General features: G+C 41.1%; 61 protein-coding genes and 1 pseudogene (1 of these 62 only partly in view). 46 read left to right on the forward strand and 16 right to left on the reverse strand.

The window, feature by feature from the left end:
* The 8 genes from ACI3K6_RS10365 to sufB form a co-directional block, all read left to right on the forward strand.
* A protein-coding gene (locus ACI3K6_RS10365) for a methionine ABC transporter ATP-binding protein (RefSeq protein WP_335477947.1) crosses the window boundary here: on the forward strand, positions 1-526 show its 3' portion. It extends 500 nt beyond the left edge of the window; the window shows 526 of its 1,026 coding nt (coding positions 501-1,026); its start codon lies beyond the left edge, outside the window; the stop codon is at positions 524-526.
* Positions 519-1,187, forward strand: a complete 669-nt coding sequence (locus ACI3K6_RS10370) for a methionine ABC transporter permease (RefSeq protein WP_435554756.1) — start codon at positions 519-521, stop codon at positions 1,185-1,187. The genes ACI3K6_RS10365 and ACI3K6_RS10370 overlap by 8 nt, the downstream gene beginning before the upstream one ends.
* A 23-nt stretch (positions 1,188-1,210) precedes the next feature.
* Positions 1,211-2,035 (forward strand): MetQ/NlpA family ABC transporter substrate-binding protein, encoded by an 825-nt coding sequence (locus ACI3K6_RS10375; RefSeq protein WP_435554757.1) that lies wholly within the window; start codon positions 1,211-1,213, stop codon positions 2,033-2,035.
* Positions 2,036-2,408: 373 nt separating this feature from the next.
* Positions 2,409-3,194 carry a Fe-S cluster assembly ATPase SufC gene (gene sufC, locus ACI3K6_RS10380; RefSeq protein WP_335477941.1) on the forward strand — a complete coding sequence of 262 codons (786 nt, stop codon included), beginning with the start codon at positions 2,409-2,411 and terminating at the stop codon, positions 3,192-3,194.
* 18 nt (positions 3,195-3,212) lie between these two features.
* Positions 3,213-4,520 (forward strand): Fe-S cluster assembly protein SufD, encoded by a 1,308-nt coding sequence (gene sufD / locus ACI3K6_RS10385; protein ID WP_435554758.1) that lies wholly within the window; start codon positions 3,213-3,215, stop codon positions 4,518-4,520.
* Complete coding sequence (locus ACI3K6_RS10390) at positions 4,517-5,746, forward strand: cysteine desulfurase (protein ID WP_435554759.1); 1,230 nt, start codon at positions 4,517-4,519, stop codon at positions 5,744-5,746. The genes sufD and ACI3K6_RS10390 overlap by 4 nt, the downstream gene beginning before the upstream one ends.
* Positions 5,736-6,176: a Fe-S cluster assembly sulfur transfer protein SufU gene (gene sufU, locus ACI3K6_RS10395; RefSeq protein WP_435554760.1), complete on the forward strand. Its 441-nt coding sequence runs from the start codon at positions 5,736-5,738 to the stop codon at positions 6,174-6,176. The genes ACI3K6_RS10390 and sufU overlap by 11 nt, the downstream gene beginning before the upstream one ends.
* 51 nt (positions 6,177-6,227) lie before the next feature.
* Positions 6,228-7,625, forward strand: a complete 1,398-nt coding sequence (gene sufB, locus ACI3K6_RS10400; RefSeq protein WP_335477934.1) for a Fe-S cluster assembly protein SufB — start codon at positions 6,228-6,230, stop codon at positions 7,623-7,625.
* Positions 7,626-7,734: 109 nt separating this feature from the next.
* On the opposite strand, the gene ACI3K6_RS10405 is transcribed toward sufB, so the two are convergent.
* Positions 7,735-7,980, reverse strand: coding sequence for a cation transporter (locus ACI3K6_RS10405; protein WP_435554761.1), 246 nt, complete (start codon positions 7,978-7,980; stop codon positions 7,735-7,737).
* A gap of 208 nt (positions 7,981-8,188) precedes the next feature.
* Here ACI3K6_RS10405 and ACI3K6_RS10410 point away from each other — a divergent pair, with 208 nt between their 5' ends.
* The 5 genes from ACI3K6_RS10410 (at position 8,189) to yunB (ending at position 12,488) form a co-directional block, all read left to right on the forward strand.
* On the forward strand, positions 8,189-9,034 hold the full coding sequence (locus ACI3K6_RS10410; RefSeq protein ID WP_435554762.1) for a DUF72 domain-containing protein: 846 nt from the start codon (positions 8,189-8,191) through the stop codon (positions 9,032-9,034).
* A 12-nt stretch (positions 9,035-9,046) separates the two neighbouring features.
* Positions 9,047-9,874 (forward strand): sulfite exporter TauE/SafE family protein, encoded by an 828-nt coding sequence (locus ACI3K6_RS10415; RefSeq protein WP_435554763.1) that lies wholly within the window; start codon positions 9,047-9,049, stop codon positions 9,872-9,874.
* 2 nt (positions 9,875-9,876) lie between these two features.
* Complete coding sequence (locus ACI3K6_RS10420) at positions 9,877-11,217, forward strand: bifunctional metallophosphatase/5'-nucleotidase (RefSeq protein WP_435554764.1); 1,341 nt, start codon at positions 9,877-9,879, stop codon at positions 11,215-11,217.
* A gap of 67 nt (positions 11,218-11,284) precedes the next feature.
* Positions 11,285-11,587 carry a YunC family protein gene (locus ACI3K6_RS10425; protein WP_335477924.1) on the forward strand — a complete coding sequence of 101 codons (303 nt, stop codon included), beginning with the start codon at positions 11,285-11,287 and terminating at the stop codon, positions 11,585-11,587.
* A 91-nt stretch (positions 11,588-11,678) separates the two neighbouring features.
* Positions 11,679-12,488 carry a sporulation protein YunB gene (gene yunB / locus ACI3K6_RS10430; RefSeq protein WP_435554765.1) on the forward strand — a complete coding sequence of 270 codons (810 nt, stop codon included), beginning with the start codon at positions 11,679-11,681 and terminating at the stop codon, positions 12,486-12,488.
* 83 nt (positions 12,489-12,571) lie between these two features.
* Here the strand turns inward: yunB and ACI3K6_RS10435 are convergent, their stop codons facing one another.
* Positions 12,572-13,582, reverse strand: a complete 1,011-nt coding sequence (locus ACI3K6_RS10435) for a M23 family metallopeptidase (protein ID WP_435554766.1) — start codon at positions 13,580-13,582, stop codon at positions 12,572-12,574.
* A gap of 260 nt (positions 13,583-13,842) precedes the next feature.
* Here ACI3K6_RS10435 and lipA point away from each other — a divergent pair, with 260 nt between their 5' ends.
* Positions 13,843-14,766, forward strand: coding sequence for a lipoyl synthase (lipA, locus tag ACI3K6_RS10440; protein WP_435554767.1), 924 nt, complete (start codon positions 13,843-13,845; stop codon positions 14,764-14,766).
* A 195-nt stretch (positions 14,767-14,961) separates the two neighbouring features.
* Here lipA and ACI3K6_RS10445 read toward each other — a convergent pair whose 3' ends face one another.
* Both ACI3K6_RS10445 and ACI3K6_RS10450 read right to left on the reverse strand, forming a co-directional pair.
* Positions 14,962-15,267 (reverse strand): BC1872 family protein, encoded by a 306-nt coding sequence (locus ACI3K6_RS10445; RefSeq protein WP_435554768.1) that lies wholly within the window; start codon positions 15,265-15,267, stop codon positions 14,962-14,964.
* Positions 15,268-15,382: 115 nt separating this feature from the next.
* The gene (locus ACI3K6_RS10450) at positions 15,383-16,024 is read right to left on the reverse strand and encodes a YhcN/YlaJ family sporulation lipoprotein (RefSeq protein ID WP_435554769.1); all 642 of its coding nucleotides are present in this window, start codon (positions 16,022-16,024) and stop codon (positions 15,383-15,385) included.
* Between the two features lie 116 nt (positions 16,025-16,140).
* Between ACI3K6_RS10450 and ACI3K6_RS10455 the strand changes: the two genes are divergently transcribed.
* Positions 16,141-16,416 carry a YutD family protein gene (locus ACI3K6_RS10455; RefSeq protein WP_435554770.1) on the forward strand — a complete coding sequence of 92 codons (276 nt, stop codon included), beginning with the start codon at positions 16,141-16,143 and terminating at the stop codon, positions 16,414-16,416.
* A 29-nt stretch (positions 16,417-16,445) separates the two neighbouring features.
* Here ACI3K6_RS10455 and ACI3K6_RS10460 read toward each other — a convergent pair whose 3' ends face one another.
* Together ACI3K6_RS10460 and ACI3K6_RS10465 are read right to left on the reverse strand one after the other, a co-directional pair.
* Positions 16,446-16,739 carry a cytosolic protein gene (locus ACI3K6_RS10460; RefSeq protein ID WP_435554771.1) on the reverse strand — a complete coding sequence of 98 codons (294 nt, stop codon included), beginning with the start codon at positions 16,737-16,739 and terminating at the stop codon, positions 16,446-16,448.
* A gap of 57 nt (positions 16,740-16,796) precedes the next feature.
* Complete coding sequence (locus ACI3K6_RS10465; protein ID WP_435554772.1) at positions 16,797-17,063, reverse strand: DUF3055 domain-containing protein; 267 nt, start codon at positions 17,061-17,063, stop codon at positions 16,797-16,799.
* Between the two features lie 173 nt (positions 17,064-17,236).
* Between ACI3K6_RS10465 and ACI3K6_RS10470 the strand changes: the two genes are divergently transcribed.
* The 3 genes from ACI3K6_RS10470 to ACI3K6_RS10480 are packed head-to-tail and all read left to right on the forward strand — an operon-like array spanning position 17,237 to position 19,818.
* The gene (locus tag ACI3K6_RS10470; protein WP_435554773.1) at positions 17,237-18,541 is read left to right on the forward strand and encodes an EAL domain-containing protein; all 1,305 of its coding nucleotides are present in this window, start codon (positions 17,237-17,239) and stop codon (positions 18,539-18,541) included.
* Positions 18,542-18,567: 26 nt separating this feature from the next.
* Entirely contained in the window at positions 18,568-19,005 is a 438-nt protein-coding gene (locus ACI3K6_RS10475; protein WP_435554774.1) for a DUF86 domain-containing protein, read from the forward strand.
* A 48-nt stretch (positions 19,006-19,053) separates the two neighbouring features.
* A complete protein-coding gene (locus tag ACI3K6_RS10480) occupies positions 19,054-19,818 on the forward strand; it encodes a TIGR01457 family HAD-type hydrolase (RefSeq protein WP_435554775.1) in 765 nt (254 codons plus the stop codon).
* A gap of 13 nt (positions 19,819-19,831) precedes the next feature.
* On the opposite strand, the gene ACI3K6_RS10485 is transcribed toward ACI3K6_RS10480, so the two are convergent.
* Positions 19,832-20,173 (reverse strand): YuzD family protein, encoded by a 342-nt coding sequence (locus tag ACI3K6_RS10485; RefSeq protein ID WP_435554776.1) that lies wholly within the window; start codon positions 20,171-20,173, stop codon positions 19,832-19,834.
* Between the two features lie 162 nt (positions 20,174-20,335).
* On the opposite strand from ACI3K6_RS10485, the pseudogene ACI3K6_RS10490 reads away from it, so the two are divergent.
* Positions 20,336-20,557, forward strand: a pseudogene (locus tag ACI3K6_RS10490) (NifU family protein); the annotation flags it as partial.
* A 71-nt stretch (positions 20,558-20,628) separates the two neighbouring features.
* Here ACI3K6_RS10490 and ACI3K6_RS10495 read toward each other — a convergent pair.
* On the reverse strand, positions 20,629-21,618 hold the full coding sequence (locus ACI3K6_RS10495) for a 2-hydroxyacid dehydrogenase (protein ID WP_435554777.1): 990 nt from the start codon (positions 21,616-21,618) through the stop codon (positions 20,629-20,631).
* Positions 21,619-21,662: 44 nt separating this feature from the next.
* Positions 21,663-22,670: a spore coat putative kinase YutH gene (yutH, locus tag ACI3K6_RS10500; protein ID WP_435554778.1), complete on the reverse strand. Its 1,008-nt coding sequence runs from the start codon at positions 22,668-22,670 to the stop codon at positions 21,663-21,665.
* Between the two features lie 137 nt (positions 22,671-22,807).
* Here yutH and ACI3K6_RS10505 point away from each other — a divergent pair, with 137 nt between their 5' ends.
* Positions 22,808-23,305, forward strand: a complete 498-nt coding sequence (locus tag ACI3K6_RS10505; RefSeq protein WP_435554779.1) for a phosphatidylglycerophosphatase A family protein — start codon at positions 22,808-22,810, stop codon at positions 23,303-23,305.
* Positions 23,306-23,348: 43 nt separating this feature from the next.
* Here ACI3K6_RS10505 and ACI3K6_RS10510 read toward each other — a convergent pair whose 3' ends face one another.
* Positions 23,349-24,416, reverse strand: a complete 1,068-nt coding sequence (locus tag ACI3K6_RS10510; protein WP_335477895.1) for an NAD(P)/FAD-dependent oxidoreductase — start codon at positions 24,414-24,416, stop codon at positions 23,349-23,351.
* A gap of 248 nt (positions 24,417-24,664) precedes the next feature.
* On the opposite strand from ACI3K6_RS10510, the gene ACI3K6_RS10515 reads away from it, so the two are divergent.
* Positions 24,665-24,904, forward strand: a complete 240-nt coding sequence (locus ACI3K6_RS10515; RefSeq protein WP_335386966.1) for a YuzB family protein — start codon at positions 24,665-24,667, stop codon at positions 24,902-24,904.
* A 122-nt stretch (positions 24,905-25,026) separates the two neighbouring features.
* Positions 25,027-25,392, forward strand: coding sequence for a HesB/IscA family protein (locus ACI3K6_RS10520; protein WP_435554780.1), 366 nt, complete (start codon positions 25,027-25,029; stop codon positions 25,390-25,392).
* 35 nt (positions 25,393-25,427) lie between these two features.
* On the opposite strand, the gene ACI3K6_RS10525 is transcribed toward ACI3K6_RS10520, so the two are convergent.
* Positions 25,428-26,426: an NAD(P)/FAD-dependent oxidoreductase gene (locus ACI3K6_RS10525; RefSeq protein ID WP_435554781.1), complete on the reverse strand. Its 999-nt coding sequence runs from the start codon at positions 26,424-26,426 to the stop codon at positions 25,428-25,430.
* 433 nt (positions 26,427-26,859) lie between these two features.
* On the opposite strand from ACI3K6_RS10525, the gene ACI3K6_RS10530 reads away from it, so the two are divergent.
* From ACI3K6_RS10530 to kapD, 11 genes are all read left to right on the forward strand, one after another.
* The gene (locus tag ACI3K6_RS10530) at positions 26,860-28,077 is read left to right on the forward strand and encodes an NAD(P)/FAD-dependent oxidoreductase (protein WP_435554782.1); all 1,218 of its coding nucleotides are present in this window, start codon (positions 26,860-26,862) and stop codon (positions 28,075-28,077) included.
* Positions 28,078-28,231: 154 nt separating this feature from the next.
* Entirely contained in the window at positions 28,232-28,402 is a 171-nt protein-coding gene (locus ACI3K6_RS10535; RefSeq protein ID WP_335477886.1) for a hypothetical protein, read from the forward strand.
* A gap of 47 nt (positions 28,403-28,449) precedes the next feature.
* Positions 28,450-29,283 (forward strand): HAD family hydrolase, encoded by an 834-nt coding sequence (locus tag ACI3K6_RS10540; RefSeq protein ID WP_435554783.1) that lies wholly within the window; start codon positions 28,450-28,452, stop codon positions 29,281-29,283.
* Positions 29,284-29,358: 75 nt separating this feature from the next.
* Complete coding sequence (locus ACI3K6_RS10545) at positions 29,359-29,850, forward strand: NUDIX hydrolase (RefSeq protein WP_435554784.1); 492 nt, start codon at positions 29,359-29,361, stop codon at positions 29,848-29,850.
* A 154-nt stretch (positions 29,851-30,004) separates the two neighbouring features.
* Entirely contained in the window at positions 30,005-30,130 is a 126-nt protein-coding gene (locus tag ACI3K6_RS10550) for a YuiA family protein (RefSeq protein WP_335477881.1), read from the forward strand.
* A gap of 116 nt (positions 30,131-30,246) precedes the next feature.
* Positions 30,247-30,570, forward strand: coding sequence for a YuiB family protein (locus tag ACI3K6_RS10555; protein WP_435554785.1), 324 nt, complete (start codon positions 30,247-30,249; stop codon positions 30,568-30,570).
* Positions 30,571-30,686: 116 nt separating this feature from the next.
* A complete protein-coding gene (locus ACI3K6_RS10560) occupies positions 30,687-31,292 on the forward strand; it encodes a 3D domain-containing protein (protein WP_435554786.1) in 606 nt (201 codons plus the stop codon).
* A gap of 218 nt (positions 31,293-31,510) precedes the next feature.
* On the forward strand, positions 31,511-33,016 hold the full coding sequence (locus ACI3K6_RS10565) for a leucyl aminopeptidase (RefSeq protein WP_435554787.1): 1,506 nt from the start codon (positions 31,511-31,513) through the stop codon (positions 33,014-33,016).
* Between the two features lie 382 nt (positions 33,017-33,398).
* Positions 33,399-33,614: a hypothetical protein gene (locus tag ACI3K6_RS10570; RefSeq protein ID WP_435554788.1), complete on the forward strand. Its 216-nt coding sequence runs from the start codon at positions 33,399-33,401 to the stop codon at positions 33,612-33,614.
* Positions 33,615-33,739: 125 nt separating this feature from the next.
* Entirely contained in the window at positions 33,740-34,123 is a 384-nt protein-coding gene (locus tag ACI3K6_RS10575) for a hotdog fold thioesterase (protein WP_435554789.1), read from the forward strand.
* A 161-nt stretch (positions 34,124-34,284) separates the two neighbouring features.
* A complete protein-coding gene (gene kapD, locus ACI3K6_RS10580; protein WP_435554790.1) occupies positions 34,285-34,908 on the forward strand; it encodes a 3'-5' exonuclease KapD in 624 nt (207 codons plus the stop codon).
* 36 nt (positions 34,909-34,944) lie between these two features.
* On the opposite strand, the gene kapB is transcribed toward kapD, so the two are convergent.
* On the reverse strand, positions 34,945-35,328 hold the full coding sequence (kapB, locus tag ACI3K6_RS10585) for a kinase-associated lipoprotein KapB (protein WP_435554791.1): 384 nt from the start codon (positions 35,326-35,328) through the stop codon (positions 34,945-34,947).
* A gap of 102 nt (positions 35,329-35,430) precedes the next feature.
* Here kapB and ACI3K6_RS10590 point away from each other — a divergent pair, with 102 nt between their 5' ends.
* From ACI3K6_RS10590 to ACI3K6_RS10620, 7 genes are all read left to right on the forward strand, one after another.
* Positions 35,431-36,168 carry a peptidylprolyl isomerase gene (locus ACI3K6_RS10590; protein WP_435554792.1) on the forward strand — a complete coding sequence of 246 codons (738 nt, stop codon included), beginning with the start codon at positions 35,431-35,433 and terminating at the stop codon, positions 36,166-36,168.
* A gap of 78 nt (positions 36,169-36,246) precedes the next feature.
* Positions 36,247-36,453, forward strand: a complete 207-nt coding sequence (locus ACI3K6_RS10595) for a hypothetical protein (protein WP_435554793.1) — start codon at positions 36,247-36,249, stop codon at positions 36,451-36,453.
* Between the two features lie 83 nt (positions 36,454-36,536).
* Positions 36,537-37,091 carry a superoxide dismutase family protein gene (locus ACI3K6_RS10600; protein ID WP_435554794.1) on the forward strand — a complete coding sequence of 185 codons (555 nt, stop codon included), beginning with the start codon at positions 36,537-36,539 and terminating at the stop codon, positions 37,089-37,091.
* Between the two features lie 106 nt (positions 37,092-37,197).
* Positions 37,198-37,539 carry a hypothetical protein gene (locus ACI3K6_RS10605; RefSeq protein ID WP_435554795.1) on the forward strand — a complete coding sequence of 114 codons (342 nt, stop codon included), beginning with the start codon at positions 37,198-37,200 and terminating at the stop codon, positions 37,537-37,539.
* Positions 37,540-37,664: 125 nt separating this feature from the next.
* Positions 37,665-38,861 (forward strand): alanyl-tRNA editing protein, encoded by a 1,197-nt coding sequence (locus tag ACI3K6_RS10610; protein ID WP_435554796.1) that lies wholly within the window; start codon positions 37,665-37,667, stop codon positions 38,859-38,861.
* A 70-nt stretch (positions 38,862-38,931) separates the two neighbouring features.
* Entirely contained in the window at positions 38,932-40,344 is a 1,413-nt protein-coding gene (gene gndA, locus ACI3K6_RS10615; RefSeq protein ID WP_435554797.1) for an NADP-dependent phosphogluconate dehydrogenase, read from the forward strand.
* A 180-nt stretch (positions 40,345-40,524) separates the two neighbouring features.
* Complete coding sequence (locus ACI3K6_RS10620) at positions 40,525-40,902, forward strand: PH domain-containing protein (RefSeq protein ID WP_335482615.1); 378 nt, start codon at positions 40,525-40,527, stop codon at positions 40,900-40,902.
* Positions 40,903-40,932: 30 nt separating this feature from the next.
* Here ACI3K6_RS10620 and ACI3K6_RS10625 read toward each other — a convergent pair whose 3' ends face one another.
* Positions 40,933-42,096, reverse strand: a complete 1,164-nt coding sequence (locus ACI3K6_RS10625; RefSeq protein WP_435554798.1) for a MalY/PatB family protein — start codon at positions 42,094-42,096, stop codon at positions 40,933-40,935.
* Between the two features lie 85 nt (positions 42,097-42,181).
* On the opposite strand from ACI3K6_RS10625, the gene ACI3K6_RS10630 reads away from it, so the two are divergent.
* A complete protein-coding gene (locus tag ACI3K6_RS10630) occupies positions 42,182-42,445 on the forward strand; it encodes a DUF1871 family protein (protein WP_435554799.1) in 264 nt (87 codons plus the stop codon).
* A gap of 399 nt (positions 42,446-42,844) precedes the next feature.
* On the opposite strand, the gene ACI3K6_RS10635 is transcribed toward ACI3K6_RS10630, so the two are convergent.
* A complete protein-coding gene (locus ACI3K6_RS10635; protein WP_435554800.1) occupies positions 42,845-43,078 on the reverse strand; it encodes a helix-turn-helix domain-containing protein in 234 nt (77 codons plus the stop codon).
* 233 nt (positions 43,079-43,311) lie between these two features.
* On the opposite strand from ACI3K6_RS10635, the gene yugI reads away from it, so the two are divergent.
* From yugI to ACI3K6_RS10650, 3 genes are all read left to right on the forward strand, one after another.
* Entirely contained in the window at positions 43,312-43,710 is a 399-nt protein-coding gene (yugI, locus tag ACI3K6_RS10640; protein WP_335479934.1) for a S1 domain-containing post-transcriptional regulator GSP13, read from the forward strand.
* Between the two features lie 131 nt (positions 43,711-43,841).
* Entirely contained in the window at positions 43,842-45,035 is a 1,194-nt protein-coding gene (locus ACI3K6_RS10645) for an ornithine--oxo-acid transaminase (RefSeq protein WP_335479936.1), read from the forward strand.
* 15 nt (positions 45,036-45,050) lie between these two features.
* Positions 45,051-46,322 carry a Glu/Leu/Phe/Val family dehydrogenase gene (locus ACI3K6_RS10650; RefSeq protein ID WP_435554801.1) on the forward strand — a complete coding sequence of 424 codons (1,272 nt, stop codon included), beginning with the start codon at positions 45,051-45,053 and terminating at the stop codon, positions 46,320-46,322.
* A gap of 25 nt (positions 46,323-46,347) precedes the next feature.
* Here the strand turns inward: ACI3K6_RS10650 and ACI3K6_RS10655 are convergent, their stop codons facing one another.
* Positions 46,348-46,539 carry a DUF378 domain-containing protein gene (locus ACI3K6_RS10655; RefSeq protein WP_435554802.1) on the reverse strand — a complete coding sequence of 64 codons (192 nt, stop codon included), beginning with the start codon at positions 46,537-46,539 and terminating at the stop codon, positions 46,348-46,350.
* 124 nt (positions 46,540-46,663) lie between these two features.
* On the opposite strand from ACI3K6_RS10655, the gene ACI3K6_RS10660 reads away from it, so the two are divergent.
* Both ACI3K6_RS10660 and ACI3K6_RS10665 read left to right on the forward strand, forming a co-directional pair.
* The gene (locus ACI3K6_RS10660) at positions 46,664-47,827 is read left to right on the forward strand and encodes an iron-containing alcohol dehydrogenase (RefSeq protein ID WP_435554803.1); all 1,164 of its coding nucleotides are present in this window, start codon (positions 46,664-46,666) and stop codon (positions 47,825-47,827) included.
* Between the two features lie 143 nt (positions 47,828-47,970).
* Positions 47,971-49,320: a glucose-6-phosphate isomerase gene (locus ACI3K6_RS10665; RefSeq protein ID WP_335479275.1), complete on the forward strand. Its 1,350-nt coding sequence runs from the start codon at positions 47,971-47,973 to the stop codon at positions 49,318-49,320.
* A gap of 63 nt (positions 49,321-49,383) precedes the next feature.
* Here ACI3K6_RS10665 and ACI3K6_RS10670 read toward each other — a convergent pair.
* Positions 49,384-49,608, reverse strand: a 225-nt coding sequence (locus ACI3K6_RS10670) for a hypothetical protein (protein WP_435554804.1), incomplete at its 5' end; no start/stop codon positions are given.

Consider the following 49,608-nt stretch of genomic DNA (forward strand, 5'->3'; position numbering starts at 1 on the left):
CACTTCAGCACTTGATCCGCAGACAACAGATTCCATTTTGGATTTGCTTGTTGATATTAATAAACAGTATGGCTTAACGATTGTGTTAATTACTCACGAAATGCACGTCATTCGCAAAATTTGTCATCGAGTGGCAGTAATGGAAAGCGGAAAAGTGGTGGAAATGGGTTCCGTTCTGGATGTGTTCAAAAATCCGCAGCAATCCATCACCAAGCGCTTTGTTAAACAAGTAACCGAACCGGGTGAAACAAAGGAAACAGCAGAGCATTTGCTCGAACACTATCAATCCGGCCGTGTTGTTCAATTAACCTTTATTGGAGAGTCTGCTGAACAGCCGGTGATCACGAATCTAATTCGTCATCACAATGTAACGGTCAACATCCTACAAGGGAAAATATCGCAAACCCAAAGTGGATCATACGGCACACTTTTCATTCATCTTGACGGAGACGAAGCCGAGGTCAACAAAGCAATTGAGTTTATTGGTTCCCAGCAGGTAGGAGTGGAGGTGATCGAGAATGCTTGATACTTGGTTCTATAACGTCGATTGGGATAGTATTTGGGTGGCAACCGAAGAGACCCTTTATATGACGGCCATTTCAGTCGTGTTTACATTCATTCTTGGTATCATTTTAGGAATTATTTTATTTTTAACCGGAAAAGGGAATCTTTGGGAAAATCGAGTGATTAATCAAATTATTGCTTCAATCGTAAATATCTTCCGTTCCATTCCGTTTATTATCCTTATTATTTTATTGCTACCATTTACCGTTTTGATCATGGGTACCATGCTTGGGGCCAATGCCGCATTACCAGCTCTAATCATCGGGGCAGCTCCCTTTTATGCAAGGATGGTAGAAATTGCTTTACGTGAAATTGATAAGGGAGTTATTGAAGCAGCAAAATCGATGGGGGCAACAAATTGGCAAATTATTTTCAAGGTGTTAATTCCTGAATCTTTGCCAGCGTTAATATCGGGAATAACAGTAACCGGAATTGCCTTAGTAGGTTATACTGCCATGGCTGGCGTCATTGGTGCAGGAGGACTTGGAAATCTTGCCTACTTACAAGGATTCCAAAGTTATAATACACAAATAATGGTGTATTCAACCGTATTTATTTTGATCATAGTTTTTATCATCCAATTTGTTGGTGATAAGATCACAAGATTAATTGATAAAAGATAAAACATAAATATCAGGAGGAAAAAATGAAAAAATTATTCGTTTTCGTATCAGCATTATTAGTTATCTTTTCACTTGCAGCCTGCGGGAAAAACAATGCTTCTGAGAGTAAAGAAACAACATTAGTAGTAGGGGCATCGCAAGTTCCCCATTCTGAAATCCTTAAAAAAGCCAAACCCCTTTTAAAGAAGAAAGGTATTGATCTTCAAGTTAAAGTTATCAATGACTATGTGACACCTAACAAAGCTTTGGCATCTGGTGATCTTGATGCAAACTTTTTCCAGCACGTCCCTTACTTAAAAGATCAAATGGCAAAAAATAAAGATTTTGATTTTGTTAATGCTGGCGGCATTCATATTGAACCAATTGGTGTATATTCTAAACGCTATAAAAAGTTATCAGAGCTTCCGAAGGGTGCAACGATTATCATGAGTAACTCTGTTGCTGACCATGGCCGCATGCTTTCCCTTCTTGACCATGAAAAATTAATCACTTTAAAACAAGGTATTGATAAAACAACTGCTAAAGTAGAAGATATTGCTAAAAATCCAAAAAATCTAAAATTCAAAACGGATGTAGAAGCTGCGATGCTGCCAAAGGTATATCAAAATGACGAAGCAGATGCAGTCCTAATCAACACAAACTATGCACTACAAGCGGGATTAAATCCAATGAAGGACGCAATTGCACTTGAGGGGAAAGAATCACCGTATGTAAACATTATTACTGTTCGTAAAGGTGATGAAAACAAAAAAGCAATCAAAACCCTTGTCGAAGTCCTTCACTCTAAAGAAATTCAAGACTTCATTCTTGAAAAATACAAAGGCGCGGTTGTTCCTGTATCTGAGTAATATATTAATAGGAAGAAATACATCTGAAAAGTCAGTGGAATCCACTGGCTTTTCTTTTTACATGAATCCAAACTGATTAGTAAAAAATAGACTGTATTGCTCCCGAGTCTATCGATTGAAAAGAAAACAACAAATAAGGTATGATTTTTATCGGGCTTGTTTTTACATAAAACAAATTAGGCTGAATTTTCAAACTATAAGTTACTTTGATTCTCATTTAGAATTAAATCAGTGAAAATATAAAATAGTTATTAACACATAAAAGTTGATAATAGATTTCATTTGTTATAAGATTGTAATGAGAATAGATTGAGAATGCAGTTATTTTCCAATAGGGTTCAAAAGATACAAAACATTTTTCGGAGGTATAAAAATGGCTGGATCAACTTTAACAATCAAAGATCTGCATGTTGCAATTGAGGGGAAAGAAATTTTAAAAGGTGTAAACCTTGAAATAAAGGGCGGAGAAATTCACGCGATCATGGGACCTAACGGAACAGGTAAATCTACTTTATCTTCCGCCATCATGGGACATCCAAAATATGAGGTAACAAGCGGCAGCATTACACTTGATGGAAAAGATGTACTTGAAATGGAAGTGGATGAGCGCGCTCGTGCGGGTCTGTTTTTAGCGATGCAATACCCAAGTGAAATTAACGGCGTAACCAACGCTGACTTTTTACGTTCTGCCATCAACAGCCGCCTTGGGGAAGGCAATGAGATTTCATTAATGAAATTCATCCGTAAAATGGATAAACAAATGGAATTTTTAGAAATGGATCTTGATATGGCACAGCGTTATCTGAACGAAGGCTTCTCTGGCGGGGAGAAAAAGCGAAATGAAATTTTACAACTAATGATGCTTGAGCCTAAAATCGCCATCCTTGACGAAATTGACTCAGGTTTAGATATCGATGCATTAAAAGTAGTTTCAAAAGGTGTCAACGAAATGCGCAGCGAAGAGTTTGGCTGCTTAATTATTACCCACTATCAACGTCTATTGGACTATATCACTCCTGACCATGTGCATGTCATGATGCAAGGCCGAGTTGTTAAATCCGGCGGACCAGAGCTTGCACAGCGCTTAGAAGCGGAAGGATATGACTGGATCAAGCAAGAGCTTGGAATTGAAGATGAAACAGTTGAGCAAGAAGCGTAAGCGGTTAGGAGGATTAACATGACAACAGAAACAAAATTACCGTTTGATAAGGGGTTTGTGAGTTCCTTTTCCAAGGAAATGAATGAGCCTGCATGGTTGGCCGAGTTTCGTCTTAAAGCGTTGGAGCAATTTGAAGAGCTTCCAATGCCAAGACCAGATAAGACGAAGATTGATAAATGGAATTTCACACAATTCCAGCAGCATACTGTAAAAAGCTCAGGGTTTGCTTCGCTCGAAGAACTTCCTGAGGCAGTAAAGTCATTAGTCGATCTGGATAATCAAAATTTATATGTACAACGCAATCAATCCACGGCTTACTTATCATTGTCTGAAACCTTGAAAAATCAAGGAGTCATTTTCACAGATATTTTTACAGCTGCAAGAGAGCATGGGGAATTATTGAAAAAATATTATATGACTCAAGCAATCAATGCTGATGAGCATCGTTTAACAGCTCTTCATGCCGCGCTTGTGAACGGCGGGGTTTTTCTATATGTTCCAAAAAATGTAGAAGTTTCTGAGCCAATTCAAACAGTTTTCGTTCATGACCATGAAGATGCTAATTTATTTAATCATGTTATTGTGGTAGCAGATGATAATAGCTCCGTCACATACGTAGAAAACTACATTTCCACGGTGGAAAACTCAAATAGTTTAATGAATATTTTAACCGAAGTCGTGGCGAATACGAATGCAAGGGTTCAGTATGGTGCTGTTGATCACTTGGCAAAAGGGGTTACAACGTATGTAAATCGCCGCGGGGTGGCCGGCAGAGATTCCCGTATTGATTGGGCACTTGGCCTAATGAATGAAGGGAATACTATTTCCGAAAATACAACTAACTTACTTGGTGACGGCTCTACTGGTGATACGAAAACAGTGGTTGTCGGGCGTGGCGAGCAAACGCAAAACTTTACCACAAAGGTAGTGCACTTTGGAAAACACACGCAAGGCAATATTTTAAATCATGGTGTTGTAAAAGATAACTCAACCTTAATTTTTAACGGCATTGGTAAAATTGAACACGGAGCATCCAAATCAGATGCTGAACAAACATCCCGTGTCTTGATGCTTAGTGAAAAAGCACGTGGGGATGCCAACCCAATTCTTTTAATAGATGAAGACGATGTAATGGCAGGACATGCCGCTTCTGTCGGACGCGTGGATCCGGTTCAACTTTATTATCTGATGAGCCGTGGGATTCCAAAACGTGAAGCAGAGCGTTTAGTCATTCACGGATTCCTGGCACCTGTGGTTAAACAACTTCCAATTGAAAAGGTAAAAGAACAATTAACGGAAGTTATTGAAAGGAAAGTTCGCTCATGAATATAAGCGATATTCGCCAACAGTTTCCCATTTTAGACCAGGAAGTAAATGGTCATCCGCTTGTTTATTTAGACAGTTCGGCTACTTCTCAGAAGCCGATTAAAGTCATTGAAACAATAGAAGATTACTACCGCGGATACAATTCGAATGTCCATCGCGGTGTGCATACACTAGGAACAAGAGCAACGGATGCTTACGAAGGCGCTCGTGAAAAGGTTCGTAATTTCATTAACGCAAAATCAATTCAGGAAGTGATTTTTACAAGAGGAACGACAACCTCTCTAAATACGATCGCGCACAGCTATGCGGCTGCAAACCTGAAGCAGGGCGATGAAATCGTCATTACGTACATGGAGCATCACAGCAATATTATTCCGTGGCAGCAAGTAGCTAAACGAACTGGGGCACAGCTGAAATACATTCCGCTGCAGGCGGATGGCACGATTTCTTTGGAAGATGCCAGAGCGACGATTACTCCGAATACAAAAATCGTCTCCGTAATGCAAGTATCGAATGTACTTGGCACCATTAATCCAGTGAAGGAAATCGCTCAAATCGCCCATGAAAATGGTGCAATCATGGTGGTGGACGGTGCGCAAAGTGCTCCCCACCTGAAAATTGATGTTCAAGATTTGGATTGTGATTTCTTTGCGTTTTCCGGTCATAAGATGTGCGCTCCAACAGGAATCGGTGTGTTATACGGCAAAAAGCATTTGCTTGAGAACATGGAGCCGATTGAGTTTGGCGGCGAAATGATTGACTTTGTACAATTGTACGAATCAACTTGGAAAGAACTTCCGTGGAAGTTTGAAGGTGGTACTCCGATTATTGCCGGTGCAATTGGTCTTGGTGCAGCCATCGACTTTTTAAATGAAATTGGTTTGGATCAAATTGCGGAGCATGAGCACAAGCTTGCGGCATATGCTTTAGATAAAATGTCTTCTATTGAAGGCATCACCATTTATGGTCCACTGGATGCAGCTAAGCGTGGCGGACTAGTCACTTTTAATATTAACGATGTTCACCCGCACGATGTCGCAACGGTTCTTGATGCAGAAGGAATCGCTGTCCGTGCCGGACATCACTGCGCACAGCCACTGATGAAATGGCTGAACGTGTCAGCAACGGCTCGTGCTAGCTTTTATTTATACAATACGGAAGAAGATATTGATAAACTCGTTGAAGGGCTTGTCAAAACAAAGGAGTATTTCAGCGATGTCTTCTAATAATTTAGATGCATTATACCGAAGAGTGATTATGGACCATTATAAAAACCCACGTAACCGTGGAATATTAGAGGATGGTAACCATACGATTAATATGAATAACCCAACTTGCGGTGACCGCATTCAGCTAAGCCTAAAAGTAGAGGACGGAATTGTCACCAATGCAAGATACGAAGGAGAAGGCTGTTCCATCTCGATGTCGTCTGCCTCGATGATGACACAAGCTATTAAAGGGAAAAAGGTTGAAGAAGCGTTAAAGCTTGCGACGATTTTTTCCGATATGATTCAGGGAAAAGAGTTCGATGACGATATCGATTTAGGCGATATTGAAGCACTTCAAGGTGTTTCCAAGTTTCCTGCCAGAATTAAATGTGCCACATTAGCGTGGAAGGCGATGGAAAAAGGATTGAAGGAAGAGGGACAACAATAAAACGATGGGGCTGTTCCGAGCCCCGGTTGTTTATGAAGGAGGATTACGACGATGGCAAAAAAGATGCCTGAAATCGGTGATTATAAATATGGTTTTGCCGACAAAGACGTTTCCATCTTCCGCTCAAAACGCGGCTTAACACGCGAGATTGTGGAAGAGATTTCAAAAATGAAGAGCGAACCACAATGGATGCTTGATTTCCGTTTAAAATCGCTTGAGCATTTTTATAACATGCCAATGCCACAATGGGGCGGAGATTTAAAGTCATTAAATTTTGATGAAATTACCTACTATGTAAAACCTTCTGAGAAATCCGAGAAATCTTGGGATGAGGTACCAGAAGAAATTAAGGCCACATTCGATAAGCTTGGTATTCCGGAAGCTGAGCAGAAATATCTTGCTGGTGTATCTGCTCAGTACGAATCTGAGGTTGTATACCACAACATGAAGGAAGATCTAGAAGCACTAGGTATCGTCTTCAAGGACACTGATTCCGCGCTTCGTGAAAACGAAGATATCTTCCGTGAGCACTGGGCAAAAGTGATCCCGCCAACGGATAACAAATTTGCAGCATTGAACTCAGCTGTATGGTCTGGCGGTTCTTTCATTTATGTTCCACCAGGCGTGAAAGTGGATACTCCATTACAGGCGTACTTCCGCATCAACTCCGAAAACATGGGACAATTCGAAAGAACCTTGATCATCGTTGACGAAGGTGCGCATGTACACTACGTTGAAGGTTGTACAGCTCCAGTATATACAACAAACTCACTTCATAGTGCCGTTGTAGAAATCATTATCAAAAAAGGTGCTTACTGCCGCTACACTACTATCCAAAACTGGGCAAATAACGTTTACAATCTCGTTACCAAGCGTGCGGTTTGTGAAGAGAATGCCACAATGGAATGGATTGACGGGAACATCGGTTCAAAATTAACGATGAAATATCCAGCTGTTATTTTAAAAGGCGAAGGTGCCCGTGGTATGACATTATCCATCGCGATTGCCGGTAAAGGTCAGCATCAGGATGCTGGTGCGAAAATGATTCATTTGGCACCTAACACGTCTTCCACGATCGTGTCTAAGTCAATCTCTAAACACGGTGGTAAAGTAACGTACCGTGGTATCGTACACTTCGGACGTAAGGCAGACGGAGCCCGTGCCAACATCGAGTGCGATACGCTGATTATGGATAACCAATCCACATCAGATACCATTCCATTTAACGAAATCCTAAACGACAACATTTCACTTGAGCACGAAGCCAAGGTTTCCAAAGTGTCTGAAGAGCAACTCTTCTACTTGATGAGCCGTGGAATTTCCGAACAGGAAGCAACTGAAATGATCGTCATGGGCTTCATCGAACCATTCACTAAGGAACTTCCAATGGAATACGCCGTTGAGATGAATCGTTTGATCAAGTTCGAAATGGAAGGTTCTATTGGATAACCAATTTTTTAAAAGAGACGGACTTTTGAAGTTCGTCTTTTTTTCTAGTTATAAAAAAGTAAAAGGGACGATTCAAAAGCAGCTTGAATGTCCCCATGTCCCTATATATTCAATCATAAATTTCCTTGTTTTGTTCTTGATGAACCAACTTGGCAATGGCGAACCCATGCTCTTCAATTGTATGAATAATCTTCATATGATTGACCAAACTTGGTTTAAATTTTATCACTATTTTCCCTTTTGGCAATAAACCTTTAAAGGAAATAATCCCTCTCATTGATGTTATCTTTTGCTCTATAGTCTGAATGCTGTTCAAACAGCATATTCCCATGACATAGACAGTAACTTGGTCCATAAATATATCGATCCCCTTCTGGTTAGTAATTCCTATATCAATGATGTTTTCAAATTTTATTATAATGCTGCAGAAACAATCGAAACTTGATGTAGGTCAATTTTTGTATAAAAAATTATGACTCAGGTCGTACGGAAAAGTTACAAGTACCTCAAACGGAAAAAATAATTATGGTTATGCTATTATAAATTAATGGAGGTGAGTTTTATTGATCTATATTGGTGTCACCGGCTGGGGCGATCACGATTCTTTGTATCCAGGTCAAATATCATCAAAGGATAAGCTAAAGGAATACGCGGGGCATTTTCCTATTGTAGAGGTAGATTCAGCGTTTTACGCGATTCAGCCAAAGCGCAATGCATTGAAATGGGTCAATGAAACGCCAGAGAACTTCCAATTTATTGTCAAGGCCTACCAGGGGATGACTGGGCATATGCGTGGTGAGATCCCGTTTCAGTCAAAACAAGAAATGTTTCAAGCTTTTCAGGACTCATTAGAGCCGTATATAGAAAAAAATAAATTAGCAATGGCGCTGTTTCAATTTCCGCCTTGGTTTGAATGCAGACGTGAAAATGTTGACTATTTGCGATGGTGCAAGATTGAGATGGGCGATATTCCCTGCGCTCTGGAATTTAGGCATCAATCATGGTTCATACCAACATACCGTCAAAAAACACTAGAGTTTATGAAAGCAGAAAATTGGATACACAGCATTTGTGATGAGCCACAATCTGGAGAAGGCTCGGTTCCGACTATTTTAGAGCCGACCACACAAGAAAAAGTCCTCATTAGATTCCATGGCCGCAACACTCATGGCTGGCAAAAACGTACTGTTGTGGATTGGCGGGAAGTTCGCTATCTATACCGCTATAATCACAAGGAATTGAATGAATGGGTCGTGCAAATCCAAGCATTAGCAAAACAATGCACGGATGTGTATCTTTTATTTAACAACAATTCAGGCGGGGATGCCGCTTACAATGCGAAGCAAATGATGGAGCTGTTACAAATCGAATACGAATGCCTAGCTCCAAGACAGCTGGATCTATTTTAAGAAGGTGATTAAATGGAATGGATTATTTTAGTGTTAATTGGGATTGCTGCTAGCTCTTTAGGGTCACTGATTGGCATGGGTGGTGGCATTATTGTTGTTCCGGCCCTGTTGTACTTATCAACCTTATCATTCCTAAGCCATCCCTTAACACCACAGGTGGTTGTAGGAACCTCTCTGTTTACAATGATTTTTACCGGCCTATCATCCACATTGGCTTACATGAAGCACAAAACAGTGGATTACAAAAGCGGCCTGATTTTCTTAATAGGCAGCGGTCCAGGGAGTATTATCGGCGCATGGGTAACCGAGAAATTAAATTTGCATTCATTTAGTTTATATTTCGGTTTGTTTATTATCTTTGTATCAATCGTTATGCTCGTTAGGGATAAATTAAAGCCGATACCGTATCGAAAGGACAAGGGAATTCACCGGACGTTTACTGACAACAGCGGGAAGACCTTTGAATATGGGTATAATCCGATTGTCGGTGTCCTAATTGCTTTTGTCGTCGGATTCCTCTCTGGTATTTTCGGAATTGGCGGCGGATCGTTAATGGTACCCACCATGATCCTCTTATTTTTCTTCCCGCCGCATGTGGCCACGGCAACTTCAATGTTCATGATCTTGCCAACCTCGATCCTCAGCTCGATTACTCATATATCCTTGGGGAATGTGGATTGGCTGTATGCATTGGCATTGATTCCGGGTGCGTGGATCGGCGCAAAAGTCGGGGTATTTTTAAATACAAAATTAAAGAGTAAAACAATTGTCTGGATTATTCGAATTATACTTGTCGTAGTAGGAGTTCGCTTAATTTATCAAGGAATGACGGGATCATAAACATGGAAACGATACATATTTATCATACAAATGATGTGCACAGTCATTTTGAAAACTGGCCGCGCATACAGGAACTTTTGAAGATGAAGACCATCCATCATAATGAGGATGTATTCTTATTTGATATTGGGGATTTTATTGACCGGTGGCATCCCTTTACAGAAGCAACAAAGGGAACAGGTAACATTCAACTTTTAAATGAGTGTCAATATACTGCAGTAACGATTGGAAACAATGAAGGGGTCAACTTACCCAATGAGGATTTAGAACATCTATATGACGAGGCAAAATTTGAAGTAATCGTGGCCAATTTTTTTCGAAAAAACGGAGACTTGCCAAGCTGGGTGAAGCCATATAAGATTTACCAAACAAAAAAGGGGACCAAAATCGGGGTAATCGGTCTCACAGCTAAATTTGCAGTTTTATATGAGCAACTTGGTTGGAAAGTAACGGATCCGATACCGGAGTTGAAAAAATGGATGCCGGTATTAAAAAAGGAAGCAGATGTTATTATTTTGCTGTCTCATCTGGGTATTCATGATGATGAACAAATCGCTGAAGAGATTACGGGGATCGATGTGATTCTCGGGGCACATACGCATCATTTCCTGAAGGAAGGAAAGTTGATTGGAGAAACATTGCTGGGGGCTGCCGGCAAATTTGGTTATTATGTTGGCCAAGTCACACTCCATGTGGACGAAGATAAAATGATCAAGAGTAAAAAAGCTTGTCTTTATGACGTATTGGAGTTGCCTGCTGTTGAAAAAGAGGAAGACATAATTGAGTCCTATTATAATAGCGGCAGGCAGCTTTTAAATAGTCCGATTGCGCATTTAGATACGCCATTAAAGGCAAATCCATTTCAGAAAACAAATTTCTCTGTTTTTTTAGGACAAGCCTTAAGGGAATGGTGCAAGACAGATTGTTCAATTGTGAATGGAGGCCTGCTCCTTGGGACGTTATCAGGAGAGGTAACGGAGTTTGACCTGCTAAATGTTTGCCCGCATCCGATTAATCCTTGTGTGATTAAGGTAAGTGGTGCTGAGTTACTGTCCATTTTACAAGAAACAAAAGATGAACAGTTAACTCATCGCGAGCTTAAAGGGTTAGGTTTCCGGGGAACCGTTATTGGATCTTTTGTATATGATGGTATCGAGTTAAGTGAAGATGGATGGGTTGTAAACCAAAATTCTTTGGATCCGCACCAAACCTATTCCTTAGCACTTCCAGATATGTTTACCTTTGGCCATTTTTTCAAAGAGGTTGTTCCGAAGAAACAAAAAAAATATTTCCTGCCGGAGTTTTTGCGCGACATTTTAAAATGGAAGTTGAAAACCCAATAGGCAGTTGTATAGACACGCATATTCCCACCTTTTCATAAAGTGATAGTAGGGAAAGGAGCGTGGGAAATTGATCAATCTTTCACCAGTTGAAATAAACGGACATACGTTTCTGGCTGTTTCTGTGTTACTGCCAAAAACAACTTTGCTGGCTGTGTCGAATGATAAAGGATATATCATGTGCGGTGCCTTGGATGTCGGATTGCTAAATGACCAGTTAAAGGACCGTAAAATCATCGCCGGCCGGGCAGTCGGGGTAAGAACGATTGACCAGCTGCTGGATGCCCCACTGGAATCGGTGACCTATGAAGCGGAGGAACTGGGTATTTACAAAGGCATGATCGGCAGGGATGCATTATTGAAAATGATTTAAAGCTTGCTTTTAGTGGCAAGCTTTTTCTTTATGAGTGTTATTATTTAATGGGCAAGTTCACCCTATTTTGGCATACATATAGCTTGAAGGGGTGATTCAATTGGCAAAATTTCGCAGACGGCTTGGAAAGCGGGGACCGCTGCCTTTTCGTTATGTGTTGCTGCTCTCATTTGTATGTTTCCTTTTATCCACTGCTATTGGCCTCTGGCTGGTAAACAGAGGGATTGAGCCCGCATTGATGCGTTATGCAGAGTCTGAAACCCGGAATATAGCCTCCATTGTCATTAATAAGGCTATTACCAAGCGGACAACGAATATAGGGGAAAACAATAAAGTCATTGAAATTTTGCCCGGAAGCAATGGTTCTGGACAGAATGCTCAACTGAATACAGATTTGATTAATCGGGTTTTAGCGGAAACAACAGCGCAAATTCAAAAGAACTTAAAAGCGGCTAAACGTGGAGATATTGCATCCTTAGAGCAAATTACGGATGTGGAAATTGAAACTGAAAATATTTCCAAAGAGGACGGCATTGTTTGGTATGTACCGCTAGGGCAGGCCTCAAATATTTCTCTGCTGGGAAACTTAGGGCCCAAAATCCCAGTGAAATTTCATGCAATTGGTGAAGTAGAACCGGATGTGAAAATCGAGACGAAACAGATGGGAATTAACAATACGTGGGTAGATGTTTTGATTCATGTTGAAGTTTCTGTTCAAATCATTACACCGTTTGCCACAAAAATTACTAAGCTAACGCAAAGCATCCCGGTGGGAAGTGCCTTAATCGAAGGAGATGTGCCGCAATTTTATAATAGTGGGGGTGGCGTTACACCTTCCATTCAAATTCCAGAAAAGAAATCAGAAACGAAGAAAGCGGAAACAAAAAAATCAGGAAATTAACAAGCTGCCCATTTCTAAAGTTCCTGTCCCATGACCTTGGCAAATGCTGTTAAGGTCGCGGGACAAGAAATTTCGGGCAGCTTTTATTTCTTTTTCCGTAATTCCACTCGTTCTAGATACTTCCATCGTGCTAAATGCGGATAGGGGTCAAAAGACCATTCTGTCAATCCATTATCCTTATACATCCCATAGTGCAAGTGTGGAGGGAATTTGCCTGAGGTTCCCGGTGGCCCGTAGCCTGAGCTTCCGACTCCGCCGATGACCATGCCTGGCTCTACGACTTGTCCAACCATAATATTCCTAGCAAAGCCACTAAGATGGGCAAAATAGTGATACGTGTTGTTGATGTCTCGTATTCCAATTCTCCAGCCACCAAATTTGTTCCAGCCTTTCATCTCAATGATCCCATAGCAGGTAGCTCTGACAGGGACACCATATCCGGCAAAGATATCTGTGCCTTCATGAATCCTTCGGCCACCCCAGCCCCTGGCATCTCCCCAAGTGCTGCGATAGCTGTGATTGCTGTAAAGCGGCACAGGGAAAACCTGTTTATCCAAATCGATTCGTCCGAAATGCTTGTAAATTTTTGCCTTCCCGGCAATAATTCCAACCGTTTTATCCCGATGGTAATAGTTCCACAAGCCTATTTTAATATTATCATGGTCTACTCCATAGGACTGAAGATAATGGGCAAAGGCATACAACACATCATCATCACTCTTAAGGCTTGCCTTACCGTCGCCATTCCCATCAACGCCGATTCCATTAAAAAACTGAATAATAGCAGGATTCTCTTCCATAAGATTTGGATTGGTAAGCCCCGACCATTGCTCCGGGCGAAAATAAATCCCAATAGCACCCTCCGCCTTCGGCAAATCCCGGCGGGCCAGACGAACACTCCGCTCATACTGATCAATCGCCGCCAAATAATACCACGGAATCTGCGTCACAACCTCCATCTTCCTATACAACCTCATTCTCTCCTGATAAAGATCAACCTCAGCCTCCTTCGCCTGAACCTCCCCAGCACCAAAAGCCGAAGACAAAAACAAAAGGAAAGCCCCCAAAAACAGAACAGACCTCACAGGAATCATCCTTCCAAATTAAAGTACAAACATAGTTTATGAAAACAATCAAATTTCATAATAACAATAAATGGAAAAAGGTGACAGGCACCGCAAAAAGACAAAACTGGCGATTTTGTTCACGTGGGGCGGACAACTCCTTTTTCCGAAGTGGGTATAGGAAAAACTGAAGGGAGTGGCCTCATTTGCTTGTCGTAGGTTTTAGAGTATGTTAAAGTGACAACAGTAGAATTGTTATTTAGAGTTGTTTAAGCAAGGGGTGTTTTGATATGGGAAGTAAGCGGAATGAGGATGTTTTGCGGAAGCCCGAGTGGTTGAAGATTAAGTTGAATACGAATGAGTCATATACAGGTTTGAAGAAGCTGATGAGGGAGCAAGGTCTTCATACGGTTTGTGAGGAGGCACGCTGCCCGAATATTCATGAGTGCTGGGGTTCCCGCCGTACAGCAACTTTCATGATTCTCGGCGATACATGTACACGTGCCTGCCGATTTTGTGCAGTTAAAACAGGATTACCGACGGAACTCGATTGGCAAGAGCCGGAAAGAGTGGCGGATTCTGTTCAGTTAATGAACTTAAAACATGTGGTTGTAACAGCTGTAGCTCGCGATGATTTGAAGGATGGCGGTGCTGCTGTTTTCGCTGAAACAATTCGCGCGATCCGTAGGAAAAATCCATTCACAAGTATCGAAGTGCTACCATCTGATATGGGTGGTAAAGAAGAGAATTTACGAACGTTAATGGATGCTAAGCCTGATATCTTAAATCATAATATTGAAACCGTCCAACGCCTGACTCCAAGAGTCCGTGCCCGGGCAAAATATGATCGATCCCTTGAATTTCTTCGCCGTGCCAAGGAAATGTATCCAAGCATTCCGACCAAATCCAGCTTAATGGTGGGTCTAGGTGAAACAAAAGAGGAAATTATAGAGGTTATGGACGATCTTAGAGCAAATCATGTTGATATCATGACAATCGGACAATATTTACAACCGACAAAGAGCCATTTAAAGGTTGAAAAATATTATAGCCCAGATGAGTTTAATGAATTGCGTGAGATTGCCATCAGCAAAGGTTTTAGCCATTGTGAGGCAGGCCCGCTGGTTCGTTCCTCTTATCATGCGGACGAGCAGGTAAATGCAGCCGCCAAGCATAAGCAGTTGCTAGGGGAACAAAACGCACAAGAAGCATAAAATAAACGCACACGCCCACCTCTCAGCAGGGAATAAGGCGTGTGTTTTTTTGTAGCTCGCTTTGCTGCCAGCCCGAAAACTGAAGACTCCCCGTAAAACAGGTCACATAGATCCGGGCTGCCAACCTGAAAACGAAAATTTCAGTATAATCGGTTTCATTGGCACCAGTTTAAATAAAAAAATGACTGTAATCTACTACAGCCATCCTTCATCAATCGGGCTATTATCGGCTATAGAGAAGGCTGCATTGGTAATCGCCTCAGCCAACGTTTCACCGCTCTCGCATACTTCATTAAAGCATGCCTCTGAAACCCCATTTGTCCTATATGTAAATCCTAAACTCTTCATCCTTTCAACAATAAGCATCGCGTGGTCCAAGTTCTGCTGTGGTTGAAAATCAGAAACGGCTATAAAAGCACCGTTTTCAAAATCATACCAACGATCCCACCGATTCAATGTCCATCCCATAACTCGGCGTGCAATAATCTCTACCTTATTCATCTGCCCCCGACTCCTTTTCCCTCGTGCCTTCAAACTATTTTATCATGTTCCACAACGGAAAAGACATCGTTAAAAAGTTCAGCCCCGAAAAAAGGACTGAACTTATTAAAAATTTTTATTTTGGGACGTTATTGGTCTTATAATCATCCGGTGTCAGACCATTTTCATCTTCACTATTGTTCATACGTGCCCCTTGGGGAGACTTTTTCATTTGTGAAATGACATAGTTTACTTGATCCCGGGAATTTTTGCCTGTCGAATCCAGACTGGCTAAATTCTCTACATCTCGAAGTAAATGCTTATTATCGGTCACATAGACATGATAGTATCTTGGTACAACAGACATCCCTGTCTTTTTCACTTGATCAGCGGTTAAATGGCGATCTTTTGAGTTGGTTCGATACGCTATTAACACTTCCTGGTCGGTGACAAGGGTTGCGACATCATTCACGTGTGGAATACTCGTACTCAGACTGCTGATCACGTGTGCGACCTGCTCCCGGTCCATGGCAGCATAACTCGCATTGCTGGTATTATCATTCATAATTGGGCTTTTTTGATGCCGGACAAATCCGTAATCATTGCTGACATTGCGGACTCCGTTAGCACCGCCCTCACGATAAAGTTCATGGCGTTTATTGTTCACGTTAATGGTATTGCCGCTTTCCTCATATACATCCTGATTGGCAGAATCCCTAGAACAGGCGGAAAGAGCGGTCATGGAGCATAATCCGATGATTATAGCCAGTTTTTTCAACTAAAACACCTCCTTTTTATAGATTTACCAATAGGATTGTTTTTTTTCTTAGTAATTCATGGGGAATCGGTTATAATGGGAATTAGAATTGTCTGGCAAAAAGAGGTGACAATAGAATGATTACCGTTAACAATACTTCATATGAACTTGTGCAGGAATTTCGCGATGCCTTTAATGAAGAGGCGTTTAAAGCGAGATACAGTGATATTTTATCAAGATATGATTACATTGTGGGCGATTGGGGTTACGGCCAACTCCGGTTAAAGGGTTTTTTCGACGACCAAAATCAAAAAGCCACCTTTGATACAAAAATCAGCACCATCAGTGAATACTTGTACGAATACTGCAATTTCGGCTGTGCCTATTTTGTCATAAAAAAAGTCAAAAAATAAAGCGGAAGCACTGAGCGCCTCCGCTTTTTTTATTGATTTGCCTTTTTATAAGGTTCCTGATCATCCGTTGCCGGATCATCGTGGGTAGGGTGAGCACCTTCCATTTGTCGAGGTAGATCCTGATGGAGAGATTTAAATTCATAATTAAAATTGCTATACCGGCGCTGTCCCTCTTTCCAAGGTGTGCTTTTTAGCTGAACCGGCTCATCCTGTCTAATCGGCGAGCCAAAGGGGCCGTCTGGAAATTCCTCTGCCGTCAAATAATTTCGTTGCTTTTCCACATTCGAAAGTTCGGTATATTTTTCAGAGTCATTGTTTCCCATGAATTTTTCACTCCTTTTGACCTTATTATGACAAAAAGAGTGAAAAACATGAGCTCATTACAACATTTCTGTTAGGAACGATTTAAGCTCTTCCGCTTCCGCCTCCGAAATTTGAAACGCATATTCCAAATAACCTTCCTCCGCCAAATCATCTGGACCAATGATGGCATAACGATTTCCCTGCATATTTAACACCAAAAACTTCCCGTAATGGCGGTCTGATTGGACAATAGCCAAGTCATAGCGTTGGTTTTCCCCAACGAAACTGACAAATCGTGTTTTGGTATTTTCTGTATCATCATATAAAAAAAAGCGATCACTCACAGCAACAGACTCCTTTTGATTATTTACTCTCTAATAGTACCAAATATTTATCATTTATGGGAGGTACGTCATTTTCGTAAAAATTGTAAAATAAATCAGGAATAAGCCGCGAAATCTGTCAAAATATGTTACAATGTAGATAAATCTGCAGAGACTCGCGAGGGATGAATGAAATGGTTCGTCGATACCTTAACAAGGCTAACAGCATACTCGAATGGGGTAAGGTATTGTTGCCGCATTCATCATTGCGTTTTTATCCACCCTCTTTCACATTGAGGGACCCTGTAAGTGAGGGTGTAACCGCTGCCATTCAATCAGGGAAAGAGGTTGTTGTCATTGTCTATAACCTGCAAAACTTTATCGATGTTGCTGCAGAACTGACACAAATCCAGCATCATCAGCTAATAAAACAGATTAAGAAACAATTTCGTCTCGCTGTGTTAAAGGAATTGAACGAACAAGATATCATCATGCTCCATGATCAGTATGGAGAAGGGATTACCCTTTATCTTAAGGTAGACTATGACCGGTACCGGTTATCGGATATCGATCAACTTGTCAAAAACCTTGCCCTTATTGTCGAGCAGGGGTTACAAACTGAATACCCTTCGGTTCCATTAACCATTGAGACCGGGTATATGTTTATTGAAAAAAACCATTATACCATCCAGGATATGGTGGCAAAAGCACACAGACAAGCGATTGCAATGGCTGAGAAACGGTTGGCGACCAAATATGATAATATGATTTACAACATTAAGAAAATCATCTCAAAAAAGAACATTCGTTTAATGGCGCAGCCGATTATTGACGTGGAAACAAAGGAAATTTGGGCATGGGAAATTTTAACCCGCGGACCAAAGGGGACGTCGCTTGAAAATCCGTTAACACTCTTTTCTGTGGCCAGGCAAACTGGAACCTTATATGAATTAGAAATGCTCGTTATTGAAAAAGCAATTGAACAAATAAAAGGAAACAAAAACAAAAGTAATTTTTTTGTTAACTGCACTCCCATTACGTTGGGGAATATTCGCTTTACCAGAGATTTGGAGAACTTGATGAGGAAATATGGCGGTAGAATCTCGCCAAAACAAATTACTTTTGAAGTAACCGAAAACGATTCCATTACTGGTTTAAAGAATTTCTCTTACAATATCAAGAAATTGCGCCTAATGGGTTATAAAATTGCTGTGGATGATACTGGCTCCGGCTATTCCAACCTTAGCACCATTAGTGAAATCATGCCAGACGTTATTAAAATCGATCGTTCTGTCATTCAAAATATTGATAAAAATTCTTTAAAAGAGTCGATGTTAAAGGGATTAATGCTGGTTGCCAGGGAAGCCGGTTCATTGGTGGTTGCGGAAGGTATTGAAAATGAAGATGAGGCCTTAGTATTAACAAGAAATAATGTTGATCTGGCCCAAGGTTATTTTTACGCTCCGCCAACTTTGCTAATGAATGAGATTGCGAACTAGCTCTAATACTAAAGGAAGTGGAACACATGTATTTTGTTGATCGTGAAAAAATTGAAACCACCTTACTCTATCTTGAGACACAAACGGGTCTTTTCAAAAGTCAGCACAAATGGAACACACCATTGGAAAAAGCAGCCCTGGAACGGCTCACCCACATGATGCTTGAATCCGTATTGGATGTCGGGAATGCGATGATTGACGGTTTTATCATGCGCGACCCTGGCAGTTATGATGACATAATTGATATTTTAATCGATGAAAAGGTCGTCAAAAAGGAAACAGGGGAGAACTTAAAAGTTCTGATTTCATATCGAAAAAAATTGGTTCAATTCTACACGGAAATTGACCATGCCGAACTGACTGAGAAATTTTCTACCCTAATGCCAGCCTTTGAAGTTTTCAGCAGCAATGTGCGTGATTACCTAACAAACGAATTGGGGCCAGTATCCGCCTTTAGAAATTAATCTTTGGACCGTCAAGCACGGTCTTTTCTTATTTTAGGAGTGATCATCATGAAAAAATACAAAGGTTATTTAATCGACTTAGACGGCACAATGTACCGCGGGACAGAACGAATCGAAGCGGCTTCTGATTTTGTCAAAAAACTGAAGGAGCAAGACATACCTTACTTATTTGTGACCAATAATTCTTCAAGAACGCCCGAGCAGGTTGCGGAAAAATTGGAAAGCTTTGATATTCCTGCTACACCCCATCATATCTTTACTTCGAGTATGGCAACGGCTAATTATATTTACGACTTCAAAAAAGATGCCAGCGTTTATGTGATTGGAGAAGAAGGACTGCGAAATGCTATTGCCGAAAAAGGTTTTACATTTGCAGAGGAACAGGCAGAGGTGGTTGTCATGGGAATTGACCATGAAATCAACTATGAAAAATTAGCGATTGCCTGCTTAGCCGTTCGCAACGGAGCGACCTTTATTTCTACCAATAGTGACATTGCTATTCCAACAGAACGAGGTTTCTTGCCAGGCAATGGCTCATTTACCTCCGTAGTGGCGGTTTCGACTCAAACAAAGCCCACTTTTATTGGTAAGCCTGAAACCATCATCATGGAACAGGCTTTAAAAGTAATTGGTACAAACAAAGAAGAAACCATGATGGTTGGAGATTATTATGATACTGATATAATGGCTGGAATGAGAGCTGGAATGGATACTTTACTGGTGCACACCGGAGTGACCACAAAAGAAATGCTTTCAGGGTATGACCGCAAACCAACCTACGTGATTGATTCATTAGATCAGTGGGAGCCGTAAGAAAGAGGATGGGTTAGATTCCATCCTCTTTTTCAGCTTTATATCCGTATTTTTCTAACTCTGCAAAAATAGTTTTCAGTCGAGGATTGCCCTCACCAACTACTTTATCATTAATGACAACAACCGGATAAAACATATCCTCCTCCATAACCCGTCTGGCAAATTCATTTTTTTTCGGGTCATGTGGCGGGTGTTCAATATCAACATACATAATCGTAAAAGGTTGTTCCAGGAATTTCCTGGCAATGGCCGCATGGAGCCATTCATAGGTTTCCTTTGAAGAGGGCAGATTGACACAGCTTGGGCATAGCTGCTCTGCACCATAAAGAACGACTTCAACTTCTGTAAATTCCATCAAATCATTCCCAACGTTTTTCTTTTATTTTACAATATTATTAAGCTAATAACGAAGAAAACGTTCTAAAATGTGTGTTTTAGCAATTACTGAGAATGGATTTTTAAAGCCGATGACAGTATAATATTTTATAGGAAAGGAGCGATTAGTTTGGAAGACAAAATATTTGAACAAGTTCAAGATGTATTAGATAAATTACGTCCATTTCTTCTTCGCGACGGCGGAGATTGTGAATTAGTTGATGTAGAGGAAGGTATTGTAAAGCTTCGCCTTTTGGGGGCTTGCGGTTCTTGCCCAAGCTCAACGATCACATTAAAAGCAGGTATTGAAAGAGCGCTTCTTGAAGAAGTACCTGGTGTTGTAGAAGTGGAACAAGTATTTTAATTGAAAAAGCAAAAGCGATTGCTAAAATAAGAGCAATCGCTTTTTTCGTTTAGGGGCCAAAGACTGTGGATTCAGGCCCGAACTAAGGGAATCCAGTCTTTATTCACGAGCGTTTTCGGTTGTTTTCCTTCTAAAATGGCTTCAATATTATCCGCACACAGCTGCAGCATAGCTTGACGAGTCTCTTGGGTAGCACTGCCAATATGCGGTAAAGCCACAATGTTTGGCAAGCGAAGCAATGGATGATCGGCACTAATCGGTTCTTTTTCAAAAACATCCAAGCCAGCTCCGGCAATGTCCCCAGCGGTCAGAGCTTCGAATAACGCTTGCTCATCGACAACAGGACCTCTCGAAGCATTAATAAAAATCGCTGTCGGTTTCATTTTTTTAAACACGGACCGGTTAAATAAATGCCTTGTTTCCGATGTTAATGGGGTGAGACAAACAATAAAGTCCGCTTTTTCAATCAACTCATCAAAGGTAGTATAGACAGCACCAAGCTGCTGTTCCACCTTTGGCTTCTTCGTACGGTTATGATATAAAATCTGCATTTCGAAACCAGAGGCACGTTTCGCAACAGCCTCACCGATTTTCCCCATACCGACAATTCCAATGGTTTTATGATGTACATCCTGACCTGCCAACAGGAATGGACTCCAGCTTTGCCACTTTCCTTGCTTCACGAACTCTGCTGCTTCAACAACCCGACGTGAAGTTGCCATCAATAGAGCAAACGTCAAATCTGCAGTGGTATCGGTTAAGACATCCGGAGTATTACAAACAGCAATTTTTTTTCTTGTGGCGGTTGCTACATCCACATTGTCATAGCCAACGGCATTATTAGCAATAACTTTTAAGTTCCTTCCGGCCGTTAGAATGGTCTCATCAATACTCTCGGTTAACATGGTAAGCAGTGCATCTGCCTTCTTGGCCTCTGCTATTAAAATTTCTCTGGGAACAGGAATGTCCTCATACTTCCACATATTAACATCAAATTTTTCCTTAAGGCTTTGAATGATCGTCTCTGGAATTCTTCTAGTGATAAAAATATATGGCCTCATGCAATACAGATCCTTTCCCACACATTTGCTTATATTTTAGCATATTAATAAAGCCATTCCAGCAACGGGAGATTGAGTCTGTTTATCGGTGCACCAGTTATTTGAAAAAATCTGGCAAGGAACCGCTCGTAATCAGAAGACTGCTTTAATATTTTATTTAATTGCTCCTCCAAGTATTTTTTCTCCTGCTCGGAGCGGGTAATATAATAATTTTCAATACACTCAAAATAGTGCAGCGGAAAAATCAACCGGGAATATAATAGACGCCATGAAAATGGAGACAAAGGTGAAATGCTTTGGTATTCATCAAAAAATTGCTTTACCTCTACATCATAGGTTTGGATGTTGCGAAAATACCGTTCTCTTGTCCACTCCGCCAAATCACGGCTGCGATGATCAAATACCCAATCAAACGGATTTTTAATGATATAGTGGCCACTCCATGTTTTATTCGTGAACCGTTCATGGCAAACGGTACCCCCGTCAGTTTCTGTCGGCGTATCATCAATCTCCGAATCAACCAAATATTGAATGGCATTTTCTGTTAAGCCCATATAGTAGGGAAATGATTCGATAAATTGCTGCTCAAACTCATCCTCGGGTGTTTGAAAAAGCAATCCATTCCAGACTTTTTCCATTTGGTCCAGGCGCTTTTCCCATAACGATTTCCATTGCCCGACTCGGGATAACCGTTGAATCTGAAATGGCACATTCCTACCGCGCTCATGAAGTTTTGCCAATTTGCGCCCCAATTTCATCTGACGCCGCCTCTGCTCTAACGGACGCTGTGCCAATACACAATACTTTTTCTGTTCCCACGTCGTAATAAACTGGCTATCCTTTGTTTGCATAATAAACGGCACTTGTTGATCCCCGTTGCTTCGTAGGTGCTGAGTTATTTTTTCAAGCTCTGAGATATCCTCCTCCTCCCGATTGCCCGGATTCGAGATTAAGTACAGCCAGCCATTGCCTCTAAGAGCGTCATAACGATCTATTTTGAGCTGTTCCTCTGCCCTAATGCCAAAGCGGTGTTCAAGCATTTGCTGCAGCATAAATTTCACCCCTTATTGGATCTGCTTCTAAGTCATATATATGGTTAAAAAAGACATTTTATTTGATTGTTATGGAGAAAATTGCATATCATAGCTAATATATAGAAAAATATCTATTAGAAAAGGTGATATAAGGGATGGCAGACAATAAAACAGATAAAGTGGAGGAAACAGCTCGGAGATGGCTCAAAGAAAGAGGCGTGGAAGTTTCAGATATTGCCGATTTAGTTTTCTTTTTACAAGAAAAATATCATAAAAATTTGCAAATAAGTGATTGTATAGCCAATGTGGAAAAGGTACTTTCCAAGCGGGAGGTCCAAAACGCGATTCTAACCGGCATTCAGCTAGATGTGTTAGCGGAAAAAGGCATGCTGGAAGAACCGCTGCAATCGATTATTGGCACTGATGAAGGATTGTATGGGGTGGACGAAATTCTTGCCTTTTCCATCGTAAACGTCTACGGTTCGATCGGCTTTACCAACTATGGATATATTGATAAATTAAAGCCGGGGATTCTGGCATACTTAAATGATAAATCTACGGGAAAATGCCACACCTTCCTGGATGATATCGTGGGAGCGATTGCTGCTGCGGCATCGAGCCGTTTGGCGCACAGGGCAGCTAATGTAGAATAAATGAAAAAGAAGCATTCCGTTTGGGCGGAATGCTTCTTTTTTATCAACCGTTATGGAATTTGTACATCCAAAGTATCCCCGACTTTATTAAACGAGCGACACGGCCAGTAATTGGGCGGTCTGCCATTAGGCCAAAGCCGTGTTTTTTTCCTAGTGATCCGAGGATGCCTTTTAATTTGATTTGTGGGAATGATTCTGGCGGCTCTTCGCCTTTCCAGCGCGCCTTTAGCACTTCGACGATTTGCACACCTTGACCTTCTGCTAGTTGAGCACTTGGGGCGTGTGGCAAGCTTGCACAGTCACCCAGAATAAATACGTGCTCATCATTCGGTAAATGATGTCTAGGTGTAATGACCATTCTGCCTGAAGAATCTTTTTCTCCCTCTAATTCTCGAACAATTTTATTTGCTTGGATACCGGCTGTCCAAACAATCACGTCACAAGGAATCGCCTGATCATGATTGTACAGCAGGTTTTCCTCAACCTTAGTGATATTGGCATTATTAATAATTTCAACATTATGCTCGACAAACCATTTTTCCACATACTTGCTTAATCGATCAGGGAAGGCGGAAAGAATGTGTTTCCCGCGGTCAAATAATTTAATATGAATGTCATCGCGGCTTTCACTTAACTCACTTGCCAGTTCCACGCCGCTAAGTCCAGCTCCTACAATCCCAACAACTGATCCAGGCGGCAGATTATTTAAAGCGGAATAGGTACTGCGTGATTTTTCTATTGACTGAATACTGTAGGTAAACTGTTCAGCACCTGGAACTCCATGATATTTATCCTCGCAGCCAAGTCCGATAATTAAATCATCGTATGAGATTGGTTCATTATCCTTTAACTTTACAAGTTTAGTAGATAAATCAATGCCTAATATCTCTCCATATTTCACCGTTAATTGTGGATGCTCTGGGAAAGCCACTCGAACATCAGTGTCTGAAATCGTTCCCGCAGCCAATGCATAATACTCTGTTTTTAAGCAATGATACGGTACCCGGTCAACTAAAGTTATCTTCACATCCTCAGGTAGGTCGTTTGGCAGCAACTCACTGAGAATTTTCATTCCCCCGTAACCGCCTCCAAGAATCACTAGGTTTTTCATTTTTTACATTCCCCTTTTTTCATTTCCGTATAAGCTTTTTATATTTTTGTTTTAAATAGCACTCAAAGGCAAAATGCTGACATTCAAATGAGTATTACTTTTTTCGCCTATTGTCATCTTCGAGTATATCTAAAATGTGTCGAAATAACAACTTTTATATAGTGAAACTTGACACATTTTCATAATCATGTTAATTGACGGTTTTAGTTAAATGAAGTAGGATTATGAGGTAGTAAAGAGGTGAAAACATGATTCAGCCGATTATCGAATTTTGTATCAGCAACCTAGCGAATGGTGCTCAAAAAGCGCTGGAAAAATTAGAAAAAGATCCAAATTTGGATATTATTGAATATGGATGCCTCGGGTATTGCGGAAAATGCGCCACAACCCTTTACGCTCTAGTAAATGGAGAGGTCGTAACCGGCAAGACTCCTGATGAACTTGTTGATAACATATATCAATATTTAGAGGAAAATCCAATGTTTTAATAGATGGGGAGTTGACAAGGCTCCCTTATTTTAATGCCGAAAAATGGGTTCTAATTAGTTGAGAACGATAAAGGCACTGTATATACTATACATATAGCTCCATTTTTGAAGGAGGGAAGATCATGAGTAAAGATATCGTTATTTTGACGGAAGCTGCGTCATTGCAGATCAAAGATATGATGAAGCACAATGAAGAAGAGGGCGCTTTTTTACGTGTCGGCGTAAAAGGAGGCGGCTGCAGCGGACTGTCCTACGGCATGGGCTTCGAACATGATGTGAACGAAGATGACCAGCAATTTGAACAGTTTGGGGTTAAGATTCTTGTTGATAAAGAGAGTGCCGCGATTTTACAAGGGACGAAAATTGACTATAAACAATCCATGATGGGCGGCGGGTTCACCATCGATAACCCGAATGCCATCGCCTCATGTGGCTGCGGTTCTTCTTTCCGAACAGCTACTGAAACAGGAACACCTGAAGAATGTTAATAAAAAAGGCGTCCATTTTTGGGCGCCTTTCGACTTTATTTATCAAACATGGAAGAGCTGTGTAATGGTTGAATTTTCGCCTTTGGATCCATGAATGCTTTGGCGTTGTTTACCGCTGTTGGAGCTTCACCGAAGCCGCAGGCGATTAATTTTACTTTTCCCTCATACGTGCAAATATCTCCGGCTGCATAGATTCCCGGAATATTGGTTTCCATTTTGGAGTTTACGACAATGGAGTTTTTCTCAATGTTCAAACCCCATTCTTTTATAGGGCCTAATGAAGAAACGAAGCCGTAATTACAAATGACAGCATCAACATCTATGGCCACTTTTTGATTTTCGTTAACACTACTTATGACCACTTGTTTAATTCCTGCTTCATCCCCAATTAATTCAGCAGGTACATAGGGGGTTTTTACATCCACTTTGGAATTCATCAAGTTTTCGACACTATGCTCATGGGCCCGGAATTTATCGCGGCGGTGCACAATTGTCACCTTTTCCGCAATCGGTTCAAGCATTAAGGCCCAGTCAACTGCTGAATCTCCACCGCCAAAGACAACGACTTTTTGGCCGGAGAATTGATGTAGATCATCGATAAAATAGTAAATATTTTTCCGTTCATATTGAGCAGCGCTTTCTAGCTCCAGACGACGAGGCTGGAAGGCACCATTTCCCGCAGTAATAATGACCGTCTTTGAAAGATGAACTTCTTTATTGGTGGTTAGTTTGAAGAGACCGTCTTCCTGCTTTTCTAACTTTTCAACAGATTGCTCTAACGCAACAGTTGGTTGGAATTTGGCCATTTGTTTCTTTAAATTATTGACCAGTTCCTGGGCCCGGACTTTTGGAAACCCAGCAACATCGTAAATAAATTTCTCAGGATATAGGGCTGATAATTGACCGCCCAATTGTGGCAAACTTTCAATGATTTTCACTGACGCTTGTCTCATCCCACCGTAAAAGGCAGTAAATAAACCAACAGGACCGCCGCCGATAATAGTTATATCATTAACCTTTTGATCTTCCTGCACGTATGATCCCCCCATATGTTAGAAACCCCTTTCCCTATAATATCATAAAATGGAAAATCCTTCACATGTTTAGGTAGAATATTCTGACAGAAACAAAGCGGGTTTCTCCTATATTTTTGTTAATAAAATGGACTAAATGTCTTGAATTTCTCTTAAAAGTAGCATATGATGTAGTGAGAATAGATTGTTAAATTTTTGTGACAAATAAAGTACGATATTGTGTCTTGTGAAAAAGAGAACATTTTCTACAAAATAATGTTTTCTTAAAAATAAAGTTCATACTTGTCATTCACTCTTTTACTATGTTCATGTTCGTGAAATATATCACATACTTATTCTTATTTACAAAAATAATTTTCATAAAGCAGTGGAAAATTAGGTAAAAGCGTCAATTGACAGGATTATAAAAAAATCAAAAAGGTGGAAGATTACGGTGAGAAAGCCAAAAATTGTTATTCTGGGTGCAGGATATGGCGGATTAATGACAACAGTGCGATTACAAAAGCATCTTGGTGTAAATGAAGCAGATATAGTGTTGATCAATAAAAATGATTATCACTATGAGACGACATGGCTGCATGAGGCATCTGCAGGTACCTTACATCATGACAAGGTTCGTTATGATATTCGCGATGTTATTGATCGCAGCAAAGTGGATTTTGTTCAAGGTACTATTCTGGAAATCAATAAAGATGAGAAAAAAGTCATTTTAGAAAGCGGCGAAGTGGATTATGACTATTTAGTTATTTCCCTAGGCGGTGAACCTGAAACATTTGGTATTAAAGGTTTGAAAGAATATGCTTTCGGTATTACCAACGTCAATTCCTCTCGTCAGTTACGTGAACATATTGAGTATCAATTTGCTACGTACAACATGGAAGAAGAAAAAGATGAAACTCGTTTAACGATTGTAGTTGGCGGTGCTGGATTTACCGGAATTGAATTCCTTGGTGAATTAACGAACCGTATTCCTGAATTATGTGCTGAATATGATGTAGACCTTCACAAAGTCAAAATCATTTGTGTAGAAGCTGCACCAACTGTTCTTCCAGGTTTTGATCCGGAATTAGTAAACTATGCCGTACAAACTTTAGAGCGCAAAGGTGTAGAATTCTTAATTGGAACGGCCATTAAAGAAGCAACTCCTGAAGGAATCTTTGTTGCCAAAGGTGAAGATGAACCACGCGAAATTAAAGCTGGTACTGTAGTATGGGCTGCAGGTGTTCGCGGAAATTCCATCATTGAAAAATCAGGTTTCGAAGCTATGAGAGGTCGTGTTAAGGTACAGCCTGACCTTCGTGTTTCAGGTCATGACGATGTCTTTATCATCGGGGACTGTTCATTGGTTATTAACGAAGAAATCAACCGTCCATATCCACCAACTGCCCAAATTTCCATGCAGCAGGGTGAGAATGTGGCTAAGAATCTTGCAGCGCTTGTTCGTAATAAAACCGATCTTGAACCATTCCATTTTGATAACAAAGGTACGGTTTGCTCACTTGGTGAAGATGATGCCATCGGCGTAGTATTTGGCAAAAAGGTAACCGGTGCAAAAGCCTCTTTCATGAAAAAAGTCATCGATAACCGCTCACTATTTATGATTGGCGGCGCTGGACTTGTATTGAAAAAAGGTAAATTTAATTTCTTTTAATTATTTATAATAAATGAGGCTGACTCAAAAAGTCGTTGATGGACGACTCTTTTGAGTCAGTTTTTTATTTTGCAGATATTTTGACCAGAAATGAATTTGTGTTTATTGCAAATACTATTTTAGAAAAACTAACAACAGAGGGAGGTCAAGTAAAATGGAAAAAGAATATGATTCCTTGCATCAGACAACTTCAACATCAAAGGCCAAAGAAAATGAACAGGTATTGGAAATCAGTTCTACTGGTTATGGACTGGAATCCGTTCCAATCGAAGACTCGGTAAAATTTCAACCCAATCAGAGTGAAAACGACAGGAATCCCTCCTGAGTTCCTAGCCCAAATCTGTCATACATTCCAAAGGGGTTGGTCTTTTTATGTTGAAGGAAATCGAAGTCATCGTTTTCGACCTGGACGGGACTTTATATGGAGATACTCATCATTTTGATTATTATGCCGACCGCCTTTGCGAAAAGTTAGCCCCGTCAAATAGGAATTCCTTTTATAGGGATTATCAAATAGTGAAAGACAATAAGCATCCGTTAAAAGTTGGTACCGTGTATGATGCTGAACAAGATATCATACTAATCCAAAAAGATGGAAAAGTGCTTCAAGCTCTCACTTGGGCAGGAAAAGAACTGTCCGAAGAGAAAATAAGAGAACTTTATCACAATGAATTGGAATTTAATCTGCATTCTCTTCTTAATGTGGGGGATTATTGGTGGATCCCTGTTTCGATTGCCAGACATTATGGCCTAACGAGTGAACAGGCTCATCAATCTTTTCTGGAAACAAGAGAATTTATGATGTCTGCCAAGTTTCAGATGTTAGAAATTAAAGGATATAAAGAAGAACTCCAAAGACTGTCAAAAACGAAAAAACTGGTGCTTTATACAAATTCGCCTCAAAAAGATAGTGTGGTGATAGTAGAAAAGCTGGGATTCAAGAATTTTTTTGACTATATGATTTTTGAAGGACAGAAGCCGGTCATGACTGAGGAGTATTTTATAAAAATCCGTGACCATTATCATGTGAAGTTTTCAAATATTCTCAGTATCGGTGATAATGCTATCAATGAAATCATTCCTGCAAAAAAATTAGGTTGTAAAACCATTCTGATCGATGCTCACGAAATCGGGGATAAAACTCATACCGATTATATAGTTAAGAATATTGAAGGCCTTGTTGATCTGCTAAAAAAAGTGGACTAACGGGAAGATTAGGATCATATAGGACACCCTCTTTTTTGTTATGATAAGGATAGAAGAATAGGAGGGAGGGCTAATATGAGCGGGAAAGAAAAGCGCGGAAAAGTATGGCTCGGTGTTTCCGGTTTAGTAATATCCCAAGACGGACGCTGGCTTGTTGTGAAAAAGCGGTATGGAGGATTAAAGGGGCAATGGTCCTTGCCGGCCGGCTTTGTTGATGCCGGTGAAACGGCAGATCAAGCAGTACTCCGCGAGGTAAAGGAAGAAACGGGAATAGAATGCACGGTCAAGGGAATGCTCGGATTAAGGACGGGCGTCATAAAAGGTGAAATTAGTGATAATATGATTGTGTTCCTCTTAGAGCCAATGGGGGAAGGAAAGATTGTTCACCAAGAGAATGAGCTGTATGAAGCAAGGTTTATTTCTCCGGAGGAGCTGCTGCTGGAGACAGATGCTTCGATTTTATTAAAGTATCTCATTGAACAAAATGATAATATGTTCAAACCGGGAATAGACGGAATGAATCCTGGTGACCAGTTTGGTTATACGGCATATAAATTATTTTTGTAATTTTTAGAAAATTTAAGGATCACTTCGTAAATGAAAGAAAACTTTACATGTATCCGTTTTCTTCACCTATTTTGACCGTATTTCGCTCTTTGCTTTTTGGCTATCCTTGATATATTATCAGAATATTAAGTTAATATTTTAAGGAGATGATCGGATGACTGTAAAGAGCCTCGATTTGAAATCGTGTGATTATTGTGCGGGGAACGGGTATTTTCAGCTAGTCCTTGGCGGCACAGAAACTTGTGCCTGCTGTGGGGGAACAGGCAAGAGAAAAGAATAATGCAGATCCAATCGCTTCTTCGATTTTTTTCGAAGGGCTATTTTTTTGTGCTTATTTTATTGACTCTCTTTGCAGCGGTTTAGTACACTAAAAGTTGATGCAAAGGGGGAATTACCATGCAAATGAGCATTGTAGTGCTAATTATATCGATCCTATTATTCTTTGTTTTGTTTTTTGGAATCGGTTTTATTTTAAATATGCTCCTGAGAATGTCGTGGATTATGGCGATTATTTATCCAATCATAGCCATCTTAATCATAGATAAGGTCCGATTTGTCGAATATTTTACGGATAGCAGTGCTGCTTTTCATAGTTTGGGACAAAGACTGGCCTCCTTGGCAACTGCTGATATCCTGATTTTAACAAGTGGACTGGCAGGTGCCATTGCAGCCGGAATTACGATTAAAATGCTTCGTAGAAATGGATATCAAATGTTTTAAGCCCTCATTTTTTGAGGGTTTTTATTTTTAGGTGGTTTTAATATTTTTACAACTCCTTTTTTGAATAATTCCTTAAATCTTGGGAATGAATATTTCTGGAGGAGTGAAAAAATATAATGAATAAAACAAGAAATTGGACGAAACGCATCGCCATGACTATTCTGTTTATCATGGCCCTCATTGCGACGTTCCAATCGATTTCTGGTGTCAGTGCCTTTTCCGTTCTTTCTAAGGTAAAAAACGAAATTTCAACAACAGAATCTGTGACTGGGAAAGTGAGCTCGTTAGAAGATCTTGATTGGTCCAAGTATCCGAAACATAATGTCACCGCCACAGGCTATACAGCGGGTGCTGAATCAACCGGTAAAAGCCAAGGGCACCCTGAATACGGCATTACTTATTCAGGTGTAAAAGTAAAGCGAGATTTATTCTCTACCATCGCAGCTGATTTGGCGGTCTACCCAATTGGAACGATTTTGTTTATTCCCGAATACGGATATGGCGTTGTTGCGGATAAAGGTGGTGCAATCAAGGGCAACCGCCTTGACCTTTATTTTGAAACCGTAGAGGATGTCTATCGTGAATGGGGCAAAAAAACACTGGATGTCTACGTAGTACAAATGGGCAATGGGAAGCTGACTGAGGCCCAGCTGCAAGCCTTAAATGAAGACAAATCCCTGCAGGTCTTCCGCCAGCAGTTTATAAACTCAGAAAAAAGATAAACAGGCCGGGGTGCCTGTTTTTTTTATTGGGCAAATCTTGGCGAGCGATGAGAAAAGAGAAACAAGAAAGGAGTCGCCAATAAATAAGGGAACTTTCGCGAAAGTGACATCTGAAAAACAGCGAAAAATAGCAAATAAAATAAACTTATTAGTTACTCGAAATAAATTCCCTTTTTGAGATATAATTAATTCGATATCTATTGGAGGTGGAAACAAACATGTTTCAGTTAAAACAGGACTTAGAGCTAACTGCTGAACATCAGGGCCTGGTGATTGGTCTTTTTGAAAAGCCAGAAAAGTTTTCGGGAAATTTGGCGTCTCTTGATCAAGCGTTTGAAGGCCAGCTGACAAAGCTTGTGAAATCAGGTGACATATCAGCCAAATTAAAATCTATCAGTAAAGTACATACCCTAGGAAAAATTGGACCTAAACGAATTTGGATTATTGGCCTCGGTAAAGAAAAAGAATTCACCTTTGATAAGTTGCGCCAGGCTTTTGGAAAGCTATTTAAAGAACTAAAGAATAACAAACAAGAAGAAACAGCAATTTATTTAGATACATTCCTATCTGAAAAGCATGACGCTTCGGACGCAGCCTATGCATTAAGCGAAGCCTTCGCCTTAGCTACCTATCAATTCGAAGGCTACCGCCAAAAATCCAATGAGCCGGAGAAACGTCTTGAGACCTTGACTGTTTATAGTCAGGCAGCTGCCGAAGAGGTTGAAGCATCCCTTTCTATCGGTTATGCCTTCGGAAAAGGCACCAATTCAGCAAGAACCTTAGTGAACACTCCAGGCAATATGTTAACCGCCACGGATATGGCTAACTATGCTACAGAACTGGCAGCCAAGTACAATTTCGAGTTGGAAATTTTGGATAAAGCTGAGATTGAAAAGCTTGGTATGGGTGCGTTTCTTGCGGTGAACCAGGGATCAGCAGAACCACCTAAAATGATTGTATTGAAATACCAAGGTAAAGACGAATGGAAGGATGTCATCGGACTTGTTGGCAAAGGAATTACCTTTGACACCGGTGGTTATTCCATTAAAACAAAAGCCGGTATTGTTGGCATGAAAACTGACATGGGCGGTGCTGCAGCTGTTTTAGGTGCTATGGAAATCCTCGGTGAGATTAGACCAGAACAGAACGTCGTTGCTGTAATTCCATCGACAGATAATATGATTAGCGGCAATGCGTTCAAACCAGATGATGTCATCACGTCCATGAACGGTAAAACCATTGAAGTGTTAAATACTGATGCCGAAGGACGTCTTGTCCTAGCAGATGCTGTTACGTATGCTAAGCATCATGGAGCTAATTATATCGTTGACGTGGCGACGTTAACTGGTGGTGTGATTACTGCTCTAGGTGTCAATACCACTGGTGCTATGACCAATCATGAACCGCTTTATGAGCAAGTATTGGAAGCAGCGATGGAGGCCGGAGAACAAATGTGGCAATTGCCACTGTTTGAAAGTGAGAAAGAACGAGTGCGCAACAGTAAAGTTGCCGACTTAAACAATTCACCGGGCAGTGAAGGGCATGCCATTGTGGCAGGGGCGTTTATTGGTGAATTTGCAGAGGAAACCCCTTGGGTGCACTTGGATATTGCTGGCACTGCAACGTCAACTAAAGAGTATGATCTTGGTCCGGCAGGCGCTACCGGTGTCATGACCCGTACCCTTGCGCTCTTTGTAGAACGATTCGAGCCGATTGAAAAATAAACATGAGTCTAACCGGGCGCTTCCGCTTTTCGTTTGTCTAGCTCCAGCGCCCAGAGACTAGTGTCCTTCGCTCTCCGCCCTACGATAAGTCAACATCGAATCGCTGTCGCTCTGCGTGTTTCCTTTATCTCAGTTGGAGAGGCTCCAGGCCATACGTCGCTAACCGGGCGCTTCCGCTTTTCGATTTGTCTAGTTCCAGCGCCTAGGGGCTCGGGGTCATAAGCCAATCCGCCAAGAAGGTTAAAGTGCAATCTTCTCGCCGGCTCGTCTTATGCCTGTCGCCCCTGGGAAAGGCGCCTCCACTTTTCGATTTGCCCACTCCAAACCCATCCTTTTCGCATATGAAGTAGTATAGGCAGATATGAAAAGGAGGTTTTGCCTTATGTACCCATACTATCGGAGTCCATATCCGGTACAAGATCAACGATTTATTGGTGGTTTATGGGGATGGCCATTGGCTATTGGGGGATTGAGCTTTCTAGGCGGATTAATTGGTGGCGGTTTAGGAGCATCCTTTGCGGCACGCCCATTCTATGGTGGTTTTGGTTATCCGGGCTTTGGCTATCCAGGTTTCGGCGGCGGAGTACCATATTATTAATTGAAGAAAAAACAGCTCCCCGGGCTGTTTTTTCTTTTGATAAAAAAGGAAAATGAAGGCTTAACAAAGAATAGGATTAAGAAAGGTCCATCTTTATTTAAATATAAAATTACGGAGGTTGAAAAATGATTCCGAATACCCTCTTAGAAGCTTTGAAAATTGAAATAACGCATATGGAAGCTGGAAAAGTCTTAGCAACCATGCCAGTGGATGAACGGACTAGGCAGCCGTACGGAATTCTCCATGGCGGGGCATCAGTAGCCTTAGCTGAAACTGTGGCAAGCCTGGGAGCTTATGAACTGTGTGACAAATCTACCGAGATCGTAGCAGGTCTTGAAATTAATGCAAACCATGTTCGTCCAAAATCAGAAGGTGTGGTAACGGCGACAGGTACTGTTCTCCATAAAGGGAAAACGACTCAGGTTTGGGATATTAAAATTACTGACGAACAAGACCGCCTCATTTGCGTGTCTAGGTGTACAATGGCGGTTATTAAAAAGGAGCAATAATAATGGTGAGGATGGGCAAATTTCCCATCCTTGTATTGTTAAAAAATTTAAAAAATTTATTTTCAATTCATGCTATAATGTAAGAAATAAGCACAATTTTTGTACAGGTTTCTCAATATAATGGAGTAAGGATATTTAAAGGAAAAGGTGGTGAAAAGTAAATGGCAGCAAAACGGCAGCATCTGTTTATCGATTTTGAATTTACGATGCCAGAAAGAAATATTCGGATGAAAGAATTCTATCCGGAAATTATTGAGGTAGGTACTGTAGCTGTGGTCGATGAACAAATTACTGAGCAATTTTCATCTTTTGTCACTCCGCTAAAATTCCCAAAATTATCAGAGCGCTGCAAGTCATTCTTACATATTTCACAGCAGCAGGTTGACACGGGACTTTCTTTTTATGATTTTATCCGTAAACTGGAGGAATTTAATAAAAATAAATGGGATACCACCATTGTAACGTGGGGGAACATGGATATGAAAGTGTTGCGCCAAAATTGTTATGCAGCAGGAATTCCATTTCCACTTCAAGCCAATGAGCTTGATCTTTCGATGGAATATAAGCGGTTCTTTGGGGACCAAAATCAAACCGGCCTTTGGAAAGCGGTACAGGAATATGGGAAGGAAGGGACAGGCCGGCATCACCGTGCGCTCGACGATGCGATGACTACCTACAATATATTCAAACTGGTGGAAAAGGATAAACGATATTTAGAAAAGCCGAAACCAACCACCATAGGTGACCGAATTGATTTTTCAAAGCTGTTAAATGAATTTGCATAAAAGGCCAAATCACTTAAACGGATTTGGCCTTTATTATTATTCCTTGAAATAATCCTTCTCAAGGTTTCCTATGGTTTCTAGGCTTAGTTCAGCCCATTTTGTACCCGTTTCTTGCAATTCTTGCTTCATTTTATCCACAGCCTCTTTTAAGGACTGTACATAGTCCGGAACTTCCCCATCGAACGGTTTCACCATTTGTTTCGGAATATTTGCCTGCTCTCTGAAGCTAAGAGCTTTTCTTTCGTGAAAAATCAATACATCGGCGTCCTTTGGATTGTGTAGATCCCCCTGCATCGGGTGCTTAGCAACTGCGAGAGCGCGCATTAAATAATGCTGAGGACGAACCTCCGTTATTTCTCCAATATATTTACCGGTTTTATAAATGCCTGTCACAATTGAGCCAATTTGTAATTCTTCCACAAAAACACTCCTACCTTTATATTTCTTCCTTTCATTTTATAACGAAAAATAATAAATTTAAAACAGGATGCAAATAAACAGAAAAAATGGAGGTTAGAATATATGAGAAAGAGTTTGCTGACGATTTTTACCATGGTATCCATTTTATTTTTGCTTGGTGGATGTGGGACAAGCACGAAGCAGGATGCAGCGAAAAAGAAAGACACTCAGACAAAAACGGAGCAAAAGGAAGGAGAAGGTCAAGTGGCGAATACTGTGTATCCACAACTGTCAACAGAGGTAGCTGATAATGAGAGATTAGTGGAAATGGACACGACAATGGGAGCGATTAAAATTAAGTTATTCCCAGAATATGCCCCAAAAGCTGTGGAAAACTTTGTAAAGCATAGCGAGGAAGGCTATTATGACGGGTTGATTTTTCACAGGGTAATTAAGGATTTCATGATTCAAGGGGGAGACCCTAATGGTAATGGTACTGGTGGTGAAAGCATTTGGGGCAAGCCATTTGAGGATGAATTTTCCCGGAATTTATTTAACATCCGTGGTGCGTTATCCATGGCAAATTCCGGATCCAATACAAATGGCAGCCAGTTTTTTATCGTACAAAGCACCAAGCTTGATCCTTCCATGAAGTCACAAATGGAAAAGGCAGGATATCCCAAAGAAGCTGTCGATGCATATGAAAATGGAGGAACTCCTTGGCTTGATGGTCGTCATACCGTTTTTGGCCAAGTAATTGAGGGAATGGATGTTGTGGATAAGATTGCCAATACTCCTGTTGACCCAAAGGACAAGCCGGAAAAGGATGTTAAAATTAATAAAATCAAAGTCCTAAAGTAAAGGCGAATCAATTGGTGTGAAACATTTTTACTGCTATAATGAGTAGAGTATGTTCTCAAAGAGGAAAGGGAGAATAAAATGTTTCAACCAACGGTCTTATCATTGTTTTTGTACTTTCCCGAAGATAAATCAGAATATATTCCGGCAGCAATTAGTTTGATTATATTTATGATTGCAGCGGCACTCACCATGAGGTTGATTATTAAAATCTCCAAACGGGAAGCCCAGAAGGCAAAAGAATTAGAAGAAAAATTGAAAAACCAAACCACTCCAAAGAACAGTTAACGAACTAACTGTTCTTTTTTTCTGTCGCATACTGATAAATTATTTAGTTCATACTAAAGGCAAGAAGCGCGGGGGGATTACAGATGAAGAAAGCTTGGATGATAATTCCGCTATTATTGCTGGCCGGATGTATGGAACAAAATGTGACAAAGATGGACGTAAACATGTATAACGCTGTGGGGGACTCTCTTGGTAAAATTACCTTGCAGGAGCAATCAAGCGGGGTAAAGGTCTCCGGCAATTTAAAAGGATTACCTCCGGGAGTTCACGGGATTGCTATTCATGAAAAAGGGAAATGCTCAGCTCCCAGCTTTAAATCTGCGGGGAACCATTTCAACCCTGAAAATAAATCCCACGGACTCCTATATCCTAAAGGGGCTCATGCCGGTGATCTTCCAAATTTAATAGTTGAGGATGATCAGTCCGTCAAGGTAGATATCATGGCTCCCAATGTGTCTTTAAAGGATGGAAAAAAATCATTGTTTACCAAGGAAGGTACCTCCATAGTTATAACGTCTAAAAAAGACGATGGGATGACACAACCTGCTGGAAATTCAGGGAATCGCATTGCCTGTGGTGAGATTTCTAATAATAAAGCAAAACCTGGTCAAAAAGATACACAGGACGAAAAAAAATAGGCAAATTCCTACTTTGGAATAGCCTATTTTTTTTACTATAGGTATTAATCTAAGCTTATCCCAAAAAAGGACATACACTAAAGGTGAAATGATTAGGAGGGATAAGATGGAAAAAAGACAATTCGGTGGTTTTCCTGGGCAATTCGGTTACCCACAAATGGGTTATCCACAAATGGGCGGGTATCCATATTCAGGTTTTCCACAAATGACAGGAGGTTATCCGCATTACCCACAATATGGTGGCCAATATCATCATGGATATCCACAAATGGGCGGTTCTCCGCAAGGCTTTCCACATATGATGGGTAGTCAGCAACCAGGTTTTCCACAAATGGGTGGTTTTCAACAAGGATCTCCACAAATGATGGGTGGCCAGCAACCAGGTTTTCCACAGATGGGCGGTCAAACTCTTCCTCAATTTGGACAGCGTAAAAAAGGAAAGAAATAATCTTACTTTGCTAGATATAGCCTGTTCCTTTCCGGGAACAGGTTTTTTGCATCGCTTTACTTGATTTATTTTCGTTTTTTACCGAAAATGATAGTAAAGGATTTTTACAGAAGTCAGGTGACGTAATGAAACATAAGCTTTATTATACAGATCCATACATAAAGTCATTTACCGCCAAGGTAGAAAGACAAGCACAGGACCAGGATGGTAACTGGTTTATTGTATTAGATCAAACGGCTTTCTATCCAACAGGCGGTGGTCAACCTTTTGATACAGGAGTTATTGAACAAAGCCGTGTTATTAATGTTGAGGAAATCGACGGAGAAATCCGCCACTATCTTCAAGACCCTATACCCTCTCACAAAATGGAGGTAAGCGGGCAAATTGATTGGGATCGTCGTTATGACCATATGCAGCAGCACTGCGGTCAACATATTTTATCAGCGGCCTTTGAGCAATTATTTGATTACAACACTGTTGGATTTCATTTAGGTAATGACATTGTCACCATTGATTTGGATACAGAACAACTGACAGAAGCAGAAGCAGCCAAAGTTGAATCATTATCGAATCAAATTATACTAGAAAACAAACCTATTGAAATCAAATGGGTCACCGAAGAAGAACTATCCCGTTACTCTTTGCGAAAAGAGACAAAAGTGAAAGAGAATATTCGACTTGTCATCATCCCTGATTTTGATTACAATGGCTGCGGCGGTACCCATCCACGGACAACTGGGGAAGTAAGGGCCATTAAGATCCTGAATTGGGAACGGCAGCGGAAAAAGGTTCGCCTGCAATTTGTCTGCGGGGAACGGGTCATCCAGCAGTTAGGGCAAAAACATACTGTTTTGCTAGAACTAACGAAGCTGCTGAATGCACCGGAACACGATATGCCTTCAGCCGCAATCAGATTACTTGAAACAAATAAAGCATTGGAAAAATCCTTAGAACAAGCTAAAGAAGCATTAATTCAGTATGAGGCAAAAGAAATATTAGAAGTATCTCAGGATAAACTGGTGGCTGAGGTTTTCAAAAATCGTTCCATTCAAGAACTGCAAAAATTGGCTCGAGCCGTCATCGCTTTAGATGAGGAAGCCATTGTTTTAGCTGTTTCTGATAATCAACAACAGCTTCAGCTTGTTTGTGCCAGGGGAAATGGCAGAAATGAGAGTATGAAAAAAGTAATTGGATCTGCACTTCCATTGATTAACGGCAAGGGTGGAGGGAATGACTCTTTTGCTCAGGGCGGCGGGCCGGCATTAATTTCAGCTCAGCAGCTACTGGAGCATTTACGGGGTTCTGCCTTTATAGAAGCATGAACTTACTCAATTCGTTCATAATAAGTGTATCCAAAAATAAGTAGCATCATGAAGGGAAGGTAGAATTAGATTGAAAAAACAACATATTGGTGTTGTCGGGGTTGGAGTAATGGGGCGGAGCCTTGCCTTAAATTTTGAGAGCAAGGGTTTCTCTGTAGCGGTTTATGACCTATCTGCAGAAAAAATTACTGAAATCTTAGACCATCACAAAGATAAAAATATAGTTGGTACTGTTAATATTGAAGAATTTGTACAATCTTTAGAGAGTCCCCGCAAAATTTTACTTATGGTTAATGCTGGTGAGATTACCGATAAAGCAATCCAATCATTGCTTCCATATCTGGACAAGGGCGATATCCTCATTGACGGCGGAAATACATACTATAAGGATACGATCCGCAGAAATACGGAATTGGCTGAAAAGGGGATCTTGTTCATCGGTGCCGGGGTATCCGGTGGTGAAGAAGGGGCGCTTAAAGGCCCAGCCATTATGCCAAGCGGTCAAAAAGAAGCGTATGAAGCAGTTGGTCCATTGCTGACAGCCATTTCGGCAAAGGTAAACGGGGATCCATGCTGTACTTATATTGGTCCAGATGGTGCCGGTCATTATGTCAAAATGGTTCATAACGGCATTGAATATGGTGATATGCAGCTTATTTGCGAATCCTATCACATGATGAAATCATTGCTCGGCTTATCTGCCGAGGAGCTTCATGAAGTATTCCATGAATGGAATCAAGGTGAACTGGACAGCTACTTGATTGAAATCACGGCAGATATTTTTACAAAGAAAGATCCGGAAACGGGCAAACCAATTGTTGATGTCATTCTTGATACCGCTGGACAAAAAGGTACCGGTAAATGGACCAGCCAGAGCGCCCTTGACTTAGGAGTTCCGCTCACCATGATTACGGAATCTGTGTTCTCCCGCTTCCTTTCAGCAATGAAAGATGAACGTGTCAAAGCCAGCAAGTTGTTAAAAGGTCCGAAAGAAAATAAATTTATCGGCAATAAATCAGAATTAATCGAACAAATCCGAAAAACACTTTATTTCAGCAAAATTATTTCTTATGCTCAGGGCTTCTCTCAATTTAAGGTGGCCTCTGAGGAATACAATTGGAATTTAAAACCTGGTGAGATTGCGAAAATCTTCCGTGGCGGCTGTATCATTAGAGCAGGCTTCCTGCAAAATATTATGGACGCCTATGATCGTAATCAGGAACTAGAAAACTTATTAATGGATACCTATTTCCAAGGTATTACGGCAGATTATCAGGATTCTGCTAGAGAAGTGGTCTCCATCGCCGTGAAGGCAGGGATCCCAGTACCAGGACTTGCCAGTGCACTAGCCTATTATGACAGCTACCGCTCCGAAGTCCTGCCGGCCAACTTGCTTCAGGCCCAACGTGACTATTTCGGCGCCCACACCTACAAGCGCATTGACAAAGAAGGAACATTCCACACAGAATGGCTTGAAATCTAAAGAGGACCCGCCCTATCGGCGGGTTTTTCCTGTATACTTTATATAAAGATGCACATTGTTGATTGGGGCGGAAGAAGGAAATACTCCTGCAGGAAGCTCTCTGAACCGTCCACGGAAGTGAAGCTCGTGGAGCGCAAATCAACAGTCTTATTAACAGCCAAAAGTAAAGGGGGACTTACAATGGGATTTCTTGATGGGTTAATGGGGAATGCTTCTGAAATTCATATTCATGAGCTGGAAAAGGAATTTGCCAAGATCTTGACACCAAATGAACAAATCGAAAAAGCATACAAGCTCATTCGTGATCTATTTATTTTTACCAGTAAACGTTTAATACTCGTCGACAAGCAAGGGCTAACAGGAAAAAAGGTGGAATACCATTCCATTCCTTACAAAAGTATCACCCATTTCAGCATTGAAACAGCGGGCAGCTTTGATTTGGATGCCGAACTGAAAATCTGGATTTCCGGCAATGCATTGCCGCTCCAAAAACAATTCAACAAGAGCTTAAACATTTACGAACTGCAAAGTGTTTTAGCCTCATATGTTCTAAAGTAAAAAAGACGAGCTCAGCCGCTCGCCTTTTTCTTATTTGAATGCTTTTTCCAACCGCTTTAATCCCTCTTTCACATCTTCAAAAGGACAGGCAAGATTCATGCGGACAAAGCCTTCACCGCCAGGACCGTATTTTGGTCCTGGTTCCAAGCCCAGCTTCCCTTTACGAATCAACTGTTCCCGAAGCTCCTCGTCACTTAGCCCCAACTTTCGGCAATCAAGCCAAAGCAGATACGTTCCTTCAGGGTCAATACAAGTAATCTCCGGAAGATGCTCGTTAATAAATTGAACCGCATAATCCTTGTTGTTCTGTAAGTAATCAATCAGTTCCTCCAGCCAGGATTCTCCATGAAGATAAGCCGCCTCCATGCCAACAATACCAAATGCGTTGAGAGAAAACAGACCTTGCCTTTTCATGGTCACACTCAATTGATTTCGTAATGCTTTATTTTTGATAATGACAGCTGATGCCTGCAAACCTGCCAAATTAAAGGTTTTGCTTGGGGCAATAAGTGTAATGGTTTTTTCGGAAAGTTCCTCACTTAAAGATGCAATCGGCAGATGCTTGTAATCCCTATAAACCAAATCGGAATGGATTTCATCTGAAACGATTAAGCAATCATACTGTAAACAAAGCTCACCAATGCGAGCAAGCTCATTCTTGGTCCAAACCCGTCCGGCAGGATTGTGCGGACTACAGAGTAAAAACAGCTTACAGCCTTCTTTTAAAGCATTTTCGAAAGCACTAAAATCTATCTTGTAGCGATTTCCTTCCAAGATCAATGGGCAATTGACCATCACCCGGTTATTTTTTTCAATCATATCAAAAAAAGGTGTATAGACCGGTGACTGTACCAGCACCTTGTCTCCTTCCTTCGTAAACGACTGGATGGACAGGCTAATTGCCTGCACAATTCCCGAGCAGTACAGAAGCCAAGAAGGATCTATGTTCCATTGATGCCGTTTCAACATCCAATCGGCAATGGCCTTTGCAGTTGAAACAGGGACAAAAGTGTATCCAAAAATTCCATGGTCGACACGGTATTTCAGTGTATCGATGACCGCTTGCGGTGGCTTAAAATCCATATCGGCCACCCACATCGGCCACACGTCTGACTCTCCAAAAATTTCTTTGGTTAACTCCCATTTTACCGACGACGTTTTCAATCGGTCTATTTTCTCATCAAATATTGACATCCTGTCACCGCCTGTTCCATTATCGTTGTTCCTAATTCCTATGATAAAATAAATCATGCAAATATATAAACATTTAGGTGATAAAATGCGAAAAGAAATTCAAACTCATTTAAAATATGCGGAATTATTAACTGAATGGGATCCGTTTCCTCAGTTTAACAGCGGCTATGAAACAGAAATCGTCGATGTGATTCAAGCAGTCCATGAATTGGACCATTCTTCAAAGCTGGCGAAACGTATTCAAGAAATTTATGATTTCTCTTTTGAAAAGATTCTCCCCTTGGAGAATTGCTTAAAAATCGCAGAACAATTAATGGTGATAAAAAATGAGGAATCCTGCTCGATTTAATTAAAAGGCTCTGTTAAACTTGTCTGTAGATTTACGCTCCATTTGCTTCGCTTTCCGTGGGCGTTTCGGCGAGCCTCCTCGGCGCTTGCGCCTGCGGGGTCTCTCCAGAACCGTACTCCCACAGGACGTTGATTTTCTTCCTAGAATTCGCCCACGCACGAAGGAAATGCGTTAGCATTTTCGAGGAGTCTTCGCACCTTCCGCTCCAATCAACAGAGTGTAAAAAATCAACACTGTTCTTTAACACAGCCAATAAAAAAAAGCGGACCAACCGAGAAGGTGTCCGCTCAAAAAGGGGGGGAATACTAGAAAGCTTATGCTACAGTTATTTCCACCTTTAATAAAATATATACCTGTTTATAAAATAAAAAGCGGTTTTGACCGCTTTTTTGTATGTTGTTATTCTTCTTTCGTACCAGAGGCTGTATGATCTTTGGGGTATTCCAAGAGTTCAGAAGCAGCTATATCAAGAACAGTAGAAAGCTTTAAGATGGTCTGAGAGCTAGGAAGTTGCTCGCCAGACTCATATTTTTCAATCGTTTGGAGTCCAACTCGAATCTTTTGGGCCAGTTCCTCTTGGGTCATATTTCTCATTTCACGGGCATTTTTAATGGTTATGCCGATTGAATTCATACGGTTCACCTCTCCAAAAAATGATATATTTCCACTATAAGTTTATCATATAACAAGTCCTTCTGCTTATGTAAACTATGAACATTATGTTAAGGCTTTCTGACCTTTTTATTGTAAATATAGGAAAAATAGGTTTCCTTACCCATTGTTCTTTTGATTAAGCCCATTTATTATGATATAATTTTTTATTGCATATAAAGGGATAAATAATTAATATATTTAGGAGTGTTTTCATGACATTAAAATTAGAACCGGGAAGTATTGTTACAGGTAAGATAACGGGGATTCAACCCTATGGTGCATTTGTTGCACTGGATGAAAATACACAAGGGCTCGTTCATATTTCCGAAATCACGCACGGATTTGTCAAAGATATTCATGAACATTTAAAGGTCGGAGAAGAAATTAAGGTTAAAGTACTATCTATTGATGAAACTGCGGGGAAAATTGGACTGTCCATCAAAGCGACAGAAGAGGCTCCTGTACAGCAGGCGTTTAAGACAAAGCGTCCACGCAAACGTCAAGCAACGATTCTTCCGGAAGTAGAAGGGCAGCAAGGTTTCAACACGCTGAAAGAAAAGCTCCAAGAATGGATCGATCAATCCCAGCAAGAGGATTTAATTAAAAAGTAAAATTTGTGACAAGCCTGTTACCTACTCGATTTCAGTAGGGCAGGCTTTTTTTAAATTAACATTCATTCTTTCACCTTACTCGGCTACAATATAGTTATGCATATTTTCATTGAAAAGGGAGGAATACCGGTATGACAGGAAAATCTTTGGAAATTATTGAAAAGACAGAAAAATATGGGGCACACAATTATCATCCACTACCGATCGTTATTTCAAAAGCGGAAGGAGTATGGGTAGAAGATCCGGAAGGCAATAAATATATGGATATGTTGAGTGCCTACTCTGCCGTTAACCAGGGGCACCGTCATCCAAAAATCATCCAGGCCTTAAAAGAACAAGCTGACAAGGTAACGCTAACATCACGGGCGTTCCATAACGATCAGCTTGGCCCTTGGTATGAGAAGATTTGTCAATTAACCAATAAGGAAATGGCTCTTCCAATGAATACCGGAGCGGAAGCCGTTGAAACAGCATTTAAAGCAGCGCGACGCTGGGGCTATGATGTAAAAGGAATTGCTGAAGACCAAGCTGAAGTAATCGGATGTATCGGAAACTTCCATGGCCGGACCATGACGGCTGTTACTTTGTCATCGGAAGAAGAATATAAGCGAGGCTTTGGTCCGATGTTGCCGGGAATCAAGTTAATTCCATACGGCGATTTGGAAGCGTTAAAAACAGCTATCACCCCCAATACAGCAGCATTTTTAATCGAACCGATTCAAGGGGAGGCAGGAATTGTCATTCCGCCGGAAGGTTTTATGAAAGCAGCCTATGAGCTTTGCAAGGCAAATAATGTGCTGTTTATTGCCGATGAAATTCAGGCTGGCTTGGCCCGTACCGGAAAAATGTTTGCCTGTGAATGGGAAGACATCGAACCAGATATGTATATTCTTGGAAAGGCTCTTGGCGGTGGGGTGTTCCCAATCTCCTGTGTTGTGGCTAACAAAGATATTTTAGGGGTATTTAATCCAGGATCCCACGGTTCCACTTTTGGTGGAAATCCAATGGCCAGTGCTGTTTCGATTGCCTCATTGGATGTATTAATCGATGAAAAATTGGCGGAAAGATCATTGGAGCTCGGTGAATATTTTATTAGTAAATTAAAAGAAATTAATAATCCGATTATTAAAGAGGTTCGCGGTCGTGGCTTATTTATTGGTATGGTCTTGACAGAACCTGCCCGTAAATATTGTGAACAATTAAAAGATGAAGGGTTACTATGTAAAGAAACACATGATACAGTGATTCGTTTTGCCCCTCCGCTAGTGATTACCAAAGAAGAATTAGATTGGGCCATCGAGCGGATTCAAAAAGTACTGGGGTAAACCTAGAGGTGGAAAATGGGAACACATGAGGAAGATGGAGTACAAAAAGAGACATTGAACCTTCTTGCATCGACACAGACAATTATCCAAGATGCATTAAAAAAACTGGGGTATAACCAGGATATGTATCATTTATTGGCTGAACCGCTACGCACATTAAAGCTAAGAGTCCCTGTCCGTATGGATGACGGTTCTACGAAAATATTTACCGGGTTTCGTGTTCAGCATAATGATGCAATCGGGCCGACCATAGGTGGGGTTCGCTTTCATCCTAAAGTAACGGAAGAAGAAATCGAGGCCTTGGCCATGTGGGCCAGTCTGAAGTGCGGCATCGTAGATTTACCGTTTGGGGGAGGAAAAGGCGGAATTATTTGCAACCCCAGAACCATGTCATTTGGGGAACTAGAACGTTTAAGCCGCGGATATGTAAGGGCAATTTGCCAGATTGCCGGACCGGTAAAGGACATTCTTTCACCTGATATCTATACCAATTCACAAGTTATGGCATGGATGATGGATGAGTATAGTTCATTAAAACAGCATGGTTCGGCAGGATTTATCACAGGCAAACCAATGGTTCTCGGAGGCTCTGAGGGACGGGAAATTGCAGGGGCCATGGGTGTGGTCATTTGTATCGAAGAAGCAGCGAAAAAACGCAGAATTAGTATTAAAAATGCCCGAGTCATTGTTCAAGGTTTTGGAAATGCTGGCAGTTTTGTTGCTAAATTTATGCATGAAGCTGGGGCAAAGGTGGTTGGAATATCCGATGTATACGGCGCCCTTTATGATCCGGACGGTTTACCTATCGACTATCTATTAAGCCGCCGCGATAGCTTTGGAACGGTTACAACACTTTTCGATGGAAGAATCTCCAATGCCGAATTATTGGAACAAGAATGTGATATTTTAATCCCAGCTGCTATTGCCAATCAAATAACAAAGGATAATGCACGTCAGATCAGAGCCAAAATTGTTGTGGAGGCTGCTAATGGTCCGACAACATTGGAAGCTACCAAAATCTTGACAGAACGGGATATCTTATTGGTGCCTGATGTATTAGCAGGTGCCGGAAGTGTCACCGTTTCATACTTTGAGTGGGTTCAGAATAATCATGGTTATTTTTGGAGTAAAGAAGAAATAATCGAGAAACTACGAGAAAAACTTGTCAAATCCTTTAATGAGGTCTATGAGTTTGCCCAAACGCATCAGGTAAACATGCGTCTGGCTTCATATATGACGGGTGTCAGAAAAATGGCAGATGCCTCTCAATTTAGAGGCTGGATCTAGCAATAAACCGGGAATCTTTCCCGGTTTATTTTTTTAAAAAGAGTCCAAGATTTACTAAACCAGCGACCCCGATTAATCCATCAATGACTTTGGCAAGAGTCTCATCCCGGCCTCCAAAAATACCCGAAATCAGATCCGTCTGAAAAAAGGCAATGAGTCCCCAATTAACAGCACCAAAGATGGTCATAACAAGTGCTATTCGCTGAATTGAGCCCAAATTGGAAAATCCTCCTTTTTTAATTAATAGTTTAATGGTTCTTCAGTAAAACTATTCAAGTAAAATTTTTTGCAAAAAAGGTGTGAATAGCAAATAATATGAAATGAGAAGGAGGCGTTTTGAATTGCAAAACTTTACATTTTGGAATCCGACAAAATTAATTTTTGGAAAAGGTCAGCTAGAGCAATTAAAAACCGAAGTTCCTCGTTATGGCAAGAAAGTACTTCTTGTCTATGGCGGCGGCAGCATTAAACGTTCTGGTCTTTACGATCAGGTAACAGGATTATTAAAGGAGACCGGTGCAGAAGTATTTGAACTATCAGGTGTTGAACCAAATCCGCGTGTAACGACTGCCCGTAAAGGGGTGGAGATTTGCAAAACGGAAGGAATTGACTTTATCTTAGCTGTCGGGGGCGGCAGTGTCATTGATTGTTCGAAGCTGATTGCGGCAGGAGCAAAGTATGACGGGGATCCATGGGATCTTGTGACAAAAAAAGCAATGGTCCAAGCGGCGCTTCCATTTGGTACGGTTTTAACTTTGGCTGCAACAGGCTCAGAAATGAATGCCGGCTCTGTCATTACAAACTGGGAAACAAACGAAAAATACGGCTGGGGCAGCGCTGTGACCTATCCGAAATTTTCAATTTTAGATCCAGTAAATACATATACAGTTCCAAGAGACCAAACGGTAAATGGAATTGTCGATATGATGTCTCATACTCTTGAGCATTATTTTCACCTTGAAGACCAAACTGATTTTCAGGACCGTATGTGTGAAGGCTTGCTGTTAACAGTAATGGAAACGGCTCCTAAGCTTTTAGAGGACCTAGAAAATTACGACCACCGTGCAACTGTCCTTTATTGTGGAACAATGGCACTAAACGGAATCTTAAACATGGGCTACTCAGGAGATTGGGCTACCCATAACCTTGAGCATGCTGTCTCAGCTGTTTATGATATCCCACATGGCGGTGGTTTGGCGATTCTGTTCCCACATTGGATGGAACACAATCTTAGTGTGAAACCAGCACGTTTTAAAAAGCTCGCAGTCCGTGTATTCGGTGTAAATCCGGAAGGTAAAACGGATGAAGAAGCAGGACTTGAAGGCATTCGCAAGCTGCGTGAATTCTGGAACAGCATTGGTGCTCCATCACGTTTAGCCCATTATCAAATCGATGACAGCAAGCTGGACTTAATGGCTGATCGTGCGATGGTTTACGGTGAATTTGGCAGATTTAAGAAATTGAATCGTGAGGATGTACTGGCGATTTTTCGTGCATCACTATAAGACTCGGACGCTTTGTCCGAGTTTTTTTCAATTTGTAAAAAAAAGCTCGAAAATGGGTACGCTTACATAGGAGGGTGTACCTTGATTATCCGCCCCTCATTCGATAAAGTGGTAAATGAAAATAAAAAATTGGAGGATCAATCATGACACACGTTCGCTTTGATTACTCAAAAGCCCTTACCTTTTTCGGTGAACATGAACTTACATACCTAAGGGATGCTGTAAAAGTTGCCCACCACTCTTTGCATGAAAAAACAGGTGCAGGAAACGATTTTCTAGGGTGGGTTGAACTTCCCGTAAACTATGACAAAGAAGAATTTTCACGAATTCAAAAAGCAGCTGAAAAAATTAAATCCGATTCAGATGTTCTTTTAGTTATCGGGATTGGCGGCTCCTACCTTGGCGCCCGCGCTGCTATAGAAATGCTACAGCACAGCTTCTACAATGTACTTCCAAAAGAAAAGCGCAACACCCCACAAATTATTTTTGTCGGAAACAACATCAGCTCTACTTATATGAAAGACATCATGGATCTGCTTGACGGCAAGGAATTCTCCATTAACGTCATTTCAAAATCTGGAACCACAACCGAACCAGCTATCGCTTTCCGGATCTTCCGTAAGCTTCTTGAAGAAAAATATGGCCAAGAAGAAGCACGTAAGCGCATTTATGCAACCACTGACAAAGCAAGAGGTGCATTGAAAACCCTCTCAACTGAAGAAGGCTACGAAACATTTGTCATTCCAGATGACGTCGGCGGACGCTACTCCGTATTAACTGCAGTAGGCTTGCTGCCAATCGCTGTCAGCGGTGCCGATATTCAAAAAATGATGGACGGCGCAGCAAAAGGACAAGAGGACTTCGGTCATTCCGAGCTTGAAGACAATCTTGCCTACCAATATGCGGCTGTCAGAAATGTCCTTTACAACAAAGGCAAAACCATTGAAATGCTTGTTAACTACGAGCCAGCCTTGCAATATTTCTCTGAATGGTGGAAACAGCTATTCGGCGAGAGCGAAGGCAAAGACCAAAAGGGAATCTTCCCATCATCAGCAAACTTCTCAACAGACTTGCACTCTTTAGGGCAATACATCCAAGAAGGCCGCCGCGATTTGTTCGAAACCATCATCAAGGTGGATCAACCGCGCCACGAATTATCCATTGAAGCAATGGACAATGACCTGGACGGATTAAACTATTTAGCCGGCCAAACTGTTGATTTCGTAAATAACAAAGCCTTCGAAGGCACTATGCTCGCTCACACAGACGGCGGTGTACCAAACCTAATCGTATCCGTCCCTTCATTGGATGAATACACATTCGGCTACCTAGTATACTTCTTCGAAAAAGCCTGCGCCATGAGCGGCTACTTATTAGGGGTTAACCCATTTGACCAACCAGGTGTAGAAGCCTACAAAGTCAACATGTTCGCCCTATTAGGCAAACCAGGATTTGAAGAAAAGAAAGCAGAGCTTGAAAAACGCTTGAAGTAATTTTGAAACGCTGACCTTTATGGGGTTGGCGTTTTTTTTGTGAATTGACTTCTAAGGTTTGCATTAGTCGCCAATGAGGTAATTGGCACAGTGAAGTCGCAGATAGATGAAAAAGGGGTCGCCAATGAGGCTTCTTGGCGCCAAGGAATCGCGGGTAGATGATGAGAAGGTCGCCAATGAGGCTTCTTGGCGCCAAGGAATCGCGGGTAGATGATGAGAAGGTCGCCAATGAGGCTTCTTGGCGCCAAGGAATCGCGGGTAGATGATGAGAAGGTCGCCAATGAGGCC

It is taken from the genome of Neobacillus solisequens (assembly GCF_051233465.1).
In the GTDB taxonomy this organism is placed as follows: domain Bacteria; phylum Bacillota; class Bacilli; order Bacillales; family Cytobacillaceae; genus Neobacillus.

Coding starts and splice junctions, on each gene's coding strand:
- ACI3K6_RS10370 (WP_435554756.1), top strand. CDS start 519: ATGCTTGATACTTGGTTCTATAACGTCGATTGGGATAGTATTTGGGTG.
- ACI3K6_RS10375 (WP_435554757.1), top strand. CDS start 1,211: ATGAAAAAATTATTCGTTTTCGTATCAGCATTATTAGTTATCTTTTCA.
- sufC (WP_335477941.1), top strand. CDS start 2,409: ATGGCTGGATCAACTTTAACAATCAAAGATCTGCATGTTGCAATTGAG.
- sufD (WP_435554758.1), top strand. CDS start 3,213: ATGACAACAGAAACAAAATTACCGTTTGATAAGGGGTTTGTGAGTTCC.
- ACI3K6_RS10390 (WP_435554759.1), top strand. CDS start 4,517: ATGAATATAAGCGATATTCGCCAACAGTTTCCCATTTTAGACCAGGAA.
- sufU (WP_435554760.1), top strand. CDS start 5,736: ATGTCTTCTAATAATTTAGATGCATTATACCGAAGAGTGATTATGGAC.
- sufB (WP_335477934.1), top strand. CDS start 6,228: ATGGCAAAAAAGATGCCTGAAATCGGTGATTATAAATATGGTTTTGCC.
- ACI3K6_RS10405 (WP_435554761.1), bottom strand. CDS start 7,980: ATGGACCAAGTTACTGTCTATGTCATGGGAATATGCTGTTTGAACAGC.
- ACI3K6_RS10415 (WP_435554763.1), top strand. CDS start 9,047: ATGGAATGGATTATTTTAGTGTTAATTGGGATTGCTGCTAGCTCTTTA.
- ACI3K6_RS10420 (WP_435554764.1), top strand. CDS start 9,877: ATGGAAACGATACATATTTATCATACAAATGATGTGCACAGTCATTTT.
- ACI3K6_RS10435 (WP_435554766.1), bottom strand. CDS start 13,582: ATGATTCCTGTGAGGTCTGTTCTGTTTTTGGGGGCTTTCCTTTTGTTT.
- lipA (WP_435554767.1), top strand. CDS start 13,843: ATGGGAAGTAAGCGGAATGAGGATGTTTTGCGGAAGCCCGAGTGGTTG.
- ACI3K6_RS10445 (WP_435554768.1), bottom strand. CDS start 15,267: ATGAATAAGGTAGAGATTATTGCACGCCGAGTTATGGGATGGACATTG.
- ACI3K6_RS10455 (WP_435554770.1), top strand. CDS start 16,141: ATGATTACCGTTAACAATACTTCATATGAACTTGTGCAGGAATTTCGC.
- ACI3K6_RS10460 (WP_435554771.1), bottom strand. CDS start 16,739: ATGGGAAACAATGACTCTGAAAAATATACCGAACTTTCGAATGTGGAA.
- ACI3K6_RS10470 (WP_435554773.1), top strand. CDS start 17,237: ATGGTTCGTCGATACCTTAACAAGGCTAACAGCATACTCGAATGGGGT.
- ACI3K6_RS10475 (WP_435554774.1), top strand. CDS start 18,568: ATGTATTTTGTTGATCGTGAAAAAATTGAAACCACCTTACTCTATCTT.
- ACI3K6_RS10480 (WP_435554775.1), top strand. CDS start 19,054: ATGAAAAAATACAAAGGTTATTTAATCGACTTAGACGGCACAATGTAC.
- ACI3K6_RS10485 (WP_435554776.1), bottom strand. CDS start 20,173: ATGGAATTTACAGAAGTTGAAGTCGTTCTTTATGGTGCAGAGCAGCTA.
- ACI3K6_RS10495 (WP_435554777.1), bottom strand. CDS start 21,618: ATGAGGCCATATATTTTTATCACTAGAAGAATTCCAGAGACGATCATT.
- yutH (WP_435554778.1), bottom strand. CDS start 22,670: ATGCTGCAGCAAATGCTTGAACACCGCTTTGGCATTAGGGCAGAGGAA.
- ACI3K6_RS10505 (WP_435554779.1), top strand. CDS start 22,808: ATGGCAGACAATAAAACAGATAAAGTGGAGGAAACAGCTCGGAGATGG.
- ACI3K6_RS10510 (WP_335477895.1), bottom strand. CDS start 24,416: ATGAAAAACCTAGTGATTCTTGGAGGCGGTTACGGGGGAATGAAAATT.
- ACI3K6_RS10515 (WP_335386966.1), top strand. CDS start 24,665: ATGATTCAGCCGATTATCGAATTTTGTATCAGCAACCTAGCGAATGGT.
- ACI3K6_RS10520 (WP_435554780.1), top strand. CDS start 25,027: ATGAGTAAAGATATCGTTATTTTGACGGAAGCTGCGTCATTGCAGATC.
- ACI3K6_RS10535 (WP_335477886.1), top strand. CDS start 28,232: ATGGAAAAAGAATATGATTCCTTGCATCAGACAACTTCAACATCAAAG.
- ACI3K6_RS10540 (WP_435554783.1), top strand. CDS start 28,450: ATGTTGAAGGAAATCGAAGTCATCGTTTTCGACCTGGACGGGACTTTA.
- ACI3K6_RS10545 (WP_435554784.1), top strand. CDS start 29,359: ATGAGCGGGAAAGAAAAGCGCGGAAAAGTATGGCTCGGTGTTTCCGGT.
- ACI3K6_RS10550 (WP_335477881.1), top strand. CDS start 30,005: ATGACTGTAAAGAGCCTCGATTTGAAATCGTGTGATTATTGTGCGGGG.
- ACI3K6_RS10555 (WP_435554785.1), top strand. CDS start 30,247: ATGCAAATGAGCATTGTAGTGCTAATTATATCGATCCTATTATTCTTT.
- ACI3K6_RS10560 (WP_435554786.1), top strand. CDS start 30,687: ATGAATAAAACAAGAAATTGGACGAAACGCATCGCCATGACTATTCTG.
- ACI3K6_RS10565 (WP_435554787.1), top strand. CDS start 31,511: ATGTTTCAGTTAAAACAGGACTTAGAGCTAACTGCTGAACATCAGGGC.
- ACI3K6_RS10570 (WP_435554788.1), top strand. CDS start 33,399: ATGTACCCATACTATCGGAGTCCATATCCGGTACAAGATCAACGATTT.
- ACI3K6_RS10575 (WP_435554789.1), top strand. CDS start 33,740: ATGATTCCGAATACCCTCTTAGAAGCTTTGAAAATTGAAATAACGCAT.
- kapD (WP_435554790.1), top strand. CDS start 34,285: ATGGCAGCAAAACGGCAGCATCTGTTTATCGATTTTGAATTTACGATG.
- ACI3K6_RS10590 (WP_435554792.1), top strand. CDS start 35,431: ATGAGAAAGAGTTTGCTGACGATTTTTACCATGGTATCCATTTTATTT.
- ACI3K6_RS10595 (WP_435554793.1), top strand. CDS start 36,247: ATGTTTCAACCAACGGTCTTATCATTGTTTTTGTACTTTCCCGAAGAT.
- ACI3K6_RS10600 (WP_435554794.1), top strand. CDS start 36,537: ATGAAGAAAGCTTGGATGATAATTCCGCTATTATTGCTGGCCGGATGT.
- ACI3K6_RS10605 (WP_435554795.1), top strand. CDS start 37,198: ATGGAAAAAAGACAATTCGGTGGTTTTCCTGGGCAATTCGGTTACCCA.
- ACI3K6_RS10610 (WP_435554796.1), top strand. CDS start 37,665: ATGAAACATAAGCTTTATTATACAGATCCATACATAAAGTCATTTACC.
- ACI3K6_RS10620 (WP_335482615.1), top strand. CDS start 40,525: ATGGGATTTCTTGATGGGTTAATGGGGAATGCTTCTGAAATTCATATT.
- ACI3K6_RS10625 (WP_435554798.1), bottom strand. CDS start 42,096: ATGTCAATATTTGATGAGAAAATAGACCGATTGAAAACGTCGTCGGTA.
- ACI3K6_RS10630 (WP_435554799.1), top strand. CDS start 42,182: ATGCGAAAAGAAATTCAAACTCATTTAAAATATGCGGAATTATTAACT.
- ACI3K6_RS10635 (WP_435554800.1), bottom strand. CDS start 43,078: ATGAATTCAATCGGCATAACCATTAAAAATGCCCGTGAAATGAGAAAT.
- yugI (WP_335479934.1), top strand. CDS start 43,312: ATGACATTAAAATTAGAACCGGGAAGTATTGTTACAGGTAAGATAACG.
- ACI3K6_RS10645 (WP_335479936.1), top strand. CDS start 43,842: ATGACAGGAAAATCTTTGGAAATTATTGAAAAGACAGAAAAATATGGG.
- ACI3K6_RS10650 (WP_435554801.1), top strand. CDS start 45,051: ATGGGAACACATGAGGAAGATGGAGTACAAAAAGAGACATTGAACCTT.
- ACI3K6_RS10665 (WP_335479275.1), top strand. CDS start 47,971: ATGACACACGTTCGCTTTGATTACTCAAAAGCCCTTACCTTTTTCGGT.